This is a genomic window from Nostoc commune NIES-4072, from assembly GCF_003113895.1.
Taxonomy (GTDB): domain Bacteria; phylum Cyanobacteriota; class Cyanobacteriia; order Cyanobacteriales; family Nostocaceae; genus Nostoc; species Nostoc commune.
This window is the reverse complement of sequence record NZ_BDUD01000001.1, coordinates 848074-900285: the sequence shown is the minus strand read 5'-3', so window position 1 is coordinate 900285 and position 52212 is coordinate 848074. Positions and strand designations below refer to the sequence as shown.

General features: G+C 41.3%; 51 protein-coding genes and 2 pseudogenes. 26 read left to right on the top strand and 27 right to left on the bottom strand.

Annotated elements, in window-relative coordinates:
- Nucleotides 1-5: 5 nt before the first annotated feature.
- Nucleotides 6-1028: pseudogene (locus CDC33_RS03990) on the bottom strand (GGDEF domain-containing protein).
- 904 nt (nucleotides 1029-1932) lie between these two features.
- Between CDC33_RS03990 and alaS the strand changes: the two are divergent.
- Nucleotides 1933-4575, top strand: a complete 2643-nt coding sequence (gene alaS / locus CDC33_RS03980) for an alanine--tRNA ligase (RefSeq protein ID WP_109007392.1) — start codon at nucleotides 1933-1935, stop codon at nucleotides 4573-4575.
- 496 nt (nucleotides 4576-5071) lie between these two features.
- Nucleotides 5072-5812: a hypothetical protein gene (locus CDC33_RS03975; protein WP_109007391.1), complete on the top strand. Its 741-nt coding sequence runs from the start codon at nucleotides 5072-5074 to the stop codon at nucleotides 5810-5812.
- Here the strand turns inward: CDC33_RS03975 and urtE are convergent.
- The 3 genes from urtE to CDC33_RS03960 form a co-directional block, all read right to left on the bottom strand.
- A complete protein-coding gene (gene urtE, locus CDC33_RS03970; RefSeq protein ID WP_109007390.1) occupies nucleotides 5775-6473 on the bottom strand; it encodes an urea ABC transporter ATP-binding subunit UrtE in 699 nt (232 codons plus the stop codon). The two genes, CDC33_RS03975 and urtE, sit on opposite strands and share 38 nt — an antisense overlap.
- Nucleotides 6474-6593: 120 nt before the next feature.
- Complete coding sequence (locus tag CDC33_RS03965) at nucleotides 6594-7001, bottom strand: PIN domain-containing protein (protein WP_109007389.1); 408 nt, start codon at nucleotides 6999-7001, stop codon at nucleotides 6594-6596.
- Complete coding sequence (locus tag CDC33_RS03960) at nucleotides 7001-7228, bottom strand: hypothetical protein (RefSeq protein WP_109007388.1); 228 nt, start codon at nucleotides 7226-7228, stop codon at nucleotides 7001-7003. Before CDC33_RS03960 ends, CDC33_RS03965 begins: the two co-directional genes overlap by 1 nt.
- Before the next feature lie 56 nt (nucleotides 7229-7284).
- Here CDC33_RS03960 and CDC33_RS37695 point away from each other — a divergent pair, with 56 nt between their 5' ends.
- Both CDC33_RS37695 and CDC33_RS03950 read left to right on the top strand, forming a co-directional pair.
- Nucleotides 7285-7533, top strand: coding sequence for a hypothetical protein (locus CDC33_RS37695; protein WP_146195773.1), 249 nt, complete (start codon nucleotides 7285-7287; stop codon nucleotides 7531-7533).
- A 131-nt stretch (nucleotides 7534-7664) separates the two neighbouring features.
- Nucleotides 7665-8060, top strand: coding sequence for a hypothetical protein (locus CDC33_RS03950; protein ID WP_109007386.1), 396 nt, complete (start codon nucleotides 7665-7667; stop codon nucleotides 8058-8060).
- 182 nt (nucleotides 8061-8242) lie between these two features.
- On the opposite strand, the gene CDC33_RS03945 is transcribed toward CDC33_RS03950, so the two are convergent.
- From CDC33_RS03945 to CDC33_RS03900, 10 genes are all read right to left on the bottom strand, one after another.
- Entirely contained in the window at nucleotides 8243-8647 is a 405-nt protein-coding gene (locus CDC33_RS03945; RefSeq protein ID WP_109007385.1) for a type II toxin-antitoxin system VapC family toxin, read from the bottom strand.
- Nucleotides 8648-8664: 17 nt separating this feature from the next.
- Complete coding sequence (locus tag CDC33_RS03940) at nucleotides 8665-8946, bottom strand: hypothetical protein (RefSeq protein WP_109007384.1); 282 nt, start codon at nucleotides 8944-8946, stop codon at nucleotides 8665-8667.
- A gap of 117 nt (nucleotides 8947-9063) precedes the next feature.
- On the bottom strand, nucleotides 9064-9735 hold the full coding sequence (locus tag CDC33_RS03935) for a PIN domain-containing protein (RefSeq protein ID WP_109007383.1): 672 nt from the start codon (nucleotides 9733-9735) through the stop codon (nucleotides 9064-9066).
- Nucleotides 9736-9780: 45 nt separating this feature from the next.
- A complete protein-coding gene (locus CDC33_RS03930) occupies nucleotides 9781-9987 on the bottom strand; it encodes a type II toxin-antitoxin system HicB family antitoxin (RefSeq protein ID WP_109007382.1) in 207 nt (68 codons plus the stop codon).
- 59 nt (nucleotides 9988-10046) lie between these two features.
- Complete coding sequence (gene urtD / locus CDC33_RS03925; RefSeq protein WP_109007381.1) at nucleotides 10047-10793, bottom strand: urea ABC transporter ATP-binding protein UrtD; 747 nt, start codon at nucleotides 10791-10793, stop codon at nucleotides 10047-10049.
- Nucleotides 10768-11886 carry an urea ABC transporter permease subunit UrtC gene (gene urtC, locus CDC33_RS03920; protein WP_109007380.1) on the bottom strand — a complete coding sequence of 373 codons (1119 nt, stop codon included), beginning with the start codon at nucleotides 11884-11886 and terminating at the stop codon, nucleotides 10768-10770. Before urtC ends, urtD begins: the two co-directional genes overlap by 26 nt.
- A gap of 30 nt (nucleotides 11887-11916) precedes the next feature.
- Complete coding sequence (urtB, locus tag CDC33_RS03915; RefSeq protein WP_109007379.1) at nucleotides 11917-13077, bottom strand: urea ABC transporter permease subunit UrtB; 1161 nt, start codon at nucleotides 13075-13077, stop codon at nucleotides 11917-11919.
- Between the two features lie 84 nt (nucleotides 13078-13161).
- Nucleotides 13162-14478, bottom strand: coding sequence for an urea ABC transporter substrate-binding protein (gene urtA / locus CDC33_RS03910; RefSeq protein WP_109007378.1), 1317 nt, complete (start codon nucleotides 14476-14478; stop codon nucleotides 13162-13164).
- A gap of 193 nt (nucleotides 14479-14671) precedes the next feature.
- On the bottom strand, nucleotides 14672-15817 hold the full coding sequence (locus CDC33_RS03905) for an NAD(P)/FAD-dependent oxidoreductase (RefSeq protein WP_109007377.1): 1146 nt from the start codon (nucleotides 15815-15817) through the stop codon (nucleotides 14672-14674).
- A gap of 10 nt (nucleotides 15818-15827) precedes the next feature.
- Nucleotides 15828-16721 carry an isopenicillin N synthase family dioxygenase gene (locus CDC33_RS03900; RefSeq protein ID WP_109007376.1) on the bottom strand — a complete coding sequence of 298 codons (894 nt, stop codon included), beginning with the start codon at nucleotides 16719-16721 and terminating at the stop codon, nucleotides 15828-15830.
- 76 nt (nucleotides 16722-16797) lie between these two features.
- On the opposite strand from CDC33_RS03900, the gene CDC33_RS03895 reads away from it, so the two are divergent.
- The gene (locus CDC33_RS03895; RefSeq protein WP_109007375.1) at nucleotides 16798-17382 is read left to right on the top strand and encodes an Npun_F5749 family FMN-dependent PPOX-type flavoprotein; all 585 of its coding nucleotides are present in this window, start codon (nucleotides 16798-16800) and stop codon (nucleotides 17380-17382) included.
- A gap of 82 nt (nucleotides 17383-17464) precedes the next feature.
- On the opposite strand, the gene cysE is transcribed toward CDC33_RS03895, so the two are convergent.
- From cysE to CDC33_RS03880, 4 genes are all read right to left on the bottom strand, one after another.
- Nucleotides 17465-18229 (bottom strand): serine O-acetyltransferase, encoded by a 765-nt coding sequence (cysE, locus tag CDC33_RS03890; RefSeq protein WP_109007374.1) that lies wholly within the window; start codon nucleotides 18227-18229, stop codon nucleotides 17465-17467.
- A gap of 57 nt (nucleotides 18230-18286) precedes the next feature.
- Nucleotides 18287-18412, bottom strand: a complete 126-nt coding sequence (locus CDC33_RS41125; RefSeq protein WP_280524392.1) for a hypothetical protein — start codon at nucleotides 18410-18412, stop codon at nucleotides 18287-18289.
- Between the two features lie 81 nt (nucleotides 18413-18493).
- Nucleotides 18494-18982, bottom strand: coding sequence for a hypothetical protein (locus tag CDC33_RS03885; protein ID WP_109007373.1), 489 nt, complete (start codon nucleotides 18980-18982; stop codon nucleotides 18494-18496).
- Between the two features lie 418 nt (nucleotides 18983-19400).
- Nucleotides 19401-21098, bottom strand: a complete 1698-nt coding sequence (locus CDC33_RS03880; RefSeq protein WP_109007372.1) for a DUF3352 domain-containing protein — start codon at nucleotides 21096-21098, stop codon at nucleotides 19401-19403.
- 156 nt (nucleotides 21099-21254) lie between these two features.
- On the opposite strand from CDC33_RS03880, the gene CDC33_RS03875 reads away from it, so the two are divergent.
- From CDC33_RS03875 to psbA, 5 genes are all read left to right on the top strand, one after another.
- A complete protein-coding gene (locus CDC33_RS03875; protein WP_109007371.1) occupies nucleotides 21255-21587 on the top strand; it encodes a rhodanese-like domain-containing protein in 333 nt (110 codons plus the stop codon).
- A gap of 428 nt (nucleotides 21588-22015) precedes the next feature.
- Nucleotides 22016-23125, top strand: a complete 1110-nt coding sequence (hrcA, locus tag CDC33_RS03870) for a heat-inducible transcriptional repressor HrcA (RefSeq protein WP_109007370.1) — start codon at nucleotides 22016-22018, stop codon at nucleotides 23123-23125.
- Between the two features lie 104 nt (nucleotides 23126-23229).
- The gene (locus tag CDC33_RS03865) at nucleotides 23230-23907 is read left to right on the top strand and encodes a DUF2834 domain-containing protein (RefSeq protein ID WP_109007369.1); all 678 of its coding nucleotides are present in this window, start codon (nucleotides 23230-23232) and stop codon (nucleotides 23905-23907) included.
- Nucleotides 23908-24101: 194 nt separating this feature from the next.
- Nucleotides 24102-24716: a hypothetical protein gene (locus CDC33_RS03860; RefSeq protein WP_109012429.1), complete on the top strand. Its 615-nt coding sequence runs from the start codon at nucleotides 24102-24104 to the stop codon at nucleotides 24714-24716.
- Between the two features lie 265 nt (nucleotides 24717-24981).
- Entirely contained in the window at nucleotides 24982-26064 is a 1083-nt protein-coding gene (psbA, locus tag CDC33_RS03855) for a photosystem II q(b) protein (protein ID WP_109007368.1), read from the top strand.
- A gap of 95 nt (nucleotides 26065-26159) precedes the next feature.
- Here psbA and CDC33_RS03850 read toward each other — a convergent pair whose 3' ends face one another.
- Entirely contained in the window at nucleotides 26160-26840 is a 681-nt protein-coding gene (locus CDC33_RS03850; RefSeq protein ID WP_109007367.1) for a RibD family protein, read from the bottom strand.
- A 174-nt stretch (nucleotides 26841-27014) separates the two neighbouring features.
- On the opposite strand from CDC33_RS03850, the gene CDC33_RS03845 reads away from it, so the two are divergent.
- The 7 genes and pseudogenes from CDC33_RS03845 to CDC33_RS03815 all read left to right on the top strand — a co-directional run bounded on the left by CDC33_RS03845 (nucleotide 27015) and on the right by CDC33_RS03815 (nucleotide 31620).
- Nucleotides 27015-27356, top strand: a complete 342-nt coding sequence (locus CDC33_RS03845; protein ID WP_244919132.1) for a DUF2252 family protein — start codon at nucleotides 27015-27017, stop codon at nucleotides 27354-27356.
- 69 nt (nucleotides 27357-27425) lie between these two features.
- Nucleotides 27426-27902: a recombinase family protein gene (locus CDC33_RS03840; RefSeq protein ID WP_244919131.1), complete on the top strand. Its 477-nt coding sequence runs from the start codon at nucleotides 27426-27428 to the stop codon at nucleotides 27900-27902.
- Complete coding sequence (locus tag CDC33_RS03835) at nucleotides 27878-28507, top strand: hypothetical protein (protein ID WP_109007366.1); 630 nt, start codon at nucleotides 27878-27880, stop codon at nucleotides 28505-28507. The genes CDC33_RS03840 and CDC33_RS03835 overlap by 25 nt, the downstream gene beginning before the upstream one ends.
- Nucleotides 28508-28555: 48 nt before the next feature.
- A pseudogene (locus CDC33_RS40170) lies at nucleotides 28556-28792 on the top strand (IS607 family transposase); the annotation flags it as partial.
- On the top strand, nucleotides 28698-29987 hold the full coding sequence (locus CDC33_RS03825; protein ID WP_244919130.1) for an RNA-guided endonuclease InsQ/TnpB family protein: 1290 nt from the start codon (nucleotides 28698-28700) through the stop codon (nucleotides 29985-29987). The pseudogene CDC33_RS40170 and the gene CDC33_RS03825, both read left to right, overlap by 95 nt.
- On the top strand, nucleotides 29975-31069 hold the full coding sequence (locus tag CDC33_RS03820; RefSeq protein WP_244919129.1) for a DUF2252 domain-containing protein: 1095 nt from the start codon (nucleotides 29975-29977) through the stop codon (nucleotides 31067-31069). Before CDC33_RS03825 ends, CDC33_RS03820 begins: the two co-directional genes overlap by 13 nt.
- Before the next feature lie 59 nt (nucleotides 31070-31128).
- Nucleotides 31129-31620 (top strand): DUF1499 domain-containing protein, encoded by a 492-nt coding sequence (locus CDC33_RS03815; RefSeq protein WP_109007364.1) that lies wholly within the window; start codon nucleotides 31129-31131, stop codon nucleotides 31618-31620.
- A gap of 2 nt (nucleotides 31621-31622) precedes the next feature.
- On the opposite strand, the gene CDC33_RS03810 is transcribed toward CDC33_RS03815, so the two are convergent.
- Complete coding sequence (locus tag CDC33_RS03810; RefSeq protein ID WP_109007363.1) at nucleotides 31623-32504, bottom strand: succinate--CoA ligase subunit alpha; 882 nt, start codon at nucleotides 32502-32504, stop codon at nucleotides 31623-31625.
- 121 nt (nucleotides 32505-32625) lie between these two features.
- Entirely contained in the window at nucleotides 32626-33852 is a 1227-nt protein-coding gene (locus tag CDC33_RS03805) for a succinate--CoA ligase subunit beta (protein ID WP_109007362.1), read from the bottom strand.
- Between the two features lie 649 nt (nucleotides 33853-34501).
- Between CDC33_RS03805 and CDC33_RS03800 the strand changes: the two genes are divergently transcribed.
- Nucleotides 34502-36241, top strand: coding sequence for a hypothetical protein (locus tag CDC33_RS03800; protein ID WP_109007361.1), 1740 nt, complete (start codon nucleotides 34502-34504; stop codon nucleotides 36239-36241).
- Nucleotides 36242-36358: 117 nt separating this feature from the next.
- On the opposite strand, the gene mnmA is transcribed toward CDC33_RS03800, so the two are convergent.
- On the bottom strand, nucleotides 36359-37414 hold the full coding sequence (gene mnmA / locus CDC33_RS03795; protein WP_109007360.1) for a tRNA 2-thiouridine(34) synthase MnmA: 1056 nt from the start codon (nucleotides 37412-37414) through the stop codon (nucleotides 36359-36361).
- A 356-nt stretch (nucleotides 37415-37770) separates the two neighbouring features.
- Between mnmA and CDC33_RS03790 the strand changes: the two genes are divergently transcribed.
- A complete protein-coding gene (locus CDC33_RS03790) occupies nucleotides 37771-38685 on the top strand; it encodes a hypothetical protein (RefSeq protein WP_244919128.1) in 915 nt (304 codons plus the stop codon).
- Between the two features lie 124 nt (nucleotides 38686-38809).
- On the opposite strand, the gene CDC33_RS03785 is transcribed toward CDC33_RS03790, so the two are convergent.
- Both CDC33_RS03785 and CDC33_RS03780 read right to left on the bottom strand, forming a co-directional pair.
- A complete protein-coding gene (locus CDC33_RS03785; RefSeq protein ID WP_109012427.1) occupies nucleotides 38810-39037 on the bottom strand; it encodes a hypothetical protein in 228 nt (75 codons plus the stop codon).
- A gap of 113 nt (nucleotides 39038-39150) precedes the next feature.
- Complete coding sequence (locus CDC33_RS03780; RefSeq protein WP_109007359.1) at nucleotides 39151-39423, bottom strand: hypothetical protein; 273 nt, start codon at nucleotides 39421-39423, stop codon at nucleotides 39151-39153.
- A 376-nt stretch (nucleotides 39424-39799) separates the two neighbouring features.
- On the opposite strand from CDC33_RS03780, the gene CDC33_RS03775 reads away from it, so the two are divergent.
- Together CDC33_RS03775 and CDC33_RS03770 are read left to right on the top strand one after the other, a co-directional pair.
- A complete protein-coding gene (locus CDC33_RS03775) occupies nucleotides 39800-42157 on the top strand; it encodes a tetratricopeptide repeat protein (protein WP_109007358.1) in 2358 nt (785 codons plus the stop codon).
- A 185-nt stretch (nucleotides 42158-42342) separates the two neighbouring features.
- Entirely contained in the window at nucleotides 42343-42885 is a 543-nt protein-coding gene (locus CDC33_RS03770) for a Uma2 family endonuclease (protein WP_109007357.1), read from the top strand.
- A gap of 169 nt (nucleotides 42886-43054) precedes the next feature.
- Here the strand turns inward: CDC33_RS03770 and CDC33_RS03765 are convergent, their stop codons facing one another.
- Nucleotides 43055-43843, bottom strand: a complete 789-nt coding sequence (locus CDC33_RS03765) for a class I SAM-dependent methyltransferase (protein WP_109007356.1) — start codon at nucleotides 43841-43843, stop codon at nucleotides 43055-43057.
- A gap of 263 nt (nucleotides 43844-44106) precedes the next feature.
- Between CDC33_RS03765 and CDC33_RS03760 the strand changes: the two genes are divergently transcribed.
- On the top strand, nucleotides 44107-44853 hold the full coding sequence (locus tag CDC33_RS03760) for a DUF561 domain-containing protein (protein ID WP_109007355.1): 747 nt from the start codon (nucleotides 44107-44109) through the stop codon (nucleotides 44851-44853).
- Between the two features lie 106 nt (nucleotides 44854-44959).
- Here the strand turns inward: CDC33_RS03760 and CDC33_RS03755 are convergent, their stop codons facing one another.
- Nucleotides 44960-46108, bottom strand: coding sequence for a DegT/DnrJ/EryC1/StrS family aminotransferase (locus CDC33_RS03755; protein WP_109007354.1), 1149 nt, complete (start codon nucleotides 46106-46108; stop codon nucleotides 44960-44962).
- Nucleotides 46109-46442: 334 nt separating this feature from the next.
- On the opposite strand from CDC33_RS03755, the gene CDC33_RS03750 reads away from it, so the two are divergent.
- Nucleotides 46443-47219: an ABC transporter permease gene (locus CDC33_RS03750; protein ID WP_109012426.1), complete on the top strand. Its 777-nt coding sequence runs from the start codon at nucleotides 46443-46445 to the stop codon at nucleotides 47217-47219.
- Nucleotides 47220-47247: 28 nt separating this feature from the next.
- Complete coding sequence (locus tag CDC33_RS03745) at nucleotides 47248-47859, top strand: hypothetical protein (RefSeq protein ID WP_109007353.1); 612 nt, start codon at nucleotides 47248-47250, stop codon at nucleotides 47857-47859.
- 320 nt (nucleotides 47860-48179) lie between these two features.
- Here the strand turns inward: CDC33_RS03745 and CDC33_RS40165 are convergent, their stop codons facing one another.
- Nucleotides 48180-48449 carry a hypothetical protein gene (locus CDC33_RS40165; protein WP_244919127.1) on the bottom strand — a complete coding sequence of 90 codons (270 nt, stop codon included), beginning with the start codon at nucleotides 48447-48449 and terminating at the stop codon, nucleotides 48180-48182.
- Nucleotides 48450-48643: 194 nt separating this feature from the next.
- Between CDC33_RS40165 and sat the strand changes: the two genes are divergently transcribed.
- Together sat and CDC33_RS03730 are read left to right on the top strand one after the other, a co-directional pair.
- Complete coding sequence (gene sat / locus CDC33_RS03735; RefSeq protein WP_109007351.1) at nucleotides 48644-49822, top strand: sulfate adenylyltransferase; 1179 nt, start codon at nucleotides 48644-48646, stop codon at nucleotides 49820-49822.
- 202 nt (nucleotides 49823-50024) lie between these two features.
- Nucleotides 50025-52133 (top strand): caspase family protein, encoded by a 2109-nt coding sequence (locus CDC33_RS03730; RefSeq protein WP_109007350.1) that lies wholly within the window; start codon nucleotides 50025-50027, stop codon nucleotides 52131-52133.
- The last annotated feature ends 79 nt before the right edge of the window (nucleotides 52134-52212 follow it).

Sequence of the window (52212 nt, the reverse complement as noted above, 5' to 3'; positions counted from 1 at the left end):
AACTTTTAAGAGGAAACAACTTTTAGATGTGGGACATGAGATAAATAGTTCCAGGCAATCACCCGATTACGCCCAGTAGTTTTAGCTTGTAGCAAGCATTGATCGGCACGATGCAACAAACTTACTCCTTGCTCGTCATCCTCAGCTTGCAGACAGGCTGTACCTAGACTAATGGTGATATTAATTGTCAGTTTATTACTGATTGAAAATGGTTCCTCGCAAACTACCCGATTAAGACGACGGGCGACAACTAGTGCTTCTTCATCGTTGGTGTTAGCCAAAAGAATCACAAATTCTTCACCACCATAGCGAAATGCTGTGTCTTGACAGCGCAGATTGTGTCGGAGACGCTTAGATAGTAACTGCAAAATGCGATCGCCAACTAAATGCCCGTGAGTATCGTTAACTTTTTTGAAGTGATCTACATCCAGAATAATCAAACTCATGGAAGTCTTTTGACTTCTAGCTTTTTTTATTTACCTGGGTAAGTCCCATTCTAAAGCACGACGATTATTTAATTCTGTCAAAGAATCGGCTAAGGCGATCGCTGATAACATATCATTTGTGCGAATCAAATCTCGGTATTTTTGTGCTTTTCGCAAGCCAACAGTCAATTGAGCAAGTATTAGTCCATGATTGGCCGTCAATTCTGCCAAGCTATGATCTATTTTTCCATCAATAAGATGCCAAATATAAGCATCGGCTCCTTGCTTTAATGCCGTAGCAGTCATCTCTAATTCCCTGTGCCAACCCTTATTTCTATCAGTAAGCTGCTGGGGACGATCCTCGAACAGAATACAGTAGATCCAGGATAGTTTTGTCTGGTCTTTCAACCAATTGCAAAGTTCCATACTGCCATCCAGGCTAGCCTGCACAAGTATTATATCGGGGGGCATCATTTCAATCCGCGACACTGCCTGATTAAGATTGTCTAGAACTTCTACACTAAAAGCAGTCGTATAACGGATCTGATCTGGAAGTGTGGCGATAAAGTTGTTTTTTCCAAAGACCAGAATAGAAATATCCATTGCTTTATTTTTACCCCATTTAACTTTTCAAGAGATTAACTTTCTAAGACTTGCTGCTTTTGTTGGCTAATACCAAATATAATTTTCTAGGTGGAGTTATATTAGCTGAGATATTATTTTGTTGCCGAATTTATAATACTTTTTCAATTTTAATCTCCTTTTTAGGCTTTATTCTCGCTACTCTCATTTTTCACACGCCCTCTTCTGACAACTAATGTCTTCTTTACAGAATATTTTTAAAACCGTAAAAATACTGAATATTATTGGAATTTATAAAAACTAATTTTATGGTTTCTTAAGTGTTCTTTTTCTCAAATAATTAGCAAAATAAATAATTTGTAAAACTATCATGTTAGGTAACAAAATTTATTTCCAAAAAGAAAAACAAAGAAATCATAAACCTTTTTTATTAATTTATAAAGATTAAACCTACTTCATTGAATGAGAGATGTTATTAACCAAATATAAGTTAAGCGTTTTTCTTTAAAAGAGAGGCTTTTATGAAGTATCAAGGTTGGGATTTAATTTCCTCGATATCCACCTTGGCTTCAGGTTCTATAACATGGATGTATTCAGTAATTATTTTTGCACATCTCTCACAAGCAATATTTGATACTTTCAGTTTTAGTGCCATTTGCTACCCTAGTATGGGTTTTTTAAAGTATTTCTTAAGGATTAATCTTAAAGATCAAAATGCAATGTCTACGATGGGCTACGCCTAAGCACATCCTACCAAAGTAAAGTACAGTAGTGGTTTAACAACATCACAGTAACTGAATGTATGTCATCGACTGGCACAATTCGCTGGCAGTAATATGAAACAAAATGCAAGAATATATAAAGCTATTTATGAAAATACACCTATCTACTGCCGCTACGCCCAAGTCTAAAGTTAAAAATACCTATGTCTTCAAATCCTCAGTACTTAAGCGGTAACGAAATTCGCAATATATTTCTCGACTTCTTTGCCCAACGGAATCACCAAATTCTCCCAAGTGCCTCCCTCGTGCCAGAAGATCCAACCGTGCTGCTGACGATCGCGGGGATGCTACCATTTAAGCCGATATTCTTGGGGCAGCGCACACCAGAATTTAAGCGAGCTACGACTTCGCAAAAGTGTATCCGCACCAACGACATCGAAAATGTCGGACGCACCAAACGGCATCAGACGTTTTTTGAGATGCTGGGCAATTTCAGCTTTGGTGATTATTTTAAAGAACAAGCGATCGCTTGGGGTTGGGAAATCTCCACACAAATCTTTGGCATTTCCCCGCAAAATCTCGTCGTCAGCGTTTTTAAAGATGATGATGAAGCCTTTGAAATTTGGCGCGATCAAATCGGTGTGCCGATAGCGAGAATTAAACGCTTGGGTGAAGATGATAACTTTTGGGTATCTGGGCCGACTGGCCCTTGTGGCCCTTGTTCAGAAATTTATTACGACTTCCACCCAGAACGCGGTGACGAAAATATAGATTTAGAAGACGATTCCCGGTTCATTGAGTTTTACAACCTGGTCTTCATGCAATATAACCGGGATGCGTCCGGTAATTTAACGCCACTGCAAAACAAGAACATCGACACCGGCATGGGTTTGGAGAGAATAGCGCAAATCCTCCAAAAAGTACCCAATAACTACGAAACTGACCTGATTTTCCCAATTATCCAAACAGCAGCCGAAATTGCTGGCATTGATTACCACAAAAGTGATGAAAAAACCAAAGTATCTCTAAAAGTTATTGGCGATCACATTCGTTCTGTTGTCCACATGATCGCTGATGAAATTCGCGCTTCCAATGTGGGACGGGGTTATGTGCTGCGGCGGTTAATTCGGCGGGTGGTACGTCATGGGCGATTAATTGGGATTTCTGGCGAATTTACTACTCAAGTTGCCGAAACTGCGATCGCTCTTTCTGAATCAGCTTACCCCAATGTGCGCCAACGGGAAGCTGCAATTAAAGCTGAGTTGCAACGGGAAGAATCGAATTTCCTCAGAACTTTGGATAGAGGCGAAAAACTGCTAGAAGAAATTATCCAAGAGGTGAAACAGCGAGGGGAAACTCAAATTAGCGGTGAAAGTGCCTTTACTCTATACGATACCCACGGTTTCCCATTTGAACTTACTCAAGAAGTTGCTGAGGAAAATAACTTGACAGTTGATGTTGATGGATTCCAGAAAGCTATGGAAATCCAACAACAAGGAGGTAGAGGCGCACACGAAACCATTGATTTAACTGTGCAAGGTTCCCTCGACAAATTGGCAGAACACATTCAAGTCACCGAGTTTTTAGGCTATACCCAATCGGCGGCGACGGCAAAAGTCGAAGCGATTTTGGTAGAAGGTGTTTCTCAAGAGGAAGCAGAAGCGGGGACACAGGTACAAATTGTCCTTGACAAAACGCCATTTTATGGTGAATCTGGCGGACAAATTGGCGATCGCGGTTATATCTCTGGTGATGGTATTGTAGTTCGGGTAGAAGATGTGAAGAAAGAATCTGATTTCTTTGTTCACTTCGGACGCATCGAACGCGGTACACTGCGCGTAGGCGATAATGTTACAGCCCAAATTGATCCGGCTTGTCGCCGTCGCGCCCAAGCTAACCATACCGCAACCCACCTGTTGCAAGCAGCTTTGAAAAAAATTGTTGATGATAGCATATCTCAAGCTGGTTCCCTAGTATCCTTTGACAGATTGCGCTTTGACTTCAACTGTCCCCGTGCGTTGACAGCAGAGGAAGTGCAACAAATTGAGGAACAGGTAAACACTTGGATTGCTGAAGCACATGCTGCAAAAGTGGAAGTATTACCTTTAGCAGAGGCGAAAGCTAGGGGTGCTGTTGCGATGTTCGGCGAAAAATACGGCGAGGAAGTGCGCGTGATTGACTTCCCCAACGTATCAATGGAACTATGCGGTGGGACTCATGTGAGTAACACGGCTGAAATTGGCGTATTTAAAATTATTTCCGAAGCTGGTGTGGCTTCTGGAGTGCGGCGTATTGAAGCTGTTTCGGGGCCAGCAATACTAGATTATCTCAACCTGCGGGATAAAGTAGTTAAAGATTTGAGCGATCGCTTTAAAGTTAAACCCGAAGAAGTACCAGACAGAATCACAAGTCTACAAAGCGAACTGAGAAATACCCAAAAGGAATTGGAAACCTTGAAAGTACAGTTAGCGATCGCAAAATCTGACAGCTTGCTGCAAACAGCCGAAACTGTAGGCGATTCTAAAATCATTGTCGCCCAATTAGAAGACGTTGATCCAGAATCATTGAAAACCGCAGCCGAACGCTTGTTGCAAAAAATCGGTAACGGTGCAGTGGTGCTGGGTTCTGTTCCTGAAGAAGGGAAAGTTAGTATAGTTGCGGCTTTTAGTTCTGAAGTCAACAAAAAAGGTTTGCAAGCTGGTAAATTTGTAGGTGCGATCGCTAAAATCTGCGGTGGTGGCGGCGGTGGAAGACCGAACTTAGCCCAAGCAGGCGGACGGGATGCGAGTAAATTACCAGAAGCGTTGCAACAAGCCGAAAGTGAGTTAAAGTCCGCCTTGGGTTAACCATCTTCTGATTCAACGAGAGAGACTTGTGTAGCGCACCAAGCAAATTGGTGCGTTACCAATACTGCACGCTTTGTGCATTTTAAACTCGGAATTGGGTTTTGGGAAAAGGTTAAAGGTTTTTTCTTTCCCCTTTTACCCAAAACCCGACAAGTATTGGGTGCGTTACGGCTTCGCTTAACACACTCTACATTTTAGGTTAGCTTATAAAGATTGTTGCTGCTCATCTTCTACGTAGTTATCATTGGGAGATATAGGACTAGTATTTGATTTATGAAAAGATACGTAGGGTGTGTTAGCGACAGCGTAACGCACCATCATCAAGGGTTTGGTGCGTTACGAACTGCGTTCTAACACACCCTACAATACCTAATTTTGTTCAAAAATCAAATATGATTCCTATATTACCCAACCAACGTTTATAGGTAATTGTGATTCCCACCAATCGCCCTAAAGATGGGTTCCGGGTTAGATTTCAACCTCAGTGAAACGTTTTATGGTTTCCCAAATAGACATACATTTATCTAACGGAGTTTTGCAACGCTTGCAAAATGTAAAAAATTTTGTCGGTGAAAATGTTAACTCTCTAAGTAACTCAGCACAACAAGTTGGGGAGTCTTTGAAAGCAACAGCAACTACAACAACTGATAAAGCAATTGATACAGTTACGACAAGCTTAGAACAAACTTGGCAAACTGCTGATAAATTTAAGAGTACAACATCAGGCGCAGTTAAAGATGTGATGGTATCTTCTGCAAGTGATTGGCTGACACAACACCCGATATTTTTTCGGTTAGTTCAAATACTAGGTTGGGCGACTAATCACCCAATTATTAGTATAGTGATTTTGCTGTTTGCACTTGCTTTAATTTGGAGCGTCATCAAAGCAATCGTCCGCTTGATTGAAACTGCTAGTTGGTCAATACTCCAAGTTCCGATAAAATTGCTTCAGGCTTTGATTAAAGTTAGCTTTTTATCCTTAACTAAAGTTGGCACTTTTGCTGTTCAACGAATCACAGCTACAGAAACAATTGATAACCTGCCAGCTTTGCTACCTGAGAATTTTCAACCAAGTAAACAACAACGATTAGCAGAAATATCTAGTCGCTTAGAAGCAATTCAAAAGGAACAACATGAGCTTTTACAAGAAGCCGCAGACTTGATTGCTTCCGATACAATTGATATAGAAATATCAAAAATTAAACAGCTAAAAAGCGTTGAATCACATCTTGGCTGAGTTCGGCTGTGGAACCGGAGGCGACAATACCACCTTTTTGCATAGCGTAATAGTAATCAGCCTGACGGACAAAGTGCAAATGTTGCTCTACTAATAGAACAGAAATACCTGTAGTTTCGACAATGCGACGGACTGCGGCTTCAATTTCTAGGATGATGGAGGGTTGAATACCTTCGGTGGGTTCATCTAAGACGAGTAATTGAGGTTCTCCCATTAAAGCACGAGCGATCGCTAATTGTTGCTGCTGTCCACCACTTAAATCACCACCCATCCGCGAAAGCATGGTTTTTAACACCGGGAATAAGCTAAAAACTTCCTCTGGAATTTCTGCTTTTTTTACTGGTTTGCGTCTAGCTTCCAACCCCAGCAGTAGATTTTCTTTAACTGTCAACCGGGGGATAATTTCTCGTCCTTGGGGGACATAACCAATTCCTAACTTTGCCCTTTGGTCAGGAGATTTCGAGTTAATTAATTCTTCAGCTAAGTTAATAGTACCACTGCGGGGTTTGAGTAAACCCATAATTGTTTTGAGTAAAGTAGATTTCCCTACGCCATTACGACCAATCAGGCATACCATTTGCCCCGATGGTACGCTTAAATCCACATTGCGGAGAATATGGCTTTCACCGTAGTAAACGTTAAGGTTAGAAATTTTTAGCATAATAAAATTCAGTCTTGTATTAAAAAAATCTTATGCAGAGGAGAACACTTCCGTGCGGAGGTTCCCGACCTTGAGCGATAATCTGACAATACGATCACGCCATCTTTGCCTGACAACCAACTAATCGCTATCTTGCACCCCCAACTGCTGTAACAACTTATGAATTGATAAAATGGGTAAAGATGAACTCAAAAAACCTTGCGTATCGCGTGTCAAAATAGCGTCTAACCTTTGAGCAATAGCACAAGCGATTTGAATAGCATCTTCAAAATCAGCTAAACCAGATCCAAAAGCTGATTCCAAGACGGCTCGATTAACAGGACAAATTACCATAGCAGTCAGCATTTCTGAAACTGCTTGTCGTGCTTGCTCAATGCTACGGGTATGTCTTCGGGAAATATAAAAAATATCTGTAAGTGTTGTCGCTGTAACATATTCAACGACACGACCAGAATCAATCTTCTGAAACAAAAGTTCTGCGTGCAACAGAAAATCTAGAACAATATTAGTATCAAGTAAAACTTTCACTAAAGATACTTGTCTACCCGCCGCTCTTCTAACATTGTAGCCACTTCTTCATCAGTTGGTGCTGGCCGATCTGTTTTTAACAAGCCTCGCATCCGTCTAATCGCGCCAGAGCGCTCAGGCTGAGAAATTGGCATGTCTTGCAAAGACTCAATGATGGCGCTCACTAGTGCAAGGCGATCGCTTGGTGATAGCTTGAAGACCTGCTCCTTCAATTCTTGTAGCAACATAGACGGCTCCTATAGTCGAAGGTGTCTACCATCTAGTATGGACGATCAGGCCCTCTATGACCAGATTTATTAACCCTGCTACTCCCAAGTCTGTAGCGACTACTCCCAAGTCTGTAGCGACTACTCCCAAGTCTGTAGCGACTACTCTCAAGTCTGTAGCGACTACTCTCAAGTCTGTAGCGACTACTCTCAAGTCTGTAGCGACTACTCTCAAGTCTGTAGCGACTACTCTCAAGTCTGTAGCGACTACTCTCAAGTCTGTAGCGGCTTCTCTCGTGTTTGCTACCTCTTGCCTTATTATATGAGTAATTATATACCGAATTATTACTGAGATAAGCTCAAAAATTTTATTATCAGAAATTGCGATTTATGCTGAAGCGGAATCGGGCTTAATTGAGGCAAGCTAGCTCTAGAAATATCTTAAAAGAGCAAGTTTATGTCTCGTCAAAAACGTACATCCCGCATTTTAGAAAAAGTTGAGTTAAGAGCATCTGGGATGAAATCGATTGTTCCAAGCATTAAATTTGAACAAGATTATACTTTAGAAAAACTGATTGAGTCAATCGAACAGTTACGTAACAAACTTGATGTTCATAATAGCGCTCTGGCTATAGTTGACTCTACTTTAACAGAAGTTGAAGAGATGGAAAAAAAATTGAAGCAGCTTTCTGAGAAAATGTTAATGGTGGTTGCTATCAAGTTCGGCAAAGACAGCGCTGAATATGAAATGGCAGGTGGTGTTCGCAATAGCGATCGCATCCGCAAAATGAGAGCGAGCCGCTTAAAAAATGTTGCAGACCAAGCATCAGATAAGAATGGGAAACCTGCATAGAAAATGAGATAATACAATTTTGGATTGAACAATCTAAAATCTCAAAGGTGTTTTTACCTCTGGCTGAAGCAAGCTTTTTATCACAATTGAGATGTCCAAAATTTTCCATTTGATCGCCAGACATTAGAAATTGCTATGGAAGATATAGAGATGAAAATTTCATACAGAGGTGCAGCGCAGTGTTAGCCTGCTGACCGCAACAAACGAGTAAAACCTTCTTGCTCAAAGTGTTTATCAGTTGTTAATGCCTCCATAATTCCTTGCCTACGCATCAACACAAAGCTTACAGCATCACATAATGAATAGGTTTTATCCTGTCTTGCTAACAATAAATCTATTGCTTCTTGATGTAGCGGCTCATCAACCCATACAATTTGAACGTTTGAATTGTTGATTAGTTCAAGGCTGTATGACAGTACAATTGAACGGGAAAAACCTCTAACTAATGCTAGAGCCACTAATTCTGCTAGAACATAGTTGTGCGTAAGCCGAGTTCTGCTTGTAGTAGCAATCAGTTCAACTGCTCTTTCATGTTGTGGCTCATCTTTATGGAGAAAGCAGAGCAATCCTGACGTATCAAGCAGCATAATCTACATTCCAATGCTTAAAAGTCATTGGCGTAAGCTTTTGCCAAGTCAGCATCAATGCTTTCGTTATCTATACCTGTGGCATAACCCAAGCTAATTGCACCTGCATAACTAAGTAAACGTTGACGTGCTTCTTCTGGCTGAGTTTCTGGTTGCAGCTTAAGCACAGTCAGAAGACGATGCTGCCCATCAAGAGATGTCACAATCAATTCTGCTACCGAAAGCCCGACGGCATCAGCTTGCTGCTGCAAAGCTGCATAAACATCATCACTTAATTCCAGTGTTAGCAGTTGGCTCATAGGAATAAACGATTTCAACTAAAGCTAGAGCAATTATAGCTTTTTTCTTCACAAATATTGGCCGAGTGCAGGTGTATGCGCGTTGTTATGCTGCTGGAAGGCAATGTTAAAAGCATTTTAATTAGACCTCTTGCAGAAACGGCTTTCAAAAAGATCAAATTCATCTGGAGGAATATCTTCAAGTTCTATTTTCTCTAATGCTTTATAAGGATCTATGTGGTAATAGACATTATTTTTGGCAAAAATGATGAGATTTTCATGAGGATCGCGATTGTCCTTACTTGAAAAATCTGTGTGGTTGTCTGTTACAAAATGGAAATAATCTTTATTCTCAATTGATTCAGTTTCTTTAACCCAATTCTCGAATTGAAGATAGATTACAGTATCTGCAACTGAGTTTTTGCCTTTATGGCAAGGAGCTTTTTTTTCAAGAGCAATTTGAGCAGCATTTGCTAATATTTCAGTAGAACTAGACAATTTTATAGTGTTTTTGTGGTCAAAAGTACTTTCGATTATGCTTAACGCATTTACACCTTCTTTGCCATCCGATTTTATATTCTCATTAGCTTTATCTAGAAGAAGCAGAAAAGTTGAACGTTCCGAACCATCAAGATAATCTTGAATCTTTTTAGCATTATTTAGGTGACTTTTTAACGAGCTTGTGTATTTGCTAACAATAGTATCTTTGTGACGACTGTACTCTTCAACAGTTACATTAGAAAGCAGTATTTTTAATTTATTTTGGTTAAGACCAGATAGAATACTCTTCAACAAATGACTCAAATACACGAACAACTTCACGTCCACTAAGAATAGGAAGAGTAGACGCCATAACTAAGCCACAACCTCTACTTGGTGAGTTTCTATGGTAAGTGGCAAACCGCGCTCGGCACGAACTTGTAGGCAGGCAGCTATCGCATCTTTGATATTCTCTAGTGCTTCTTCTTTAGTCTGACCTTGACTGACACAACCCGGAATACTGGGGCATTCTACTATCCATGCACCATCTTCATCACGATCAACCGTTACATTAAACCTCATATTTCCTCATACACTAAGGTTGTGACTATAGTATATCTAAGCCTTGTAGAGCTAAAAATTTAGTCTTCCTGTTTTCCCAAATATACTTCAATTACACGAGAGTCATTTTGAACTTCCTCAAAATTTCCTTCGCACAGCACCGAACCTTCATGTAATACTGTTACTTTCTTGGCAATTTGACGCACAAATTCCATATCATGTTCAATTACTAAAATGGAATGACTTTGTGCTAGTGCTAAAAGTAATTCACCAATATTGTAGGTTTCTTCATCTGTTAAGCCAGCAACGGGTTCATCAACAAGTAATAAATCAGGTGACTGCGCTACTAACATGCCAATTTCTAAACGCTGCTTTTCACCGTGGGAAAGTAAACCTGCTCTGATGTCAGCTTTAGCAGTTAAACCAATAGTTTCTAATAATCCTTTAATATTATTCTTTTCAGCAGGATGAGAACGGCTAAACAAAGTAGAAAAGACGTTTTTATTGCGGTTGCTAGTAATTTCTAGATTTTCACGGGGCGTTAAATTTAAGTAAATTCGAGGTGTTTGAAACTTGCGCCCAATTCCTAACCGCGCAATTTTATATTCAGGTAAAGAACGCAGGTTTCTTCCTTTGAATAAAACTTGCCCAACGGTTGGTTGCACCTTCCCCGTAATCACATCCAGAAACGTTGTCTTTCCAGCGCCGTTGGGGCCAATTACTACTCGTAATTCGCCCACATCCATGCTAAAATTTAGCTGATTTAGCGCCTTAAAACCGTCAAAACTAACAGTTACGTTTTCAGTTTCCAATATTTTCGCGTTCATGTTGCACTTCGGGGTCTTCTTCCAAGGTGGGATATGTAGCAATTTGTTGACGGCGGTGGAAAAGAGAAATATTCTGACTACGCAACCATCCCACTATGCCGTCAGGAAGCACTGTAACGACTATCAAAAATAGTGCGCCTTGAAAAAATAGCCAGATTTCTGCAAATTGTTCGCTTAAAAAAGTGCGGGCATAATTTACTAACAAAGTTCCCACAATTGCGCCAATTAAAGTAGCGCGTCCGCCTACAGCTACCCAAATCACCATCTCAATTGAAAAGGCAATATCCATTGATCTGGGTGATACAGAACCACTTTGAATGGTGTAAAATGCTCCTGCAATGCCTGCGATCGCACCTGAAACTGCAAACACCAATACCTTAAAATCTGTAGGGTCGTAGCCAGAAAATCTTACCCGACTTTCATCATCACGAATAGCTATCAACAACCTCCCAAAGCGTCCAGTTGTCAACCAGCGACAAATCCCATAAGTTACTGCGAGAAACACTACCGTCAGTGTGTAGAAAACAAATTGCGTTTTGGCATCACTGACCGTTGCCCCAAATAAAGTTGTAAAATCTATCAGTCCATTTGTACCGTTGAAAAGCTGTTGTTGACCATTAAAGAAATTGAAAAATACAATAGTTCCAGCTTGAGTCAAGATAGAAAAATAAACTCCCTTGAGGCGATTTCGGAAAACCAAATATCCCAATAATCCCGCCAATAACCCTGGAATTAATACCACACTAGCTATTGTCAAAGGAAAAGAATAAAAAGGTTTCCAAAAGGCGGGAAGTTCTGTAACCCCATAAAGTCCCATGAAATCAGGTAACTCACCAGTAGGGACTTGCAGTTTTAGGTACATTGCGATCGCATATCCACCCAAACCAAAGAAAATACCATGTCCCAAACTTAGTAAACCAGTATACCCCCAAATCAAATCGATACCCAAAGCCACAATTGCCAGCGACAAAAATCGTCCCAACAAATTTAGACGAAACTCCGTCAACAACAGTGGCATAATAATAATGAGGAAAAGTGCGATCGTAACCACCACCCCCACCTCAATTAATAACCTTCCTCCCTTCTTTTTCATCTTGGCGTCCTTGGCGTCTTGGCGGTTCGTTTAAACATCAACAGTACGTCCCTTCTGTGGAAAAATCCCCCCAGGCTTCCACTGTAAAAACACAATAATCAACGCAAATACCAACACCTTAGCCATACTCGTCGTTGCAAAAAAACTAAACAAATCAGCCAAAGGTTTAACAGGACTCAACAGCAAAGCCAAAGTCCCAGAACCAATTAAAAAATTAGCCGTACCAATACCCAACGCCGCCACAATCGTCCCGGCTAAATTCCCCACACCCCCAACCACAACCACCATAAAAGTATCAATAATATAGTTTTGTCCCGTATTTGGCCCCACAGAACCGAGCAAACTAATCGCACATCCAGCCACACCAGCTAAACCAGAACCCAGTGCAAAAGTAATTGCATCAACCTTTTGAGTTGGTATACCCAAACAAGCACTCATACTGCGGTTTTGCGTCACAGCCCGAATTCTTAAACCCCAGCTAGAACGTTGTAAAAATAAATAAATTCCCGCCACACAGATTATTGTTAAACCAATAATAAATAACCTAGCAAAGGGTAATTGCACACCACCTAAAGACATTCCTCCCTGCAACCAAGTAGGCGCAGTTACATCCACATTTTGAGCGCCAAACCAAGGTTGAGTCACTGCTAACTGATAAGTTTGACTCAATAAATTGCCCGTTGTGATTGTCACCCCCAGCGATAATAAAAATATTACCGTCACAATCCAGTTACGAACTCTTCCCAAATCAGTGCGAGAATTTAAAATCCATAAACCTCCAAAAAACAACAAAGAAAATAAGCCTATACCAATTATCAATACCCAATTTACACTACGGACAAACTGTTGAAAAATTAAACTTACTCCCCAAGTTGCCAATAGAGTTTCTAATGGTCTTCCATAGAGATAACGAATCACACCTTTCTCTAAAATTAATCCCACAGCACCCGTGAAAATAAAAGCGATAATCAAAGCCAAAAATATATAGACTTCAAACCATACTCCGTCCAATTGCTTACATACATTTTGCACAACAAATGTTGTATAAGCGCCGAACATCATCAATTCACCATGCGCCATATTGATAACGCCCATCAATCCAAATATAATCGCTAATCCCAGGGCAGCAATTAATAATACAGCGCCAATACTAATGCCATTAAATACAGCTTCTAAAAATCCTGCTAACACTTATTTTTCCTACATAGCATTTATTTTTCATTAGTCATGTATCATCTGTTATTCACCAATGACTAATGACTAATGACTAAGAAATTAAACTTTCTTGTACTTACCACCCTTAGCTGGGTCACTCCAATCACAAGCAAATCCCTTAGTCTCTTTTACAAATTGATTCCAAGGAACTGGCTCAACGGCTGTTGGAGTAGCATAAACAATATCAAACAAACCATCTTGTCTAACTTGACCAATCCGCACAACTTTGGATATGTGATGATTGGTATCCATTGTCACTTTACCTTCAGGTGCATCTATAGTTTGACCATAGGCCGCAGCACTCACTTTCGCTATGTCTGTAGTACCAGCTTTTTCTACTGCTTGCTTCCACAAATAAACGGCGATGTATGCTGCTTCCATTGGGTCATTTGTTACCCGATTTTCACCGTACTCTTTCTTGAAAGCTGCAACAAATTTTTTGTTAGCGGGTGTGTCTACTGTTTGAAAATAATTCCAAGCTGCGTAGTGACCTTTGAGATACTCTACACCAATTGCTTTAACTTCTTCTTCGGCAATACTGACAGACATGGAAGGATATCTTTCTGGTGTCAATCCAGCACCTTTCAATTGTTTGAAGAAAGCAACGTTGCTATCACCATTTAGAGTATTGTAAATTACACCTCCATTAGGCAAAGCTTGCTTAATTTTAGTGATAATTGGTGTAACTTCTGTATTGCCAAGAGGTAAATAATCTTCACCAACTGTTTTTCCGCCCAAAGCTTCTAATTGAGCTTTAATAATTGTGTTAGCAGTGCGGGGAAAAACGTAGTCAGAGCCAACTAAAAAGAATTCTTTTCCTTTATTTTTTAACAGCCAATCAACAGATGGTTCAATTTGTTGATTTGGAGCAGCACCAGTGTAAAAAATATTTTTAGAACACTCTTGACCTTCATACTGCACAGGATACCAGAGCATGTGATTTTTGCTCTCGAATACTGGCTTCACATTCTTGCGGCTAGCAGATGTCCAACAGCCAAAAACTACAGCTACTTTATCTTGATCAATTAGCTTAGTTGCCTTTTCTCTAAAAGTATCCCAGTTAGAAGCACCATCTTCGGTAACTGCCTCAATTTGTTTACCTAAGACACCACCATTCGCGTTAATTTCTTTGATTGCTAATTTTTCAGCATCAACAACGCTTTTCTCACTAATAGCCATTGTGCCACTAAGGGAGTGCAAAATACCTACTTTGATTGTGCCACCAGCAGTAGCAGCAGCTGGAGATGCAGTTGGAGGTGCGGCTGGACTCTCTGTAGCAGTTGGGGAATTATTCGCGCAAGCCTTCAGAAAAAAGCTGCTTCCAAAAGTTAAAGAACCGTAGATTAAAAACTTGCGTCTGTTAAATTGTCTTCTCATCTGTTTATGAATTTTCCTCTTGATCAATCAGCCAACTTAATAGAAAGCTGACAATATTAAACTTTAAAGTGTGATGATAGTGCGATAGTTTACTATGAAAAAGTTACTTGTTATACAAAATGTCTGAACTTTGTAATAAAAAAATAACTTTATAATATTAATCTTTGTTAAGGCTAGTATTGTGAAATTATTGTCAGCGATGAAGAGATAGCTGGGTAATAATCTCATCTTTATTGCCAGATGCAAAATTAGCAAAGTGCTTTGCCAAAGGTGGTATAATCACCAAAGGATTGCTAAAGCCAGAGAATAAATGAACGCTATCAAATTCTGGAATAGCACCAATCAAGGGTAGGCGATCGCTACTAAATCCCACCAAGCAATCATGCCAAGTTCCTGGTAAATTCTCCAAAGCTGGTAAAACCTCACCGACACTTTTTCGCAACCATTTTTCACTCGCCTCTGAGTTTACCTTGGCATAAGGATCTGTGAGAACGCGGCTAATTTGACCGATGCGAAGGCTACCATCTTGAAACTGAATCGCACCCGCATCTAAAATTGGCGGTACTGGCTCATTACCTGGTTGATTCCACAATTCATCAACTTGAGTAGATTCAGCTTCTAGTTGAAATCGTTGCAGATTAGCTGGCATAACTAAGGTGCGTAACTGCACATCAACAGGTGGGGTTTCAATAATTTCTGCGTGGGTAAAATACAGCTTGACGGAAATACCGACAGATTTAAGCAGTTGGCGGCTAAGTCCACCCGCACAAATGGCAACGTTCGCACTGTGGTAAGTTGCAGTGGTTGTTTTTACACCATCTTGCAATACTTGCAATACTTGAGTAATCTGCATTTCACCCCCAGCACGCAGAAAGGCTTGGATGTAGGCAAGTGATGTTTTTTCTGGGTGGATATGACCGTGCTTGACAGTTAAAGCACCAGATATCGCCTCTCGATTTAGCAGTGGTTCCAACTCACAAGCTTCTTGGACACTCAATAAACGGGGTGGAATGGCAAAATGATTATATGATGCAGCCGTTGCTTCTGGGTCATTAACGGCTGAAATAGTAAGTAATAAATCTAATTCCCGAAATTCGATATCAGCGTCTAACTCTTGAGATAGGATATAGTAACGTATGATCGCTTCTTCGCACAATTGACGAGTTATTGGTGTAGTACCCGACCAATAAGCAAGTCCACCATAACTATAGCGAGTTGCATTTTGTGGTGTTTCATATTGCTCCAACAAAAGAACAGCAAAACCTGTTTTTACTAATTCGTATGCCAATGCAGCACCCGCAATTCCACCACCAACCACAATCCAGTCGTAGGTTTTCATATTTTATGAATTATGAATTACCATAAGTTGCTTGTAAACGACTTAAAAGATATTCTCCCGCCAGGATAGGCGGATAGATAGGCGATTGTTCTTTCTGGCAACTTTCTAGACAAGCTATTTCTGTATCATCATTAGGATGACAGAAAAAAGCGATAGAATAACGAGACTGCTTCACCTTGTTATCGCTGGGAATCATGACTCGATGCTTGGTTGAGCAAAATATATCATTTGTCCACCGTTGCATTAAATCGCCAGTATTAACCACCACAGTATCAGGAATCGCAGGTGCAGCAATCCAATTTCCAGATGCTGTCTGTACTTCCAACCCGCCAACGTCATCTTGGAAAAGTAAGGTAATACTGCCATAATCGGAATGCTCACCAGCACGTACCTGTCCAGATTTGGGTGGTATCTGCAATGGGGGATAGTGGAGCGATCGCAAGGTATGATTTTGTTGATTGTGTCTTGTAATAAAAAAATCTTCTGGCAATTCCAATGCTAAAGCATAAGCTTGTAACACTGTGTTAGCAAGTTCTGTGCAACTATCATAAAAGGCAAGAATAGAAGCATCTATTCCTATAGCCGCTTGTTTGTTTACATTAAACGCCTCTTTCAAGTCACCTGGTTTGTTGGGGTCAAGACGTTCTCTCTCAAGACCGACGTATCCTGTATTATTAAACTCATCACTCCAAGCTTGCTTTTGCTTAACTTTTAAGGGTAAATTAAAGAAAGATTTACTGTAACTGAATACTTGTTTTATTAAGTCTTTTGATATTCCTGAATTCTGCAAGTACATGAAGCCAATTTCATGGCAAGCTTGATAGATTTGTTTGATAATATTTTGTCGAGTTATTGTGTCGCCATTGCTAAACGCAGTTAAATCTATTATGGGAATTGTAACCATTTATATATAATTAGAAAGTTTGTGTTTTTGTTTTGTTAACAGTAGTATACTCAATACTTAGGTACGAAACTTTATAATGACTCTTGCTCCTTGGCGAAGCGCGATCGCTCATGCACTCCATCGCAACCGCAGCCTTGTTTATGCCCGTTACCTCCAACTAGCAACCGTGCAGCCGAATGGTCGTCCCGCTAATCGTACCCTAGTCTTTCGCGGTTTTCTAGAAGATACAAACCAGCTAAAATTTATCACCGATACTCGTAGCGCTAAAGCTGACCAGATACAGCAACAACCTTGGGCAGAAGTTTGCTGGTACTTTCCCAATACACGCGAACAATTCCGAATCACTGGCTGTTTGACTCTGGTCAGCAGTGATGATTCACACCAGGATTTAAAGCTAGCCCGCATTTCCATTTGGCAAGAATTGAGTGATGCTGCACGTTTACAGTTTGCTTGGCCGCATCCTGGTAAATTCAGAGTTGAAAATCCAGAAGCTTTTGCACCACCAGCACCCGACCCCGTGCAGCCATTGCCTAATTTTTGCTTATTGCTACTCGACCCACTCCAGGTAGACCACTTAGAATTACGCGGCGAACCACAAAATAGAAAGTTTTATCGCCGCGATGAAAATCAGGAATGGTTTTGTGAAGAAATTAATCCTTAATTTTGTCAGTTAGGAGTCATGAATTGGAAGGTGCAAGGATAATTTTTATTCCTTACTCCTCACTCTTAACTCCTAACTTGATTTAAATACCCGCACCATCTAGAAATTCCTGAATAGTTTTATCTTTGAGGTTGCACCAGCGAGTATCGTGGGTTAGCTCATCCTCTTTGGTGGCTAAACAACCTACTAAAACAGGACTTTTTTCTGAAGAATTGCTGCGCTGAAGAGTTTGTATTTGTTCTTCCAACGCCTCAATCCTGTCAACTAAAGCACGAATTACTTGAGCTTCTGAATCTGGTAAGTTATTGTGTTCAAGAGGTGCAACCCGAACTCCAGAACGATACATAATGCGCCCAGGCACGCCTACCACAGTACAGTCTGAAGGGACATCCCTTAGAACAACAGACCCAGCGCCAATACGGACATTATTACCAATTTGGATATTGCCCAGTACCTTAGCTCCAGCTCCAACTACGACATTTTCACCCACAGTGGGATGGCGCTTACCACATTCTTTACCAGTACCCCCAAGGGTGACACCTTGATAAATTAGGGTATAGTCTCCCACGATCGCAGTTTCACCAATTACTACACCCATCCCGTGGTCAATAAACACACTTTTTCCAATTGTTGCACCTGGGTGGATTTCAATTCCAGTCAAAAACCGAGCCACGTGAGAAATCAGGCGGGGAAAAAAGGGAAGACCAACAGTGTACAACCAGTGAGCCAGCCTATGGAATAGCAGGGCTTGCAAACCAGGGTAACAAAATAAAACTTCCAACCAGTTACGAGCAGCTGGGTCACGTTCAAATATGATACGAAAGTCAGCACGCAGTATAGATAGCACGAGATAGCACCCTCGGAAAGCACAACAAGCTACTCTCCCATATTATCCTCTCAGGCGTTATACCTCAAAATTGGGAATTGGGCATTGGGCATTGGGAATTGGGCATTGGGCATTGGGCATTGGGCATTGGGCATTGGGCATTGGGCATTGGGCATTGGGCATTGGGCATTGGGCATTGGGCATAAATTCTTACCAATACACAATACACAATACCTAATCGCTAACTCCTAACTCCTAACTCCTAACTCCTAACTCCCCACTTCACTACTGCTCCACTTTCAAAGTGTAATCTTGCTTGGCCTCAGGATTAAATGTACCCACCCAAATCCGATACGTGCCTCTTTTCCAATTGCGATCGCTAACGCTAGCATCTTTACTTTTACCAGTGTCATCGCCGCAACGAATTGTAGTTTGGTCTGGCCCTTGGATCAATAAAGTGGTATCATTGCCGTTGCTATCAACCTGTATTGTCATCTGGGGAAAGTCGTTTTCCAAAACCATAATATGATCTGGATTAGGATCGGCAAAACCGATACAGGCTTTTTGATCGCGATCGCGGTTACTTATGGCAGACAATGAGTAAGAACCACCTGTAAACCCCTGCAATGTTCCTGGTGATGGATTAGAGTTTGTTGACAGGGTGAAAGTACCAAAATTCGCTGTCTCTGCTATTGCAGGCGTAGCTGTGATGGCGGCAACTAAAGCCAACAACCAGCCGCCGCTAAAGTTAAGTCGGGGGCGACAGTATTTCATCGTAGCCCTCCAACAGGCTGTTAAATTAGTAATGATATATACATATTCTAATGAAAAAAATCCAGTGAAATTTCAGTTGGTTGTGCCACATTCAAATGTGCCACAATTGAGTGTTTTTCAAGCAAGCAGATAATTGCTAGGTTATCTCTTCATATAAATTGTTTGGTTTGGCATATCATTTCTTACTTTACGATCAACAACACAGCATAAATTAAAATCTGACTGTGTACTTTGCAGTTCTATTTTTATAGATAAGACTTGGCCCTTTCCTAGTACACTAAGAAACTTATGATTAACCGCGCCTACAGACTTGGGTAACAGCTGGATAAATTCTGGGCTGGGGTTGGGATCATGGGATAAGAAAATGCAGAAGGTGAAAAATTATCTAACCTTCTGCACTTGAGCTTTTATGAAAATCTCACGAATTATTGAGTTTGAAGAAAACGCCACCTTTGAGCGCTCTTGTGTCAGTTCCATAACTACTGACTGTGAGCGATCGCAGATTATCAAAAAACGGTTTCCCTAAAACTTCCACTAGTTTAAGAATCGGTACTTGACGCTCTAACAAATTCTGGCTCTTTGTCCAATCAAGATATATATAGCCTTGATTTGGTTGGTGAATCGCAGCAATACTATCTTTGAAATTCGGATTGTCAATTAAGGAATTATCCTTAGCTGTAAGAATTTCATCCATCGTTTCTAAGTCAGAGGTGAAAATTTCGTAATTTCCTAAAGTTGTATGCAATCCTCGCACTTTTGTTTCAATACTGAAGAATGTTCCCTCTTTAACATCACTTTTTTTTGTAGCCGTAGTTAACTCTGTCCAAGCAGAGATTTTTTGCTTGGACAGAGTTAGGGGATTAATGCTGAGTCCATTTGATGAGGCGATCGCATCTAATCGAGCGACACCTTTATCCACACTCTCGGATTTTTCCACCGCAAAAATCCAATGAGGGATCGTTTGCTCTTTCCCAGGTAACAATGCTATGGCATATTCTCCTTGTACCCAGCTAAAAATATCCTCTGCTAAGTTTATACCCCAGCTTTTTTGAACATCCGCCAAAGGTTTTGCTAACCGAGAAATTACATCTTCCTCAGAACCATATATAGTTGCTGTTGCTTGTCTCCAGAGTTTGGCTAAATCACTGTTACCCAAATTGCTTAAATTTGAGCCAGAAATTGCCAAACCTGCGGACGCTGGAACATACTGCAATGCTCCTACAGGTTTAGATAGTGGTGAAGATGGGGAAACAATTTCCGATGAAGTTAGAAAACTGGTTTCTGCTAGCAAACCTTTGGGGTTCAACGCCAGGGAAATAATTTCGCTGTCGTAGGTTTGTTCTGGCAATTCTAAACCTTGCCATTTTGCCACGATGGGAAGATTCAAGAAAGCTACAGCTAAACCCCCTTTAGGAAATTGTTTTGTTGCTTTTTGGTATTTGGGGGAGCTAGTCAAATTCAGATCGGGCGCTTGGACATTATTGATGGCGTCTCGCAACACCTTCGGATTGTTGGCAAACAACACAAAGCCTTCACCAACAACAGCACCAGCTAGAGAATTTTGGATTTTGGATTTTGGATTTTGGATTTTCTCTTCTGTACTTACTTCTTGATTGTCATAGATCAGTTTTATGCCTTTGTATTGTTCAACAGCTAAGTTTGCTCCAGCTAACGCCCGTTTGGAAAACAACAACTCGACAAACTCGCGGCTTTTCTGTGGTTGCTTGGCTGCTAGTGCTAACAAATACCCTGGCTGCTGTCCGTTTTCTTGATCGCGATCAATATCTAAGGTGGTGATAGCTAAGGTAATTTCGTCCCCTAACCAGGGTTGAACGTCTTCTTTGTAATCTATGCCACTTTTGGCGAATAAACTGGTTTTGAGTTTAGATAGTTCTCCTTCACCCTGCAACGCCTGCAACCGATCGGGGTTCACCAGTAATGAAACCATTACAGGAGACAGTTTCGACACAAAGATGGCTGCATTAGGCCCAGAGGTAGAAGCAGTGAGGTTAGCCGGATTTTTGGCGGAAAACCAGTAAAAGCTAGCGATCGCAATTACTAGCAGTGCGATCGCACCAGCTACGATAAAACCAATAAATGAGCGTTGCCTATTCACATTAAACCTTTAAAAAGACGGTTTACAGCCATTTAAGCAGAAAGCCTACCAGAATCTATCAGCCTTCTTGAGAATGGATACTCATGCAAAGACAGAGATTTTCTGTCACCATAAATAGGATTAGGACTGTTTATAGGGAATTCTTTTAGTTAACCCATGAACCAGATTAGTGTACAAGAACTGGCACAACGTCTTTCTTCTGGTGATGCAAGTATTCAGCTAGTAGATGTACGCGAACCACAAGAATTAGAAATTGCTAGCATTGAGGGCTTTGTCAACCTACCCTTGAGTCAATTTGCCGAATGGGGAGATCAAGTTCCTAACCTCTTCAATCCCCAAGCTGAAACCCTTGTACTATGCCACCACGGCATCCGTTCTGCCCAGATGTGCCAGTGGTTAATTGCTCAAGGTTTTACAAATGTGCAAAATATTTCGGGTGGTATTGATGCTTATTCCGTCTTAGTAGACCATTCAATTCCCCAGTATTAGCTTGTATTTAGGTACATTACTTAGATGGAAGTTATTCTTCCATCTGACTTTTGGTATGCTAAAAATAGCAGTAATTAAAAACTTAGGGGTTAGCCAGGAAAGCTGGCAACTTTCTCTACTGGCTAAATATTTACGAAACTTTTCGACCCCAATCTTAGCTGCGATCGCCGCAAAATTACGTATACAATAATACTTTTATAAGGGTAGAATTATGCAAAAATAGACTAGAAAAGGATGTTGTAAATTCAAACTCTCAGCTTTTGCTGCAAAGATCCGTTAAAAGAATGGTGTACCTGAACTTTAAGATTAATGATCACAATATAATTGTATAATTTGTTATCTTAATACATTATTAATATTCTTAGTTTTCAATCAAATCCAGAAATTTTTTCAGACTTTGATTAAAATTTGCTAGCATTACATACCCTATGGAAGTCCAGTTAACAAATCGACAACAGCATATACTTTGGGCAACGGTACGTCACTACATTGCTACGGCAGAGCCTGTTGGTTCAAAAGCTTTGGTCGAGGAGTACGACCTGGGTGTAAGTTCAGCCACAATTCGCAATGTGATGGGCGTTTTAGAAAAGTCCGGGTTACTTTACCAACCACACGCCTCTGCTGGACGTGTCCCTTCAGATTCAGGTTATCGCATTTATGTTGACCAGCTAATTACACCTTCTCTACGAGACGCCGCGCGAACCGAAACTTTAGGACGAGAAGTAGAGGTGGCATTGCAAAAGCGCCTCCAGTGGGAAGATTGGAGTTTAGAAACCCTACTGCAAGGAGCCGCACAAATTTTAGCCACCTTGAGTGGTTGCATTAGCTTGATTACCATGCCGCAAACGACTACAGCACTATTGCGACATCTGCAATTAGTGCAAATTGAAGCGGGGCGGATCATGCTAATTGTAGTCACCGATAGTTATGAGACACATTCCAAGTTGATGGACTTGTCACCAATACCAGAAGAAACACAACGTGATTCAGAGGTAATTGATCGCGAGTTACAAATTGTTTCTAACTTTTTGAATACCCACTTGCGGGGCCGAAGTCTGTTGGAATTAGCCAACCTCAACTGGAGCGAACTAGATCAGGAATTCCAACGCTACGGGGAATTTTTGAAACATTCAGTTGCCGAATTGACTCGTCGCACTCATGCGCCGACTGCAACCCAAATTATGGTTCGGGGTGTGTCAGAAGTTTTGCGCCAGCCCGAATTTTCCCAGTTACAGCAGGTACAAACAATTATCCACCTGCTGGAAGAAGAACAAGACCAGCTATGGCGATTAATATTTGAGGAACCAGAACTTGAGGATGTGCGTAAGTCAAAGGTAACGGTTCGCATTGGTGCAGAAAATCTTCTAGAACCGATACGCACCTGCACCTTGATTTCTTCCACCTATCGCCGAGGTTCAATACCAGTGGGAAGTGTGGGAGTTTTGGGGCCAACGCGTCTAGATTATGAAAATGCGATCGCAGTAGTAGCATCTGCTGCTGATTACCTCTCAGAAGCTTTCAGTTATTTCAATCCCTAATAGAGACAACCTGCTACGGGTTTAGACAAAGAACAATACCATAGCAGGTAGATCAGCCGAATTTATAGTGGCAAAATCAATAATTAATACTTTTTAACTCTTTCATGGTTAGAAAAATTGCCTTTGGCCTGCTGTGGCTGGGATTCACTACTTATGCTTTTTTCCTGGCTCCTCCTGAGCAACCTGGTACATTCGAGTTAATTAAAAATCTTTCTACTGGCCAATGGCAAGGCGTTAACCCATTAGTCATAGCACTATTCAACCTCATGGGCATCTGGCCGCTCATCTACAGTGCAGTAGTATTTATTGATGGTAGAGGACAAAAAATACCTGCTTGGCTATTTGCTACTGCCTCTTTTGGAGTCGGGGCATTTGCTTTGTTACCCTATTTAGCCCTTAGAGAACCAAATAATAAGTTTGTTGGTAAAAAGAATACCTTGCTGAAGCTGCTAGATTCTCGTGTGACTGCGGTTGTCTTGACGGTAGCCACGGTTCTTCTAGTTGTTTATGGTTTAACAGGAGGAGATTGGGGTAATTTTGTGCAACAGTGGCAAACTAACCGCTTCATCAATGTCATGAGTTTAGATTTCTGTCTACTTTGCCTATTATTTCCAGCTTTGCTAGAGGATGATATGGCGCGTCGTGGTTGGAAAAATTCACAAATGTTCTGGTTAATAGCGTTGATACCGCTATTCGGGCCATTGATTTATTTGTGTGTGCGTCCACCTCTACCAGAAGTGGGTATAGAAGCAATACCGAGTCAGCAGCCAGCTGCAAATTAAAGCAATTTTTAATTCGTAATTTCAAAGACTGTTTCAGTTGAGGATTTAGACCTCAACTGAAACAAAAATCACGTATAGATTTACCACTATTTTTAAGCAAACTCAGGGTAGCGTTCTACAAAAAGGGGGATTTAGAGGCAAAAAATACGAATTATAAATTAGTAATTATGTTAAATGCACACCATCTAAAGATGATGAATAGAAAAGTTGCATTGTGGTTACTATGGGTTGGATTTATCGCCTATATTTTACTGTTAGCACCGCCCCTGCATTTACAGGAAACCCTAACCCTGTTGAAAAATATATTTACTCTTCAGTGGCTTGCGATAAATCCAATTATCCTTTCCCTGTTTTCTCTAGTCGGCATCTGGCTACTAATTTATAGTGGTTTATTGTTCATTGATGGCAGAATGCAACGGGTTCCTTTTTGGCCTTTTGCCTTAGCATCAGTAGGATCAGGAGTGCTTGGTCTGTTACCATATTTGGCTTTACGTGAACCAAATCAAGAATTTTCTGGGCAAAAGGATGCTTTTTTACTCGCCTATGCCTTTGTCTTAGGTGACTGGGGAGATTTTGTGCAGCAGTTCCAAGGCGATCGCTTTATTAATGGCATGAGTTTGGCATGTTGCCTTTTTTGTCTTTTATTCCCCACAATCCTTGGCGATGATATCGCTCGTCGCCACTGGAATAATCCCCAGGTGTTTTGGACAGTAGCCTTAGTCCCGCTACTGGGCCCACTTGTTTATCTTTGCTTGCGCCCGCCCCTACCATCAACTATTCGTGAAGAATCGTTGATACCTAATCGGTAATATATTTCTTCTATTTATTACCGAGGTTCAATGCCAAGAGAAAGTATGGGAGTTTTGGGGACAAAGCACCTAGATGAGAAAACTGCGTAGGGTAGCCCGTCGTAGATATTGCTCTCATCGCTGGAATTTTCCACTTTGGGTGCGTAAATCTCAAGAAAAAATTTTTTTCTCAAATTACTTTACAAAACGCAATAAATTATTTAAGATATGTAACAGGTAGTCAAAGCTACCTAATTCATTCACAAATAATCGCATTTATAAAACAATGACAACAACCTTACAACGTCGCGAAAGCGCCAACGTATGGGATCGGTTTTGCGAGTGGATCACCAGCACCAACAACCGCCTTTACATCGGTTGGTTCGGAGTATTAATGATCCCCACCCTACTAGCAGCCACCGCCTGCTTCGTAATCGCCTTCATCGCAGCACCTCCAGTAGACATCGATGGTATCCGTGAACCAGTTGCAGGTTCTTTGATCTACGGAAACAACATCATCTCTGGTGCAGTAGTACCTTCCTCCAACGCCATCGGTTTACACTTCTACCCAATTTGGGAAGCAGCATCTCTAGATGAGTGGTTATACAACGGTGGCCCTTACCAATTGGTAATCTTCCACTTCTTGATCGGCGTATTCTGCTACCTGGGTCGTGAATGGGAACTATCCTACCGCTTAGGTATGCGTCCTTGGATTGCGATCGCTTATTCAGCTCCAGTAGCAGCAGCAACAGCAGTATTCTTGGTATACCCAATCGGACAAGGTTCATTCTCTGACGGTATGCCCTTGGGTATCTCCGGAACCTTCAACTTCATGATCGTGTTCCAAGCAGAACACAACATCTTGATGCACCCCTTCCACCAACTAGGTGTAGCAGGTGTATTCGGTGGTTCACTGTTCTCTGCAATGCACGGATCTCTTGTAACTTCTTCACTAGTTCGTGAAACCACCGAAACCGAGTCACAAAACTACGGTTACAAATTCGGTCAAGAAGAAGAAACCTACAACATCGTTGCAGCCCACGGCTACTTCGGTCGTCTAATTTTCCAATACGCTTCTTTCAACAACAGCCGTTCACTGCACTTCTTCTTAGCAGCATGGCCTGTAATCGGAATCTGGTTCACCGCCTTGGGTGTAAGCACAATGGCGTTCAACTTGAACGGTTTCAACTTCAACCAATCAATTATTGATTCAAGCGGTCGCGTGATCAGCACTTGGGCTGATGTAATCAACCGGGCTAACTTGGGTATGGAAGTAATGCACGAGCGTAACGCTCACAACTTCCCCCTAGATTTAGCTGCTGGTGATGTTGCTCCTGTAGCAATGAGCGCTCCTGCTATCAACGGTTAATTCTAAGCTTTAACTAAATCTTAAAGCGCCCTCCCAATTTGGGAGGGCGCTTTTTAGTGTCAATGATAATAATGCTTAATTCTGGCAGCGCATACTCAACTGAGAATGCGGTAATTTAAAAACAACTGACTTCCAACCTGACGAGTTTCGACAAGTTGAAGATGAGGAGCAGCTTGGGGAAGAAAACCCTCTCCCTCCACTGGACTAGGGGCGTGCTTTCCTCCATAAATGATGGGCCAAATTGTTAACCACCAATCGTCAATTCGCCCTGCCTTTAGTAAAGCGGCTGTTAAAGCGCCGCCTCCCAAAACAATGACTTTGTGAATACCCCGCTCTGCCATCAAGCTGTAAGCCCGATCCCAGTCTAAGTCTGTCTCTCCCAAATCGATTAATTCAGCTAGCTTTTGCAAGCTTGTTGCATCAGAATTACGCTTTAAACCAGTCCGTGTCGTAAATATCCATCGCTCAATGTCCTGGCTTAAAAAAGGCAAGTCCAGCGATAGGTCTAGGGAACCTGAGACAACGCAGGTAATAGGCTGGGGAGACTGACCTCGAATCTTACGTGCAGCCAAAAGTTCGGGATTGCGAATTGTATAGGTTTCCCCCTCAGCCCGAATCGTCCCTGCTCCTACCAGGACTAAATCGGCAAGGGAAGTTTGATACTCTAGGTGTGCTTGATCAACAGGATCGGAATCACGAGGCGCTTTAGGATCTACGGCACTAATTTTTCCATCGGCCGTCATCGCAAGAACCACAGTTGTTTGGATAGCTGACATGATTACATTCTGACGGTTCTTTAATAATTTTAGCTTTTTGAATTCTTTGCTATGAATAGTTGTTATATTGTGCTTTAATTTACTTTCTAAACTATGGTTCAAGGTGGTAAGAGAATTGTTGTTGGATAATTGCCTCTACACAAGAGTCTATTTTTTTAGACCTAAGCAACTGTCATGCTCAGACATATATCTGCAATCGTATTTGTCTTAATCTTTATTTTGGGGTTTCCATCTCCAGTTCAAGCTGCAACTGTCCGTTCAATTTGGGTGGAGAATGAAATTTACCAATATAATCATCCCTTTGCTTCTCAATTGCCTCAAGAACTGGCAAAAAAAATGCAAAAGATGAAGGCTAGCCCTTTTGCCTTTTATCGGGGGACAGATCACGTTTTTTATCGTGATATGCAGACCTTGCCAAGTTCGGGATTTGTGAATTCTTCTACCTCAGCTATCTGGTTAGAGGGAGATATGCATCTGCAAAATCTTGGGGGGATGAGAGTAAATTATAGGACGTAATTTACCCTAACATAACCAGACATACCCGGACATTTCGTGGTATGATTGGACAAGTAACAAACTTAGTCCATGCCAGTAAACTATGTACCTCCAAGAGTCGCTGCTACCAGATTGGGAGTCAGCACCAAAACTCTCGAAAGGTGGCTCGAAGACGGGAAAATCGAAGGCATCTTCACTCAAGGGGGGCAACGAAGATATAACCTCGATTCAGTTATCCCTGTTCGACGCGGCAATCCCGCAGATGAACGAGTCATACTTTTATATGCCAGAGTTTCAAGTCGCGGTCAGAAAAATGACCTTGAGCAACAGATTGAGTTTCTTACTGCTCGTTACCCCGACGCAGAAATTATCACCGACATTGGAAGTGGACTCAACTTCAAACGAAAAGGTCTTCAAGCCTTACTGGACAGAGTTCTCACAAACACTTGTAAACTTGTTGTCATAAGTGGTTTAGAGCTTAGTCCTGACGCAGAATCATTATTCTACGAAATGTGTAATTTTCATAAATGTGAAATAAAAAAATGGGAAGACCTGTTAAAGATTTAGTAGGTAAAAGATTTACTAAATTAGTTGTCACATCTTTAAGTCATAAAAACCAAGATAATAATTATTTTTGGAACTGTGTTTGCGATTGTGGCAACACAGTTACAGTTCGTAGCAGTAGTTTGACTACTTGTCTTACAAAATCCTGTGGTTGCATCGGTATTTCTAAGCGTTTTCAACAAGGACAAGCACTGCGTTTAACTCACGGACTGTATAAAACAAGCACTTATAACAGTTGGGCGCAAATGAAGTCTAGATGCTCAAATCCAAATACTCCTGATTATGAAAATTATGGGGGTAGGGGAATTACAATTCAACCCGAATGGAATGATTTTAATAATTTTTTGGCGGACATGGGGGAGCGTCCATCAGATAAAGATTCTTTAGACAGAATAGACCCACAAGGGAACTATACTTCCACAAATTGCAGATGGGCAACGCAAGATGAACAGGCAAGTAACAGAAGATATCACTACAAAATCGAGTATCAAGGACAAACTAAAACTATCTCTGAGTGGAGTAGGATTACAGGAATACCTATTAGCACTATCAGGACAAGAATTAAAAAGTTCAACTGGACTCCTGAAAAAGCACTCGGATACCATTAAACCTTATTGGAGTTTCTTTTCTGAGGCATTGGCTGAGTGCCTTAATTTGCCCACAAAGATCGGCTTTGTCGCTTTGGGTTCGATCTTATCTCATGGCTCTGCGCTAGGCAGCAGACTGAGATATTGGTTCTCAACTTGCGCGACCTCAGCCCAGAACGCGAAATGGTCGAAGATATCCTTGCCATTATCCATGTCTTCAGTTGCCGATTGTACGGACTTAGGAAGTACAAGAAGCAAGTCGTTGAAGACAGTGAGTTACCGAGTGTATCCAGTAAAGGAACTTGAGTTTATTTGGAAGAAATGGGTTGCTGCTGTTCGCAAGGTTTATAACATCTCTATTGCTTATCTAAACGAAAATCAAGGTTTTAATAAAGTAGGCAAGAAAGGTGGAAAGATGGGATTTAGAACCATGCTTAAAGGCTCTGGTTTAATACCCCAATGGTGTTTAGATTTGAATGTTTCCAAAATACTAGATAATGCTTCAATGGAAGCATATAAGGCATGGTCGGAAACTGACAAGAATCCTAAGACTATTGGTAAGGGTAAGGATAAAAAACCACATCCTCAAGCAGGGTTAAAGATTGCTAAATTCCGAAGTATCCGTGACCAAAAGTTAACTATTCAATTTGACCCATCAGCCTATAAAAATGGTAGATGGATGGTATCAACTACTAAACATCTACCACAACCTGAATTTAAAGGACAAAGCTTTTGTATTCTAACTGATGGGTCTTCAGAATTAACCTACAACAAAGGTCGCTGGTTCGCTCACTTCCCCGTAGAATTGGAGCAAGTCGTCAGTGTGACAAATAAAGTAATAGCGCTTGACCCTGGCGTTAGAACTTTTATGACTGGTTTTGATGGTAGTGATTTTTTGGAATTTGCTAACGGAGATTTCAATAAAATAGCGAAACTTTGTTCACACCTAGATAAGCTAAAATCAAAGCATGACTTGTGTGTTGGACATAAGTTTAAGCGTCTTAGATACAAATTAAGGCGCACGATGGAAAGACTCAGAACTAGAATCAAGAATCTACGCTCTGAGTGCCATAAACAAGTCGGGTCATATCTAGCTAAAAACTACGATGTGATTGTACTTCCTACCTTTGAAACTTCCCAGATGGTTGTTAAAAAGAAACGGAAGTTAAAAAATAAGACAGCGAGAGCGATGATGACTTGGGCGTTCTATCAGTTCTCTCAAACCCTTGAACATTTGTGCAACCGCTACGGTTCCAAATTGGTGAGAATAACTGAAGAATATACATCAAAGACCTGCACTAAATGCGGTCACGTTCATAGAAAACTTGGTAGTTCTAAGAACTTTATTTGCCCTAACTGTGGTTATGAAATACCACGAGACTTTAATGGAGCCGTGGGGATTTTCCTCAAGGCAATGTGGGATACCACCTTTACCGATATTGTCGGTGATGTTGTACTGGATATTCAAGATATCTCAAATGTCGGAAAATGTCTCGGTTAAAAGTATCAGATAGCAACGACAACAACGTTTTTGACACCACCGATTTTGATGAAGGCTATCTTGGCCCCTACATTTGGGACTTGCGACGGATGGCAGTCTCTATCTTATTGGCAGCTAAAGAGAACGGTCTTAGCTCAAGTGATGCTCAAGATATTGTTCGGAATTTTTTGGATACTTATCTGAACAAGATGAGCGACTTTAAGGGAACCAATAATGAACTGTCATACCGTTTGGAATCTGGCAATACAAATGGTGTGGTCAAAGATTTGATTCAAAAAACATCAAACAAGAACCGTTCTAGCTTGCTAAGTAAGTACACGCAGTTAAATCATAGTAAAAATCGAGTATTCAAGACCACCTCAAAACTTCAACCCGTATCCAGCAGCAACTATTCCGACATTGCTGGGGCTATGAGTAGCTACATTGCCTCAATTCCTAGCAGCAAACGCTACAACAATAGTTATTATGCTCTCAAAGACATTCGGCTAAAATTAGGTTCAGGCACTGGTAGTCTTGGTAAGTACCGATATTACTTACTGATTGAGGGGCCAAGTTCAGGAACCGACGACGATCGCATTTTGGAGATGAAGCAGGAAGGTAGTAGTGCAGTTGCGATGGCGTTCCGCCCACCGGAGGTGATCGCAGTTCCAGGTCTGCTACCAACTTCAGTTTACGGCAATCAAGAAGGGGCGAGGGTGGCGATCGCCACTAAAGCAATGCTTTCCAATACTGATCCTTTGGTTGGCTACACTACGGTCAATAGCATACCGTTTATGGTACATGAAAAATCACCATACCAAGTGGACTTTGACTATACATTGCTAACCACTAAATCAAAATTCATGGATGCGATGGGGTATGCGGGTAAGGTCGTTGCCAAGAACCATGCAATTTCTGATAAAGACTATGATGCTGCGATTATTCCCGTAAGCGTTGACAAAGAAGTGACTGATATTGTTAGCGGTAACAAGGCTGTATTCAAAGATGAAATTGTTAACTTTGCGGTGGACTATGCAACTCAAGTTGAGTATGACTATACGAGTTTTGTAAATGCCTATAACCAAGGGGTGATACTCTACTAGAACAGCGATTCAATATTTAGAGATTGTCTGCTATTCAAACCTTGAGGAGTGAATTTATAATGTCTCGTTTGCTAACAGCCTTCGCGCAGCGACTCCTGCGGAGTATCACTTTTGTAATATTGCTAACTTTGATTAATACTTTAATACTTCCTACCGCAGCTTGGGCTGCCTCTTCTGCTTTGGGAGTTAATAATGGTCATCTTAGTTCATGTCCAGCTTCAGACAACTGTGTTGTGAGTCAAGATGGTGATCCCAAACATGCCATTGACCCAATTGCCTATTATATAGATCGTGATGCAGCACGAAAAACCTTATTAAAAACTCTCACCGTCGTTCCCCGCACAGAAGTTATAGAACAAACAGATAATTACATCCACGCTCTTTCTAAAAGCCGCATTTTCAAATTTATTGATGATGTAGAGTTTTATTTCCCTCCCAATGAGTCGGTAATTCATCTGCGTTCGGCAGCTCGCGTGGGAGAGTCGGATCTTGGTGTTAATCGCAGGCGTTTGGAGCAAATTCGTCTGGCTCTGCGCGATCTAAATATTTGATGTTAGCTAATCTCCTTTCTCAATAATTCTGGAATCTGAGAAGGACGTTCAGCTACTGGAACTTCCGCTTCTTTTAAAGCAGCTAATTTACTTTGAGCTGTGCCAAAGTTAGGATCGCGTCCGATAACTGTTGCTAAAGTCCCAGTTTGACGCCAAGTTTTTCCTGGTGGTGCAAGTCTACCTGCAATGTAGGCAATTACTGGTTTATCAATTGCCTCGGTAATGTATCGGGCTGCTGCTTCTTCACTACCACCGCCAGGTTGACCAACTAAAACGATCGCCTCTGTAGTTTCATCCTCATCGAGAATTTGCAGCCATTGGAGAAAGGAGGAACCAACGATCGCATCACTACCAATACTGACACTAATCGACTGCCCCAAACCTGCTTTTGTTAATTCGTAGGCGATTTCGTAGGTAAGGGTGCTGCTACGACTAACGATCCCCACTTTCCCAGGAGTATAAAATTCGCTTGGTTGAGTACCTAAAAGAATTTTCCCCGGCACAATGATCCCCGGACTATTTGGCCCAACTACCAAAGTTTCACAGGCTTCGGCTTTGCGGAGTAATTGCACCATATCCAAAGGTGGCACGCCAGCAGTGATAATAATGATCTGGCGAATATTAGAAGCGATCGCTTCTAATGCCGCATCTAACACGTCGTAAGGATCTACACAGATAATTGTTGTGTCAATTACCCCAAATTGTTCTATTACTTCTTCTACTAAGTCAAAAACTGGCAGTCCATGCAGTTCCTGTCCGCCACATCCAGGATTGACACCGGCTACTAAGTTCGTACCATAAGCTTTCATTTGAGCAACATGAGTGCCTGATATAAATTCACAAAAGCCTTGAATTAATACTTTACTGTCTGGCGCTAGGTTCATAAAAAATTACCGTAAGTTTGGCAACCCAGTCGTCTATGGCACTGGGCATAAAAACGACATATTAATAGTGTCGTATTAATTCAATTTTTTTGAATTTTGAATTTGAAGAATGTGACACTCATTACCTCTTATTAGCCGTTGGTTTAGCCAGACGAACTGCTGCCGCTACTGCCTCATCTAAACTTTCTACCACAAAGAGCGCATTGCTGGAGGTTTTTAGTGTTGCTAAATACTTTTTCGCAGCATCAAATTCTGAACCAGCAAGACGGACAACTAAGGGTGAAAAATCCTGCTCTCGCCGACTTTTACTGCCATTAGAATGCCCAACCTGTGAGTTAAGTTCGCTGTTGTCTTGCTGCACAACTCTAGCTATAACTTCAACCACTTCTTCTGTTTGAGGAATGCTACCCAGAAAGTTAATTAATATTACTTGAATGCTGTTATCAGCCTCTAGGATTTTTAGACCTGTCTCTAGGCGATCGCGGAAAGTCGTTGGTGTAGTATCAGTAAGGAAAGCATGACGTAGATTCAAACAAAGACCTGGATTGCCACCAGCATTAGCGACTAAATCCAAAGTTGCCATTACTGAACCAGTACCATTACCTAAAATACCGATTTTACCGTGCATTTTCACCCCATCCCAGTCGCCCGATATACCATCAATCTTAGTACTGGTATGACGACTGATGATTTTTGCCGCCATCTCGGTGAGGTCGGGATGACGCTTGATCGACCGTTCGTTGACCCTGACTTTACCATTAAGAGCCATAACTTGACCAGTAGCACTGACTGCCAAGGGATTGATTTCGACTAAATCCAGGTCTTTTTGCACAAATAAGTGGTACATCTTCTGGACAACGCAGCTTACCGACTGCATCAGCGTCCCCTGTAAACCCATTTTCAAAGCCAGTCGTCGGGCATAAAATGGCGAGAATTCCTGTTCCACGACAACATGGTGCATTCTTTCCCCAGCCGATTCCCAATCAATATCTGCTTCCTTGCAACCTAAAAGTACTGGTCGGCAAACAGCAGTATCTAAAACCACCGCGAGATAAAATTCCTGGTTGGCATCGTATTGGGATTCTGCTAGCACAACTTCTGGCAATTCGCCCCATATTGGTAAACTAAAGATATTTTGAGCTGCTGCGATCGCATCAATTGTAGTCTCCGCAAATCTGACTCCACCGGCTTTTGCCCGTTCCGCTCCATGTACTTGAGATTTCAGTACAATTGGAAAGCGAATTTTTAAACGTTTCAAATCTGTGGGATGGTCAATTCGTTGGGAAGGCAATACAGGAATGCCTATCTTGCCAAACCACTCTTTAACTTGATACTCTAATAAATCCATTGAGACACCTTGTATTTACACTTTCCCAGCCTTTGCTTAGTGCTGTCTTAATATTTTGCAGCACTTTTATTTTAAAATTTAAGCTTTTGGCAGCTATAAAAATTTATTTTTCACCAATCAATTTTATCGATTTCAGCCAATGAGGCAGATTAATTTTGATAGCCAACCTCTTGGTGCTAGAGTCACAACATGTAATTTATCTCTTCAGTAAGTTTCCTAGCATAGAAGATAACTACCATTTCTGTCAAAACCCTGTGACTTAGCATTGTTTACTTAACCTTTGGATAAATTTGTTACAACTGCCCTACAACTAGAATTTTGCAGAATATTAGCTCCTCTGTATTTTATTGTCCCGAAATAATGCAGTTAAAATACTTAAAAATTCTATTATTCCCATTTTTTATTTGTAATTTACATCTGAAGACAGATAATTTAACTTTGCATCTAGCACTATGAAAATGTAGCAACGCGAACAATAATTACTTTTTTATTTTTGGTGAAAACTCCGAATGTGTGTTAGAACGTTGGTCGTTTAGATTTTCAGGCTGTGGTTGGTTAAACTGTGCATTTGCATTCAACAAAGCTAAAAAGTTCATTTCATTCTCTTAAAAATAATCAAAACAATATAGAAATTAAGCGGGAAAGCTCTATGAAAGTAGCAGTCCAGCAGGAAGATTTACAGCTTTTAGCCAAAACTTTGCAGGAACAATTGCTTGCAGAAGTCTCAACGGCTGAATTCGAGGTTAAGTGTGCCGTCAATAAAGACGAGTTAATGATTTTAACGCAACACGAATCAGATGTAATAGTTGATACTCAGATAATCTTTGCAGTAATTGAGGAAGTACTTCAGTCTCTAGCACCCCACAGAGAACGGCGAGTGCAATGTTTCCTGAGAGTTTTTGGTGAACAACTCCCTTATGCGAAATGTTTCTTGGCTCTGAAGCAGACGGGGGGATGGGGAGATGAGGAAGTAGGGGAAGGGGGGCAATACTTTTCTACCCTTTCTTCATCAGCTCTGACCTATTCTCCATCAATCGATAAGATTGAGGAGGAACTGTTTGATCCGTTTGCAGATGCGCCGAATTTACTGACTTCAAAGCCAGCATCTCAAATCCAATCCATCTTACTGGGTGCAGCTTTGGTGGGAGTTATAGTTTTAGGCGGCGGTGCTTACTTATTGACTCGCCCTTGTGTGATGTCCGAGTGTAAAGAAATACAAAATGCCGAGCAATTAAAAACAGAATCCCCGCAAATGTTGCGCCGCGCCAAGTCTGAAAAAGAATTAGTAGCTGTACAACAACAACTTGCGGTAGCTAGTGCAGCCTTGAATGTAATTCCTAGTTGGTCGCCTCGTTACCAGGTATCAGAAGAATTAAAAGCAAGTTTGTCTGGACGGTCAGAAAAAATCAGCCAGGTAGTCAAGGCTTTGGAAACCGGATCTTTGGCGACACAAAAAGTTCAAACTCCTGCATCTAGCCTAGAGGAATTACAAGCTAGGCAACACCTATGGCGACAGGCTATAGCGCCACTAGAAACTATAAATTCCAGTAGTGAACTTTATGGACTGGTGCAAGGAAAATTACTTAATTATCGTGTCCGTTTGCACGCCGTAAATCAGCAGATAGTTACGGAGGAAAAATGGCTAAAAAAACTAACGGCAGCAAAAGCTGTAGCTAGTGCAGCCGAGAATCAGGAAGCTACTGCTAAATCTTTGAATGACTGGCAAAAGGTGCAGTCTACTTGGCTGGTGGCTATTAATGCCTTGAATAGCATTCCTTTAACTAACCCTGGATACCAAGAAGCCGAAAAGCTGTTGGTAGATTATAAACCTAAATTAGTAGCGGCACGCGATCGCGCTACTAAAGAACGATTAGCTGTTAAAGCCTACCAACAAGCCCTTAGCACTGCCAAGCAAGCCAAAGTCTATGAGCAACAAAATCAATGGCAAGCAGCAGCAATATACTGGGATCAGGCTTTGCAAACTACTAAAAAGATTTCCCAAGATAGCTTGTACTACACTCAGGCTCAGTCTCTCATCGAACCCTACTCAACAGCCCTCAAACAAGCACAAGAAAAAGTACAAGTTATTAGTAGTTTGCAACAAACCCGCACTGACTTAGATAAAACCTGTATTAATGGAATTCGGATTTGCACCTTTAGCATAGACAATGCAGGAATTATTGTCCGGCTAACTCCTGAGTATGACCAAATAAGGCAAAATAACTTAGCTACTCCTTATTCTAAGAATTCGGATACTGCTGTTGACGTTACCAATCACTTGCAAATCTTACGGGAAGCCTTAGCTGTAATTAGTGATAATGCCAGCCTCTCTCTTTTCCTTTATGATTCCCAAGGTCAGGTAATTTATACGCGGACTTTAGGCGGGTAGAAAAGTTAGAAGTGAAGAGTTAGGAGTATATGAGGCCCATTTAAAAATAAAAATACCCTTCCTTACAAGCGAGGAAGGGTAGTTTTACTTTATCGCAAAACAGCGTAAGAGTTTTTATTAACTAAACTGCTCAATAATTCCGCCACCTAACACTTTTTCCCCGTCATACCACACCGCCGCTTGTCCGGGAGTGATGCTGAATTGGGGTTCATCAAACACCAAACGCACACGGGAGTTTTCTAACGGAATCACCGTCACTGGTGTAGCCGTTGAACGATAGCGAATTTGCACTTGGGCATGAATTGGGGTAGATGGTTCAGCAATAGAAACCCAATTTACCCGCCCTACAGTGCATTCTGGCTGAGTTACCTTAGTGCGATCGCCTACTACTACTTTATTATTTTCTGCATCTAATTCAATCACATATAACGGTTCGGCAGCTGCAATTCCCAAACCTTTGCGCTGGCCAATGGTGTAGTGATGGACACCATCATGCTGTCCCAAAATTTTGCCTGTGACATCGACAATATCGCCTGTTTTGGGAGCTAAATATTTATCCAAAAATGCCCGCATGGAACCGTTACTTTCCACTAAGCATAAGTCTTGACTTTCTGGCTTGTCAGCAGTTTTCAGTCCGTATTCAGTAGCAATGCGGCGGGTGTCAGTTTTTTCTAGTTCGCCCAAAGGAAATATAGTTGCTGCAAGTAAATCTTGAGACAAATCATAAAGAAAGTATGACTGGTCTTTGTTGCGGTCAACAGCCCTTAATAATTGGTAACGTCCAGTTGCTTCGTCATAGCTAATTCGGGCATAATGACCAGTGGCAATGCGATCGCACCCCAATTCTTCACGAGCATACTGCACCATTGGCCCAAACTTCACCGTTTTATTGCACTGTGAGCAAGGCAAAGGCGTGATTCCAGCACTGTAGCCAGTTACTAGGTAATCGACAATATGCGTCTGAAACAGATCCCGAATATCCACAACCTGATGGGGAACGCCCAGTTGTTCACAGAGTTCAGCCGCGTCGATCATACCTTCAGAGCAACATTGACCTTTGCCTTTCATTAGCCAAAGAGTCAAACCAATTACTTCATAGCCCTGATGGTGCAGGATAGCTGCGGCGGTGGAACTGTCAACGCCACCAGAAAGACCAACGACGACTTTTTTCATACAAAGCACGACAAGCTGCGTGGTTGTCCAATTGTAGCACACACTCTTTCATTGCCTTGCTACCAAAGCACTTCAGTTTTAAGCTAGCTGAAGGAGCGACGCCGATAGCGTTCGCGTAGCGTCTCGTAGATAAGCGTTAGCGAGTCTTGTCTACGGCAGCGCGAACAAGCGTCATAGGTCATCGTAGACATTGCTGTTCACTCTTCTATCAACCTTATCTAAGATTAATTACAGATGTATTTTTGCCACGCAGATGAGCTAATTTTAGGTTAACGCTATATAGTTGCTACAACGGTGAACTAATTAGTTCTTGATGGAAATTATTTAAAAATACTTTGACTACTTTCTAAAGTACTATGTCGAGAGGATTACCAAGTCAATTTATCCCATTTCAGATGCTGCGTCGAAGTTTTAAAGGTTGGAAGCCCACTATAAAACTTCTCCTGTTGTTAGTGGGAGGATGGTTACTGCTGATTTCCAACAACAAAGTGTTACTAGCTCAAGGAGTCGGTGAAATTTTACCGCCACCGCCAATTCCCTTTGGTCAACAGCCATCACCGCAGTTACAACCGGCCGAACCATTACAAAACAATCAGTATGAGCAGGATTTTCAGCCCTCCCAACCATTGCAAAACAATCATTATGGTCAGGATTTTCAGCCTTCCCAACCATTACAAAATAATCAGTTTGTACCGAACTTTCAGCCCTCTCAACCTCCACAGTTTAGTCAATATAACCAGAACTTTGAGCGCTACTTAGTTTACGTAGATGGTGATGATTTTCAGACACTACAAGCAATTCGTCAGATTGAACCTAGTGCTTACATTCGTCAATACCAAGGACGGAATGTAATTCAATCAGGTGTTTTTAACAGAGTATCTAACGCCCAACAACGGGTGAATGAGTTACAGTCACGAGGCATATATAACGCCCGAATTATCAGCTTCGGTAATGGACAGGAAATAGATGTAGGTAATGGAATCTTTGGAGGCGATCGCAATAATATAAATCCTCCCAAGCAATTCTCTAGATATTATGTTGTGATTCCGACTACTCAAGAACAGTTACCTGCGATCGCAGAACAAATTAGGCAGAATCTAGCCCGATTTAGCCAAGATTTAGGACGATCTGGCGGAGTCCTCGAAAGGACGCAACCACGAGGGCCACACGTAGCAATAGGGCCTTTCTCTGATCAATTCCAAGCTGGAGAATGGAATAAATATCTGCGAAATATAGGATACAAAAATGCCAGGGTTTACTACGGAAAGTAAAGAAGACAGACGCGATTAATCGCGTCTGTACAAGAGTTTGGAGTAGTACACTACTGGCTGTCTTCGTAGTCTAGAAAGAAAACTGCCGTAATTCATAACTCCCCACTCCCCACTTCCTAGATTCTTAACGCAGGGATTCAATAATTACTGCTGTTGTAATTAAACACAACAGGATAATTCCCAGTGGAAGCAAAAACTGTTGTAAAAGGTACAACAGTATGGGTATGATTTGTAAAATACCTAAACCACTAGATAGAACATAGGCGATCGCAATGCCAAATAGCACCAGCAAGAAATATTTCAAGGATTTAGAAGCAAAGCGAAATAGAAGCGTATCTTGATTTGAGTCCATAATTTTACTCACGAAAGTAGCCAATTTTTTAGCAGTGAATATTATTTTTGATTTCCCATTACCCATTTAAAAAAGAAGGACATGGGAAATCGTGCCCAGCCTGAAGATTAGTTTTACACGTCGATATTCACCTGTTTGGGTAAATTATTCAAAGACTGTTGTTGCCTTTGTGGATTGTTTTGCTTTTCATAATTAGCTAATAGTTGGAAGGAAATAAACAAGCCCAACAACAGCAGCAAAAACGAGCCGAAACCAGAGGAATACTTATTTATTTCTCGCTCAACACCACATTTGAGACAAACATATCTATTGGGGTTTCGTGTGTCTTGGGCAAAGGGGCACTGATTTTGATTGCAATCATGATGACAATCTCTGTCTAATATCATTGAACCTCCTGTAGGATGATGGTTTACATACTGAGTTGTAAATATGCTCTACAGAATCTAGTTAGTTAATACTCACTGCCTGTTTAGTAGACACCACTTTCATGAGTAATTGATATCGAACAGTAACAAGTAATATGTGTGATTTACTAAGCTTGCAGTAGTAACGCTCTCTAAATCTCTCCTCAACCACCTTTTCTTGGCGCTTAACTTAACTTCGCCTGTATTACTTACAAGAGTAATACAGTCCAGAATGCTTCGCAGTCGGATAAAGTAAATTCCCTACCGAGTAGGAAAAAGTATTTTGTAGTATGGCGGGTAGGAAGAAGTAGTAAAAATATGGCTATAATGAACTAAAAATGATACATCAAGTTAGCAAATGGGTGCAGAAGAAGCCTTAGCGTTTGTGGATAACTTGGTTTTTCTCAAAACGGGGGAACACTTAGATAAAACTCAAAGAATTATCTTGCGTAATTTATGGGAGGATGAAAAGCGGACTTACCAGGATATAGCTGACAGCCGTGGTTATACAGAAGCGCATTTAAAAGCAGTTGGTGCAGAACTTTGGCAGTTACTCTCTAAAGTGTTTGAATCAAAAGTCTCAAAATCTACTTTCCAAGGTGTGATTCAGAGATTTAGAACAACTCAACAGTCGCAAAAAGTTTCCCAGATTCCAAATCTAGCGGCGAATGGCACTAAACCCCAAGATTTAGATTCTAACTTTGTGGGGCGCGATCGCCAAATAGCCGAACTCCACACCTTAGTCAATCGGGGACAAAAAGTTATCCTTATCCAAGGTGAAGGTGGTATTGGCAAAACCAGATTAGCACGTAAATATTTTAAAAGTCAAAAATTTAATTTTGTCCTAGAACTGTGGATGGCTACAGAAATCCAAAACCTGACTCCTGTAGAGAGTGTAGTTGAAGAATGGCTACGGCGATACTTTAACGAAGAGCCAGGAGGAGACTTTGGTATCAGCTTAGAACGACTACGGCGCAAACTGCGAGAACAAACATCTAAAATTGGGGTATTTATCGATAATCTAGAAACTGCTCTCGATCAAAATGGCAAGTTCCTAGAATATCGTCGCCCTTATGTTGAGCTATTAAGAGTATTAGCAGATTCAGATGTGCATTCAGTTACTTTAGTAACAAGTCGTGAGCGTTTGCGCGAGTCTAGTGTAGAAGTTCATCTCTATCCACTCGAAGGTTTAGATGATGAAGCATGGCGGGAGTTTTTCAGCAGTTGCCACATTAATTGTGATTGTACTATTCTCAGTGAAATGTGCAGAGCTTATGGAGGTAACGCCAAAGCTATGCAAATTCTCCGAGGAGCAATATTGACAGATTTTTCTGGTGATATACACGCCTATTGGCAGGAAAACTGTACAGATTTATTAATGGAAAGAGAGTTAAAAGATTTAGTCGCTAGTCAATTTAACCGTCTCCAAAAAAATGACTTAGAAGCCTATCGTCTCCTGTGTCGTTTAGGATGCTATCGTTATCAAGATATTCCTTCATTACCTATTGAAGGAGTTTTATGTTTGCTTTGGGATGTACCAGAAAAAAAACGTAGAGGTGTAATTAAAGCTCTGCAAGATTTGTCTTTAATAGAAGCCAAAAAGGGACAATATTGGCTGCATCCGGTAATTCAGTATGAAGCAATCAGTAGATTAAGATTAGTCAGTGAAGAATGGGAATTAGTAAACCGAAAAGCCGCAGAATATTGGACACAAAGAGTTACAGCCATCAAAGATATCACAGATGCATTAACCGCTTTAGAAGCTTACTATCACTATGTAGAAATTAATGATTTTGAGCAGGCTGGTGATGTAATTTTACAAGGGCGAGGTGAACAGTGGACTATAGGTTTGCCTTTGGGTTGCTCGTTTTATCAGCTAGGACTGCTCCAGAAAAATTTCTCTGTCATTAAACGAATAATAGACGATGTAAAATCGCAAGAAAGACTGATTAAACTTTACAATATACTAGGCTATACATATCGAATTATCGGATGTATTAGAGAAGCTATAGATTGCTATAAAAAATCAGAAGAAATATTAGACACTTTAGATATTAAGCTAATAAAAATATCTATGATGTTCAATACAGGACTCTGCAAACTTGATTTATTAGAAATGGAAGCAGCCGAAGATTGTTTCAAATCGGTTTGTAACTTAGCTGAACAAGATAAAAATCTTGACAATTATATGGCTTATGCTCAGTGCTGCTTGGCTTTAGTTAAATCATGTTCTAACTTTAGAGAGGAAGCTTTTTATATTGCTGAAGATGCCTTGTCTGCAATATCTTCATCAACTAAAGTGACTTTATGGGGAATGGGACATAGCTTAATAAACCTATGTTTAACCTACAAGAATTTAGGTAATATTAAAAAATCTTTTGAGTTATGCCAAAGAGCTATATCTTCTTCTGAAGAAAACAACTTTACTCAGCTTAAGGCTAAAGCTATAACTTGTTTAGCTGGGTTATATAGAGAAGAGCGAGAATTTGCTAGGGCACTTTTCCATCATGCAGAAGCAATAGAAATTTTGAATAAAATAGGCGCGAAATCTAATTTAGCAGAAGCTTACTATCAATTGGCATTAACTTATCAACAAATGGGTGAAATTGAGAATAGTAAGGGAAAGTTTATGCAAGCGATCGCACTTTTTAACGAAATGCAAGCACCCAAGCAAGTTGAGAAAGTACAAACAGCAATGGAGTGTTTTGAAAAATAAGCAATGATATTAGATTTTACCTTCATCCATTCCCAACTGACGTTATATAGCAAAACATAGGAAGTCTTTGGAGTGACAGGTTTGGCTATGACTGGAGAATGGGGCGATCGCTTCTAGAGAGGTCTATAAGTATTACGGTATAGTAATTCTAGGCAAAAGAAAGCGATCGCTCATAGAGAGGTTTTATGTCCCTGACGCTTGAAGACTTGGAACAAATGCAGCAACAGCATCCCGACTATCGCATGGAACTAGTCAAGGGTAATATTATTGTTATGAGTCCATCAGGATACGAGTCAGATGAGGTCGCAGCTGAAATGGTAGCCCAGTTACGTAACTGGGTTAGACCGCGCAAACTGGGACGAACAGCAGCTTCTAGCGCCGGTTTCAGGTTGCCAAATTCAAATTTACGCGCACCGGATGCCTCATTTGTTTTAGCCGAACGCTTGCGTCGCAGTCCGAAGTCTTTTGCTCAATTGGCTCCCGATTTGACTGTAGAGGTGAAGTCCCCTAGTGATAATTTAGAGGATCTCAGAGCCAAGATTCAAGAATTTCTGAGTTTGGGAACTAAAGTAGGAATTTTGCTCAATCCAGATGAGCGGATTGTTGAACTTTACAACTTTGGACAAGAAGCAATAATACTTCGTGATGGTGATATTTTAACAGTTCCCGAACTGCTCCCAGGATGGGAAGTACCAATTGCAGATTTGTGGCCTCCAGAGTTTGACTAGGATAGTGATGAAAAACACGGGAAAAAGGAACCCATATTTAAACATAGGGATCTAAATTTTCATTACAAAACTTAATTACGTTAGCGACGCGCAAAGCGAGTCTGCGTACTCTGTAAGAGTTGCAAGCTACGCACAGCGTCTCGTAGAAAGCGTCATTACAAATTACGAATTATTTAACCTTTAGGAGTTTAAAAACTACCGAATAAGGGAGTGTTTTGCACTTGAAAAGCTTCCGGTCGTTTTCTACAAGATGATATCGCTCTGGGGTAATTCTTGGTTCTTCAAATTCGTCCACAGAAAAACCTGCTGCCTTGAAAGCTTTCCAGTAATCGGAAAGAGGACGGTGAAACCAGATAAATGGTGTTGTAAAATGGTTCCAAGGTTGTTCGTTGCGTTGTGTCCTTTCAAAGTAAGAAGAAGCCCAACCATAAAAAACCGTTCCATCCTCATTTACAGTTGTCGGGCTGCCTTGGGGAAAGCAAGGATGTGAGAAAACCAGGATTGCAACACCACTAGGCTTAAGAACACGATTGAATGCCCTTATTGCTCCTTCGAGATCAAGCAAATCCATAAGAACATAATTCGAGACGATCATATCAAATTGCTCATCTGGAAGCGACTTGAGTTCAGTGCATGAATCCAAATGAAAATCTATATCTAGATTATTTTGGCTAGCTCTGAATTGGGCAATTTCTATCATCTGAGGAGAAAAATCTATACCAGTTACACTGGCCCCTTTAAGGCAAAGTTGGCGTGCTAGATATCCTGTGCCACAACCAGCATCTAGGACAGACAATCCTGCAACATTACCAGCGAAACTCCATAGTACTGGATCTGAGTTCAGAATTCGATTGCTGTCGCCATCGTCGCCAACTTGAATATCCCAGTCTTTAGCTCTATTATCCCAGATTTCAAATATTTCTTTATCATCAAAGTTTGCCATTATTTCTTCAGTCATATCTTTCTCCTGAAAACAATAACTTAATTATTTTCACAGATGCATCTGTTAAAATAATGCTGCATTTAATACCTAGCCGAACTGGCAAAGTAAACTCCAAGAGCAAAATTTTACAATATAGCGATGCCTGCGGCGGTAAACTACGCTAATCTGAGAAAAAGGATAAAACTATCAAGATTTGGCAAGTGCCATAGTGATTTAGTCGCCGATCAACTAAGGAACGGTAGAATATACCTAATTTTCGTAGCTTTAAAAGCCAAACTATGACGATGCATTCCACACTCCAACGTGCATTTACTAACCGCCGCGTCCTGAAAGTGATTAGCGGTTTGAATAACTTCGATGCTGCTAGCGTCGCTGCTACTGTTAAAGCTGCTGAATTTGGCGGTGCTACTTTTGTCGATATCGCCGCCGATGCAGCCTTGGTACAGCTAGCTAAAAGTTTGACAAATCTACCAATTTGTGTATCAGCAGTAGAGCCAGAGAAGTTTGTGCAAGCTGTCGCAGCTGGTGCTGATTTAATTGAAATCGGGAATTTCGATTCCTTCTATGCTCAAGGACGCCGCTTTGAGGCTCCAGAAGTGCTAGCGCTGACTAAGCAAACCCGCGCTCTCCTACCCGAAATCACCCTATCTGTCACCGTTCCCCACATTTTGGAACTAGATCAACAGGTACAGTTAGCAGAAGAACTGGTGAGAGCTGGAGCAGATATTATCCAAACCGAAGGCGGTACTAGCAGTAACCCACTTCACCCTGGAACTCTAGGATTAATTGAAAAAGCTGCTCCCACCTTAGCAGCAGCTTTTGAGATTTCCCGTGTGGTGTCAGTACCAGTATTGTGTGCTTCAGGCATTTCTAACGTTACCGCACCATTAGCGATCGCAGCTGGTGCTGCTGGTGTTGGTGTTGGTTCCGCCATCAACCAACTCAATAGCGAAGTGGCAATGATTGCTGCTGTGCGTGGCTTAGTAGAAGCTTTAGCGACTGCTAGCAACCGCGCGATCGCTTAGTACTTGATGAGGGAGATGAGGAGAATGAGGAAGTAATGGTAAAAATTTACTTCTTGCGTGCTTTTCTCCCTCATCTTCCCCTGCTCCCCCTGCTCCCCCTGCTCCCTCACCCCAAACAATCCTTCAACGCATAAATCACCTGATCTTGCTGTTGTTGTGTCAGTTCTGGGTACATAGGCAAGGATATAACTTCATGGCAAGCTTGCTCTGCTATTGGTAAGTCCCCAATTTGATAGCCCAGGCTTTGATAAACTGGTTGTAAATGTAAAGGGTGGGGGTAGTAAATCATTGAACTCACGCCCTTTTCTTGCAATTGACTACGCACCCAATCTCGATATTTGGCGCTAGAACCATTTCGCCCTTCGCCTGATATGCGAATAGTGTATTGATTCCATACCCCAATACCTTCAGGTAATTCTTGCGGTGGGACAATCCCCGGAACTTGACTAAGGAACTGATAGTAATAGTTGGCGATATCTCGTCGGCGATTGTTCCAAATATCTAAATAACGTAGCTTAATTTGCAAAATAGCTGCTTGGAGAGCATCTAAGCGGCTATTTACACCGATTTCTTCATGTAAATATCTAATTCTACTACCATGATCTCGTAGTATTCGCAGTTTAGTGGCGATCGCAGGGTCATTAGTCGTTATTGCGCCGCCATCGCCGCAACCACCAAGATTTTTGGTAGGATAAAAACTAAAGCAACCAATATGTCCAATGCTTCCGACTTTTTGATCAGCCCACCTTGACCCTGTAGACTGAGCGCAATCTTCAATGATTGCCAAATTGTGAGACTGAGCGATCGCCATCAATGATGTCATATCCACAGGTTGTCCAAATAGGTGAACCGGGATAATCGCTTTAGTTTTGGGTGTAATCGCCGTCGCTACTTGCTCCACATCCAAATTAAACGTAGTAGCGTCAATATCAACGAAAACAGGCTTTGCACCCACGGCGCTGATTACTTCAGACGTAGCAATAAAGGTGAAAGGCGTTGTAATCACTTCATCGCCTGCACCAATGTCCAACACTCGTAACGCTAAGTAGAGCGCATCAGTACCAGAATTACAAGCCACACATTCAGTGACAGTATTATAGGCAGCAAACTGTTGCTCAAAGCCTTCGACTAAGGGGCCACCGATATAGCGGCCAGAAGCCAGAACCTCTAAGACAGCTGTACTTACTTCTGCTTCAATGGTGGTGTATTGCTGCTTGATATCAAAGGCAGGGATAGGATTTACACTTTGGATCATGAGTTCTTATTTTATTGGGAGATACAAAAGATGCACTTCGAGAGTCAATTTTTGCTAATTGAATTGTTAATCAAAAAGGAGCTACTAAAAGACTATCGCCCAAGATACGCATCTATTAGGGTTTTTACTTAAATTGTGGCGCCAGAAACTACCGTACATTTAATTTACAGATAATAAGCATACTAGGTGTTTGCCATGTTAAGGTTGTACCATTTTTGAAATTTGCATTGATAAAGGTGATATATGTCAACCAAGATCCAACACATCGGATCAAAGTTCCTCTTGTGTGGACTGTTTTGAAAAGGAAATACCAGGAGATGGAGATAGAGAACCCATGCAGGAGTTGATCAAGCTGGATTTCGTGGATTTAGCTATTGCTGTGGGATTGATGGCGATCGCTATTGGTTTATCTGCCTGGGAGAAATTAGGACTAGAGTTAAATTTAGCCCTTGCTGCTGGGAGAACCATTTTACAACTACTTGTATTGGGATACATTTTAGATTTCATCTTGGCTTTGGACAATGCTTGGGCAGTTTTGGCGATATTAACAATAATGCTGACAATTACGGCGATTGTCGCACGAAATCGGATCAGCCAAAAAATTCCTTATGTATTGCCTTTAGTGTGGGGTGCAATTTTAATTAGTACCGCCCTGACAGTGCTTTACACCAACTTCTTGATCATTCAACCAGAAAGATGGTATGAACCACAGTATGTAATTCCCCTTGCAGGGATAGTCTTAGGTAATGCTACTAATGCAGCCGCGATCGCAGGCGAACGTCTTGTCAGCACCATTAATTCCAGCCATCTCGAAATAGAAACCCATTTGAGCTTAGGTGCAACGCCCCAGCAAGCAGTTAGCCAATATCGCAAAGATGCCATCAGAGCCGGATTGATTCCGACTCTCAATCAAATGCTTCTTATCGGTATGGTGGCAATACCAGGAATTACCACCGGACAGCTATTAGCTGGTGTGAAACCTTTGGATGCTGTATCCTACGAAGTTTTAATTATATTTATGGTTGCTTTCGCTAATTTGTTGACAACACTTTTAGTCACAAAGGGGTTGTGTCGTCAATTTTTCAATTCTGCCGCGCAGTTAGTCAGGTAATGACATTTTTAATAAAAGGTAAATTAAAATGGCATTTAGTAATTACAAAAGTATTAGCGCAGTAATTAAAAAATTTCAAATCAAATATGTACAGTCTAATTTTATACTGGAAGTGGATTTTCCAGTTAAACAGTCTTTTAAAGAAGAATTAGATTTGCTATTTATAGATGGAGTTATTGATAATTCTGAAGATGCTATTTGTGAAAATCTCATCTATCCAGTATTGAAAGAAGTATGGAAAAATTACCGAAGTAAATTAACACTTTGGAGTCATGAAACATTAGCTTATGATGAAGATTTATCAGGCGTTCCAGATTATACAGTAACACAACGAAATCCTCTAGGTACGATTGTTTTTGATAAACCTTATTTTTTGACAGTTGAAGCTAAACAAGACAAATTTGAAGAAGGCTGGGGTCAGTGTTTAGCTGAAATGATCGCAGTGCAGCGAATTAATGATGATTTTACCAGCGATATTTTTGGGATTGTTTCTAACGGTAAAATATGGCAATTCGGAAAATTGATTGCTGATGTGTTTACTCGGAATAGAAATTTGTATGTAATTCAAGATTTAGATAAATTATTTGCGGCTGTTAATTATATTTTTCAACAATGTGAATTAAAAATACAAAACCAATAATATCGTGTGTTATCCCGATAAAATTAGAGTTATTTTTTGGTTAGATGCGTAAATTGTGTGGACTAATATAACATTTAAGCTAATAAGTTTAGTATAGGATTACTATTTGATTTTTGAACGAAATTAAGTATTGTAGAGTGTGTTAGAACGGAGTTCGTAACGCACTATGAACACGAGTTTGATGCCGTACTCTCCGTGCTAACACATCCTACGTATATTTTCAGAAATCAAACCGGATTCCTATATCAAGTAAGCTGTAAGTATAGATTCTTAAATTATAGAGGCATTTTACGGCTGAATGATACTTGCTTAATCTGGATTTAGATCCCCGACTTCTTGAAGAAGTCGGGGATCTGGTTTTGGTACATAGTTACAAACAGGACATTTTCTTTTTCAGCAATCCTTACGTACTCTCTAACCATAATTTCTAACGTAGACTTGCTGTAAGCAACTCGTAGCGATCGCTTTTCCCCCAGTTCTTGCAAAATAGACTCAAATTCCTCCCAACTGATATCCTCGATATTCACTGTACTACCAGGCGCTAGCCGCATTTGGCTAACAGGTTTAACAACGGGGGATACAGCAGTCATAAGCATTTTCCTTATAAAGGAACTATTCTGAAACTTGAGGCTGGATTAGCTTTAGCGTAACCTAATCAGATCGCTTAGAGGCTAGTTGCAAAAATATGACTCCATTCCTTAAACTCTTTTTCTCTACGTACCAGCATTTGATAAGTTAGTACATAATCTGAAACAATAACAGTTAATACAAAGAGGGGATTACGTTGAGTCACAATCCAGATGCCATAGCCCCGCACGGTGGACAGTTAGTTAACCGTATCGCCACACCAGAACAAAGAGCAGAGTTTCTTTCAAAAGCTGACTTTTTGCCGCGAGTGCAACTAGACGATCGCGCCGTTTCTGATGTAGAAATGATTGCGATCGGTGCTTTTAGTCCACTCACGGGTTTTATGAACCAAGAAGACTACGATCGCACTGTTACAGAAATGCGATTAGCCAATGGTCTTGTATGGTCAATCCCGATTACACTATCGGTAAGCGAAGAAGTAGCTTCCCCGTTGCAAGAAGGCGGTTTAATCCGTCTGGATAACTCCAGAGGCGAATTTATTGGGGTTTTACAACTCACCCAAAAATATAACTACGACAAAACCCGCGAAGCCATAAATGTCTACCGCACTGATGATGCTAAACATCCAGGCGTGCAGGTACTCTATAACCAAGGTAATGTACACCTGGCGGGTGATATTTGGTTGTTGCAACGCGAACCTCATCCCCAGTTTCCCACTTATCAAATTGATCCAGCTGGCTCACGGCAACTATTTAGAGACAAAGGTTGGAAAACCATCGTTGGCTTTCAAACTCGCAACCCCATCCACCGCGCCCATGAATATATTCAAAAGTGCGCTTTAGAAATTGTTGATGGTCTATTTTTGCACCCATTAGTTGGAGCAACAAAAGAAGATGATATCGCTGCTGATGTGCGGATGCGTTGCTATGAAATTTTGCTGGAACACTACTACCCCTTAGACCGGGTAACTTTGGCAATAAATCCAGCCGCAATGCGCTATGCTGGGCCTCGTGAAGCGATATTCCATGCTTTAGTCCGCAAAAACTACGGCTGTACTCACTTTATTGTCGGACGGGATCATGCTGGCGTTGGTGACTATTATGGCACTTACGATGCTCAACACATCTTTGATGAATTTGCCCCAGGTGAATTGGGCATTGTGCCGATGAAATTTGAACACGCTTTCTACTGCACGCGCACTAAGCAGATGGCAACATCTAAAACTAGTCCCAGCAGGCCAGAAGAACGCATCCATCTATCGGGAACAAAAGTCCGAGAAATGCTGCGGCGTGGTGAATTACCTCCACCAGAATTTTCCCGTCCAGAGGTGGCGACAGAGTTAGCGCGGGCAATGCGGATAGAGGTATCGGTTTAGGGCATTGGGCATTGGGTATTGGGTATTGGGCATTGGGCATTGGGCATTGGGCATTGGGCATTGGTAAATAATTAATAGTTATTCTTCCCCCACTCCCCACTCCCCACTCCCCACTCCCTTACTCCCCACACTTTTGTAACTTTACAATACAGAGTTCAGCCCTGTAAGCTGCTAACTGATGGCTGAGGGCTGATAGCTAATTATGGAACGGCGCACGTTTTTAAACAGAATTGGCTCAATACTTGCGGTATTGGGGATAGCTGAAGCTGAGTGGTTGTCTTTGGGAAATCGCTATTATCAGGCTTTGGCACAACCCAGCCCGCGTAAGTTGGCGTTGTTAATAGGTATTAACCAATACCCACAAATTCCATCCCTCAGTGGTTGTCTGACGGATGTGGATTTACAAAGAGAGCTTTTGATTCACCGCTTTGGTTTCCAAAGGTCAGATATTTTAACCTTAACTGAGGAACAAGCTAGCAGGGAATTTATTGAGGCGGCTTTTTTAGATCACCTGGGTAAGCAAGCTAAACCCGATGATGTTGTCGTCTTCCACTTTAGCGGCTATGGCAGCCGTGTCAAATTGGAAACATCATCAGATACAATGCAAAATGCTTTAGTGCCAGTTAATGTGGGTGAATATGCACAAAATGATAAAATAGTCAATTATATATTAGAAGAAACTCTACTGCTATTATTGCGATCGCTCCCCACAGACCGAGTAACAGCAGTATTGGATACTAGCTATTATGCTCCTAGCCCAGTCTTAGGATTAAAAATTCGCGCCCTTCAGGAGTCAGTAGCAAAGCTAGCAGCAGAAGAACTCGACTTTCTCAAACAACTTAAAACTCAGAAATTATCCAGCACTCCGATTGTTTTAGCAGCTACCTCAGAACCAAACCCGCCTGCAAGGGAAGGACTATTTTCTGGTTTTAATGCGGGGTTATTTACCTACGCCTTGACACAGTATTTGTGGGAATTCACCCCACCTACCAAAATTCAAGTCGCCCTCTCGTCGTATATGGAAAATTCTCTATACAAATTGGGTAGTAAACAGCAACCAGGATTATTAAGTAGTCAGGAAAATCCAGATATAACGTCTTTAGTGCCAGACAATATTATTGGTGCAGAAGGCGTGGTGAGTGCTATTGAAGAAGACGGTAAAACAGTTTATCTGTGGTTGGCAGGATTACCACCACAAGTGCTGCTATACTACGGAGTTAATTCTCGATTCACCCTAGCAACAACAGAGCAATTAGTATTGCGATCGCGCACTGGGTTAACAGCAAAAGCACAAATTTCCAAAATTGAAGGTGCAAATCCTCTACAAGTTGGGCAACTCGTCCAAGAAGCAGTCCGGGTTTTACCCCGAAATATTAATTTAACAATAGCTTTGGATACTCGATTGGAAAGAATTGAGCGGGTAGATGCAACAAGTGCCTTCGCTGGATTTTCCCATGTATCCACCGTAATAGCAGGAGAAAAACCAGCTGATTATGTATTTGCCAAGTTACAGGAAATTCCTAGTCGTTATGGTCTATTTTCTCTTGGTGGCGAACTAATTCCCAATACCGCCGGAGAAGTAGGAGAAGCAGTAAAATTAACAGCCCAAAGGTTAGCGCCCAAATTATCAACCCTGTTTGCAGCTAAGTTATGGCGACTTACAGAAAATCAAGGTTCTTCGCGCTTGCCTCTCAAGGCAACCTTAGAAATAATTAGCGGTATATCACCACGGGTGGTGATGCAACGTGAAACAATACGAACTTTTAAACTTGAAACTTCGATAAAAAAATCACTCCCCACTGCGATTGTACCTATCGGTAGTCGAATGCAATATCGAGTGGAAAACCAGAGCGATCGCTCAGTATATTTAATCTTACTGGGATTAAACAATAATCATACAGGAGTTGCCTTCTATTCTTGGGAAACTCCTCAAGAACCAAACACTGGGGACACCAAGCCCCTCCTCAAACAAGTCGTCATCGCCCCAGGTGAAACCCTCACCCTACCCCAAACTAATAGTGCTTCCGAATGGCTGATTTCAGGGCCAGCTTGCTTTTGCGAACAACAAATGATTTTTAGTACTGCCCCCTTTAGCGAAACTATCGCCGCCTTGAGTACTGTTAAGTATTCCACAGCCGAACAACAACCGATTGGTTCATTGTTGAATCCCTTAGACGTTGCACAAGCCTTATTACAAGATTTGCATAACGCCAGCCCCCTCAAAGCGGAGATGAACAGTACAGCAGCCGACTCATATATCTTAGATGTGAATAATTGGGCAAGTCTTAGCTTTAGTTTTCAGGTTGTGTAAACCAGGATAAGCTAATCGTCATTCATTTTTCCAGAATGATTCGCTTGTAGTAAGCGGCTCCAGCCCTACCTTTATACAA

What these genes read in the sequence shown, in the direction of transcription:
- CDC33_RS03840 (WP_244919131.1), top strand. Translation starts at nt 27,426, where the DNA reads ATGCCAGTAAACTATGTACCTCCAAGAGTCGCTGCTACCAGATTGGGA.
- CDC33_RS03875 (WP_109007371.1), top strand. Translation starts at nt 21,255, where the DNA reads ATGAACCAGATTAGTGTACAAGAACTGGCACAACGTCTTTCTTCTGGT.
- CDC33_RS03730 (WP_109007350.1), top strand. Translation starts at nt 50,025, where the DNA reads ATGGAACGGCGCACGTTTTTAAACAGAATTGGCTCAATACTTGCGGTA.
- CDC33_RS03860 (WP_109012429.1), top strand. Translation starts at nt 24,102, where the DNA reads ATGAATAGAAAAGTTGCATTGTGGTTACTATGGGTTGGATTTATCGCC.
- CDC33_RS03895 (WP_109007375.1), top strand. Translation starts at nt 16,798, where the DNA reads ATGACTCTTGCTCCTTGGCGAAGCGCGATCGCTCATGCACTCCATCGC.
- CDC33_RS03750 (WP_109012426.1), top strand. Translation starts at nt 46,443, where the DNA reads ATGCAGGAGTTGATCAAGCTGGATTTCGTGGATTTAGCTATTGCTGTG.
- CDC33_RS03885 (WP_109007373.1), bottom strand. Translation starts at nt 18,982, where the DNA reads ATGAAATACTGTCGCCCCCGACTTAACTTTAGCGGCGGCTGGTTGTTG.
- urtC (WP_109007380.1), bottom strand. Translation starts at nt 11,886, where the DNA reads ATGAAAAAGAAGGGAGGAAGGTTATTAATTGAGGTGGGGGTGGTGGTT.
- CDC33_RS03790 (WP_244919128.1), top strand. Translation starts at nt 37,771, where the DNA reads ATGTCGAGAGGATTACCAAGTCAATTTATCCCATTTCAGATGCTGCGT.
- CDC33_RS03810 (WP_109007363.1), bottom strand. Translation starts at nt 32,504, where the DNA reads ATGAACCTAGCGCCAGACAGTAAAGTATTAATTCAAGGCTTTTGTGAA.
- CDC33_RS03905 (WP_109007377.1), bottom strand. Translation starts at nt 15,817, where the DNA reads ATGAAAACCTACGACTGGATTGTGGTTGGTGGTGGAATTGCGGGTGCT.
- CDC33_RS03825 (WP_244919130.1), top strand. Translation starts at nt 28,698, where the DNA reads ATGTCTTCAGTTGCCGATTGTACGGACTTAGGAAGTACAAGAAGCAAG.
- urtD (WP_109007381.1), bottom strand. Translation starts at nt 10,793, where the DNA reads ATGAACGCGAAAATATTGGAAACTGAAAACGTAACTGTTAGTTTTGAC.
- CDC33_RS03745 (WP_109007353.1), top strand. Translation starts at nt 47,248, where the DNA reads ATGGCATTTAGTAATTACAAAAGTATTAGCGCAGTAATTAAAAAATTT.
- CDC33_RS03820 (WP_244919129.1), top strand. Translation starts at nt 29,975, where the DNA reads ATGTCTCGGTTAAAAGTATCAGATAGCAACGACAACAACGTTTTTGAC.
- CDC33_RS03975 (WP_109007391.1), top strand. Translation starts at nt 5,072, where the DNA reads ATGGTTTCCCAAATAGACATACATTTATCTAACGGAGTTTTGCAACGC.
- CDC33_RS03770 (WP_109007357.1), top strand. Translation starts at nt 42,343, where the DNA reads ATGTCCCTGACGCTTGAAGACTTGGAACAAATGCAGCAACAGCATCCC.
- CDC33_RS03940 (WP_109007384.1), bottom strand. Translation starts at nt 8,946, where the DNA reads ATGAGCCAACTGCTAACACTGGAATTAAGTGATGATGTTTATGCAGCT.
- CDC33_RS03945 (WP_109007385.1), bottom strand. Translation starts at nt 8,647, where the DNA reads ATGCTGCTTGATACGTCAGGATTGCTCTGCTTTCTCCATAAAGATGAG.
- psbA (WP_109007368.1), top strand. Translation starts at nt 24,982, where the DNA reads ATGACAACAACCTTACAACGTCGCGAAAGCGCCAACGTATGGGATCGG.
- urtA (WP_109007378.1), bottom strand. Translation starts at nt 14,478, where the DNA reads ATGAGAAGACAATTTAACAGACGCAAGTTTTTAATCTACGGTTCTTTA.
- hrcA (WP_109007370.1), top strand. Translation starts at nt 22,016, where the DNA reads ATGGAAGTCCAGTTAACAAATCGACAACAGCATATACTTTGGGCAACG.
- CDC33_RS03800 (WP_109007361.1), top strand. Translation starts at nt 34,502, where the DNA reads ATGAAAGTAGCAGTCCAGCAGGAAGATTTACAGCTTTTAGCCAAAACT.
- CDC33_RS03760 (WP_109007355.1), top strand. Translation starts at nt 44,107, where the DNA reads ATGACGATGCATTCCACACTCCAACGTGCATTTACTAACCGCCGCGTC.
- CDC33_RS03930 (WP_109007382.1), bottom strand. Translation starts at nt 9,987, where the DNA reads ATGAGGTTTAATGTAACGGTTGATCGTGATGAAGATGGTGCATGGATA.
- CDC33_RS03865 (WP_109007369.1), top strand. Translation starts at nt 23,230, where the DNA reads ATGGTTAGAAAAATTGCCTTTGGCCTGCTGTGGCTGGGATTCACTACT.
- CDC33_RS03815 (WP_109007364.1), top strand. Translation starts at nt 31,129, where the DNA reads ATGTCTCGTTTGCTAACAGCCTTCGCGCAGCGACTCCTGCGGAGTATC.
- alaS (WP_109007392.1), top strand. Translation starts at nt 1,933, where the DNA reads ATGTCTTCAAATCCTCAGTACTTAAGCGGTAACGAAATTCGCAATATA.
- CDC33_RS03785 (WP_109012427.1), bottom strand. Translation starts at nt 39,037, where the DNA reads ATGGACTCAAATCAAGATACGCTTCTATTTCGCTTTGCTTCTAAATCC.
- urtE (WP_109007390.1), bottom strand. Translation starts at nt 6,473, where the DNA reads ATGCTAAAAATTTCTAACCTTAACGTTTACTACGGTGAAAGCCATATT.
- CDC33_RS03835 (WP_109007366.1), top strand. Translation starts at nt 27,878, where the DNA reads ATGGGAAGACCTGTTAAAGATTTAGTAGGTAAAAGATTTACTAAATTA.
- CDC33_RS03850 (WP_109007367.1), bottom strand. Translation starts at nt 26,840, where the DNA reads ATGTCAGCTATCCAAACAACTGTGGTTCTTGCGATGACGGCCGATGGA.
- mnmA (WP_109007360.1), bottom strand. Translation starts at nt 37,414, where the DNA reads ATGAAAAAAGTCGTCGTTGGTCTTTCTGGTGGCGTTGACAGTTCCACC.
- CDC33_RS03950 (WP_109007386.1), top strand. Translation starts at nt 7,665, where the DNA reads ATGTCTCGTCAAAAACGTACATCCCGCATTTTAGAAAAAGTTGAGTTA.
- CDC33_RS03780 (WP_109007359.1), bottom strand. Translation starts at nt 39,423, where the DNA reads ATGATATTAGACAGAGATTGTCATCATGATTGCAATCAAAATCAGTGC.
- CDC33_RS03900 (WP_109007376.1), bottom strand. Translation starts at nt 16,721, where the DNA reads ATGGTTACAATTCCCATAATAGATTTAACTGCGTTTAGCAATGGCGAC.
- CDC33_RS40165 (WP_244919127.1), bottom strand. Translation starts at nt 48,449, where the DNA reads ATGACTGCTGTATCCCCCGTTGTTAAACCTGTTAGCCAAATGCGGCTA.
- CDC33_RS03765 (WP_109007356.1), bottom strand. Translation starts at nt 43,843, where the DNA reads ATGACTGAAGAAATAATGGCAAACTTTGATGATAAAGAAATATTTGAA.
- CDC33_RS03755 (WP_109007354.1), bottom strand. Translation starts at nt 46,108, where the DNA reads ATGATCCAAAGTGTAAATCCTATCCCTGCCTTTGATATCAAGCAGCAA.
- CDC33_RS03845 (WP_244919132.1), top strand. Translation starts at nt 27,015, where the DNA reads ATGCTCAGACATATATCTGCAATCGTATTTGTCTTAATCTTTATTTTG.
- CDC33_RS37695 (WP_146195773.1), top strand. Translation starts at nt 7,285, where the DNA reads ATGACCAGATTTATTAACCCTGCTACTCCCAAGTCTGTAGCGACTACT.
- CDC33_RS03805 (WP_109007362.1), bottom strand. Translation starts at nt 33,852, where the DNA reads ATGGATTTATTAGAGTATCAAGTTAAAGAGTGGTTTGGCAAGATAGGC.
- CDC33_RS03775 (WP_109007358.1), top strand. Translation starts at nt 39,800, where the DNA reads ATGGGTGCAGAAGAAGCCTTAGCGTTTGTGGATAACTTGGTTTTTCTC.
- CDC33_RS03960 (WP_109007388.1), bottom strand. Translation starts at nt 7,228, where the DNA reads ATGTTGCTACAAGAATTGAAGGAGCAGGTCTTCAAGCTATCACCAAGC.
- CDC33_RS41125 (WP_280524392.1), bottom strand. Translation starts at nt 18,412, where the DNA reads ATGCCCAATGCCCAATGCCCAATGCCCAATGCCCAATGCCCAATGCCC.